Below are 55450 nucleotides of genomic sequence, written 5' to 3'. Positions count from 1 at the left end.
AAATCCCGGACGAAGAAGCTGAAAAAATCACTACTGTTCAAGCTGCTATCGACTACGTTACGAACCACCAGGCGTAATAGTTTGTAGTCGTCGCCTGCTGTTAGGGAAAAACCGCACTGCTGTAACGGCGTGCGGTTTTTTCTTTAGCGCTGATGAAAAGTAAGCTCTGAAGTAAAGTGTCGTCATTAGAAAAAGGAGAGTGCTGTGTCGCGTAGACGCGTCGTAGTCACCGGTATGGGTATGTTGTCGCCACTGGGTACGGATGTGCCGAGCAGTTGGCAGGGCATTCTGGCTGGCCGCAGTGGTATTGGTCTGATCGAACACACGGACCTTTCTGCCTATTCCACCCGTTTTGGCGGCTCGGTAAAGGGGTTCAATGTCGAGGAATATCTCTCGATCAAAGAGTCCCGCAAGCTCGACCTGTTCATTCAATACGGCCTGGCAGCCGGTTTCCAGGCAGTGCGTAACGCTGGCCTGGAAGTGACCGACGCCAACCGTGAGCGCATCGGCGTGGCCATGGGTTCGGGTATTGGCGGTTTGACCAATATCGAAGAAACCAGCCGTACGCTGCATGATTCCGGCCCTCGTCGAATTTCACCGTTCTTCGTGCCTGGCTCGATCATCAATATGATTTCCGGTTTCCTGTCCATCCACTTGGGGGCGCAGGGGCCTAACTACGCGATTGCCACCGCGTGCACCACGGGTACCCACTGCATCGGCATGGCGGCGCGTAACATCGCCTATGACGAAGCCGACGTGATGATTGCCGGTGGTGCTGAAATGGCTGCCTGTGGCCTGGGAATGGGCGGCTTTGGCGCCTCCCGTGCTCTGTCGACCCGCAATGACGAGCCGACCCGTGCCAGCCGTCCGTGGGACAAGGGCCGTGACGGCTTTGTACTGGCCGACGGCGCCGGTGCCCTGGTGCTCGAAGAGTTGGAGCACGCCAAGGCGCGTGGTGCAACCATCTATGCCGAGTTGATCGGGTTTGGCATGAGCGGCGACGCCTATCACATGACCTCGCCACCGTCCGACGGTGCCGGCGCTGCAAGGTGCATCACCAATGCCTTGCGCGATGCCAGGGTCAATGCCGACCAGGTGCAATACATCAATGCCCATGGCACCTCGACCCCGACGGGCGACCTGGCGGAAGCCGAAGCCATCAAGTCGGTGTTCGGCGAGCACGCCTACAAGCTGGCGGTCAGCTCCACCAAGTCCATGACCGGCCACCTCTTGGGTGCGGCGGGCGCGGTAGAAGCGATCTTCAGCGTGATGGCCATCAAGGATCAGGTCGCTCCGCCGACCATCAACCTCGATGAGCCGGACGAAGGCTGCGACCTGAACTTCGTGCCGCATGAGCCGCAACAGATGCCGATCGACGTTGCGATCTCCAACTCGTTCGGCTTCGGTGGCACCAACGGTTCCCTGGTGTTCCGCCGGTTCGCCGAGTGATGCACAGCTGGGTCGACGGTCAGCCAGCGGACAGCGTGCCCCTGAAAGATCGCGGCCTGGCTTACGGTGATGGCCTGTTCGAGACCATCGCCGTCAAGGCCGGGCAGCCCGTGCTGCTTGACCGTCACCTGCAGCGCCTGGATGAGGGCTGCAGGCGCCTCGCTTTCGTTGTGGATCAGACGTTGGTCCGCAGCGAAGTGCAGGCCTATGCCGCCGCTCTCGGCGACGGTGTCCTCAAGCTGATCCTCACCCGTGGCGACAGCCTGCGCGGTTATGGCATCAACCCCGAGGCCCCGGTGCGTCGTATCTTGCAGGGCAATCCGCCTGCGACCTATCCCCAGACCCATGGAACCGACGGTGTTCGTCTGTTTGCGTGCGCCACCCGCCTGGCCGAGCAGCCGCTGCTGGCCGGTCTCAAGCACCTCAATCGCCTCGAGCAGGTGATCGCCCGTGCGGAATGGCAGGATGCCGAACATGCCGAAGGGTTGATGCTGGATGTGTCCGGGCGTGTCATCGAAGGCGTATTCAGCAACCTGTTCCTGGTAAGTAATGGCTTGTTACTAACCGCCGATCTGAATCGTTGCGGCGTTGCAGGCGTCATGCGCGCCGAGATTCTGGCTCAGGCGAGCGCCCTGGGCATCCCGGTGGCCGTGGCTGACATTAGCCTCGAGCAATTGCGGGAGGCTGACGAAGTCTTTGTGTGCAACAGCGTTTATGGCATTTGGCCGGTGCGTGGGTGCGCTGCGATGAGCTGGTCGGTTGGGCCGCTCACCCGTAAACTGCAGGGCATTGTTCGCGCGCTATTGGATATTTGAGTTGATACGAAAACTGGTTGTACTGCTGCTGATCGGTCTGTTCTCGGCGGCTTTGCTGTTGGGGTTTTCCGCGTGGAAATATGACGCTGCCTTGAAGCAGCCGTTGAATCTGACCCAGGAGCAATTGCTCGATGTGCCGGCAGGGGCCACCCCCACCGGCACCTTCAATCGTCTGGAGGCGGATGGCGTGCTCGACGGCGCGTTCTGGCTACGCCTGTATTGGCGCTTCAACCTCGACGGCCAACCGCTGCACAGCGGTGAATACCGCATGACCCCGGGCATGACCGCCGAAGGCCTGATCGGCCTGTGGCAGCGCGGCGAGGTGGTGCAATACAGCCTGACGCTGGTGGAGGGCTGGAATTTCCGCCAGGTGCGTTCGGCCCTGGCCAAGCATGAAAAGATCGTGCAGACCCTGGCGGGCCTGAGTGACAGCGAAGTGATGGACAAGCTCGGCCATCCTGGCGTGTTCCCCGAAGGTCGGTTCTTCCCGGATACCTACCGCTTCGTGCGCGGCATGACCGACGTCGAGTTCCTGAAAAAAGCCTATAACCGCCTGGATGATGTCCTCGCCCAGGAGTGGAGCAAGCGTGCTGCCGACGCGCCCTATACCGACCCCTATCAAGCCTTGATCATGGCCTCCCTGGTGGAGAAAGAGACCGGTGTGCCGGAAGAGCGTGGGCAGATTGCCGGTGTGTTCGTACGCCGCCTGAAGATCGGCATGCTGCTGCAGACCGACCCCACCGTGATCTACGGCCTGGGTGAGCGCTACAACGGCAAGTTGACCCGTGCACACCTCAAGGAAGCCAACCCCTATAACACCTACATGGTGGCCGGCCTGCCGCCGACACCCATCGCCATGGTCGGCCGCGAGGCGATCCATGCCGCGTTGAACCCGGTGCCGGGCAGCAGCCTGTATTTCGTCGCCCGTGGCGACGGCAGCCATATTTTCTCCGATGACCTGGGTGCGCATAATGCCGCTGTGCGTGAGTTCCAGCTCAAGCGCCGTGCCGATTACCGCTCAAGCCCGGCACCGCTGGTAAAACCGCCGGAAGACCTGGCGCCGCCTGCTGATGCACCCGCCGAGCCCGCGCCGGATGACGCCGCGCCGCAAAGCCCGCAATGACTCTGACTAAGGACTGCCTGTGACTGGCTTGTTTATTACCCTGGAAGGCCCCGAAGGCGCCGGCAAAAGCACCAACCGCGATTACCTGGCCGGCCGCTTGCGGGCTGAAGGTGTCGAGGTGGTGTTAACCCGTGAGCCCGGCGGTACACCCCTGGCCGAGCGCATCCGTGACGTGTTGCTGGCCCCAGGCGAAGAACAGATGAACCCGGACACCGAGCTGCTGCTGGTGTTCGCTGCCCGTGCCCAGCACCTGGCCGAGGTGATTCGTCCGGCCCTGGCCCGCGGTGCCGTGGTGATCTGCGACCGTTTTACCGACTCCACGTATGCCTACCAGGGCGGCGGCCGGGGGTTGTCCCTGGCGCGTATCGCCACCTTGGAAACCTTTGTGCAGGGTGATCTACGTCCCGACCTGACCCTGTTGTTCGACCTGCCGGTGGCAGTGGGCATGGCCCGCGCCAGCGCCCGTGGGCGTCTCGACCGTTTCGAACTGGAAGGCCAGGTTTTTTTCGATGCTGTGCGCAGCGCGTTTCTCAAGCGCGCCCAGGCTGAACCGGCGCGCTACCACCTGCTGGACGCGGCCCAGCCGTTGACGCAGGTGCAGCAGGCCATCGACGCCCTGTTACCCAAGCTGTTGGAGCGCGCCCGTGGCTGAAGCCTACCCGTGGCAGGACGGTCTCTGGCAGCAGTTGGCCGGCCGTGCCCAGCACGCCCACGCCTATTTGCTGCACGGGCCGGCAGGGATTGGTAAGCGTGATCTGGCTGAGCGACTCATGGCCAGCCTGCTGTGCCAGCGCCCGGTCAACCTTGAAGCTTGCGGCGCGTGCAAATCCTGCCTGTTGCTCAAGGCCGGCAGCCACCCGGACAACTACCTGCTCGAACCCGAGGAAGCCGACAAGGCGATCAAGGTCGACCAGGTGCGTGACCTTGTCAGCTTCGTGGTGCAGACCGCGCAGATGGGCGGGCGCAAGGTGGTGCTGATCGAGCCGGTGGAGGCGATGAACATCAACGCCGCCAATGCCTTGCTCAAGAGCCTGGAAGAACCCTCCGGCGACACGGTGCTGTTGCTGGTGAGCCACCAGTCCAGCCGCTTGTTGCCGACCATTCGCAGCCGGTGCGTACAGCAGGCCTGCCCGTTGCCGAGCGAGGCCATGAGCCTGCAATGGCTGGCGAAGGCGCTGCCGGATTGCTCCGCAGAGGAGCGGATCGAGTTGCTGACCCTGGCGGCCGGTTCCCCGCTGGCGGCCGTCAAGCTGCAAGCCCAAGGTGTGCGTGAGCAACGCGCCCTGGTTGTGGATGGGGTGAAAAAACTGCTCAAGCAAGAGCTGTCCGCCACCCAGTTGGCTGAAAGCGCCTGGAAGGACATTCCCTTGCTGCTGCTGTTCGACTGGTTCTGTGATTGGTCGAGCCTGATCCTGCGCTACCAGTTGACCCAGGATGAAAACGGCCTGGGCCTGCCGGACATGCGCAAGGTGGTGCAATACCTCGCGCAGAAAAGTGCCCAGGACAAGGTGCTGACTATCCAGGACTGGATCCTCGCCCAGCGCCAGAAGGTGCTCGGCAAGGCCAACCTCAACCGTGTGCTGTTGCTTGAAGCGCTGCTGGTGCAGTGGGTTGGCTTGCTCGGCCGGCGTTAATTTCCGTGGCCGACGGGTGTATCGTTGGCCAGACACTTTCCGTGACCTAAGTCGTAATTTCCTATGCTTGTAGATTCCCATTGCCACCTTGATCGCCTTGACCTCGCCCAGCACGGCGGCTCCCTGGATGCTGCCCTCGACGCTGCACGCCAGCGTGGGGTAGGGCATTTCCTGTGCATTGGTGTCAGCGCCGACAATGCTGCCGACGTCAAAGCCCTGGCCGAGCGTTATGCCGATGTGGATTGCTCGGTGGGTATACACCCGCTGGACCTCAAGCCCGGCGAAGCCCCGGCCCTCGACTGGCTGCTGGGCGAACTCAATCACCCGCGCGTGGTGGCCATTGGCGAAACTGGCCTGGACTACCATTACGAGCCGGAAGCCGCCGAGTTGCAGCAGGCCTCGTTTCGCCTGCATTTACAGGCCGCCGGGCAAACCGGCAAGCCGGTGATCGTCCACACCCGTGGCGCCCGTGCCGACACCCTGGCCCTGCTGCGCGAAGCCGCGTTGCCCCAGGCCGGCGTGTTGCATTGCTTTACCGAGGATTGGGACATGGCCAGGGCCGCACTCGACCTGGGGTTCTATATTTCCCTGTCGGGTATTGTCACTTTCCGCAATGCCGATGCCCTGCGCGACGTGGCGCGCCAAGTGCCAGCCGACCGCCTGCTGGTGGAAACCGACTCGCCGTACCTGGCGCCGATTCCCCATCGTGGCAAACCGAACCTGCCTGAATATGTGCGGGATGTGGCGGACTACCTGGCGATGCTGCGCGGTGAGTCCTATGAGCGCTTTGCCGAGCAGACCACCGAGAACTTCAAGCGCCTGTTCCCGCTGGCCCACGTTGCTGCATGACAGGACTGAATCGCAGGCAAAAAAAACCCGGGTTCTGGGGGGGGAATCCGGGTTAAGACCATTAGGAGTAAAACAAGGGCACACAGTCCGTCGGTACCCAGGTCGGCGCTTCACTTGGGGGAGATGTCACGCCGACAGTTCAAGTATTGATCAGTATCTGATTCAGTCCAGTCGCGACTGATCGTTTTTTAAACAGATTTGGAATACATGCGCTTCGCTTGAGTTCTCATTGGGCAGTGCACGGGCGCAGTTGTTGCGTATTATTTCTGACTGGTAGACATGAAAACGTTGGCGCCTTGAAAGTAAAGTGCAGGGCGGGTTCACATAGACGTTGCCCAACGACCGTTCAGTCGGGATAATCCCTCGCACTGGGTAAATCGTATCGCCATGTATTCGTGGCCCTGCGCAGCCCTCCCTATTCCGACCTTTGCAGACCTCTTCCTCATGCACAAAGAACCCCGTAAGGTCCGTGAGTTTCGCCGCCGTGAGCAGGAAATTCTCGACACCGCACTCAAGTTGTTCCTCGAACAAGGCGAAGACAGCGTCACCGTCGAGATGATCGCGGATGCCGTGGGTATCGGCAAAGGCACCATCTACAAACACTTCAAGTCCAAGGCCGAGATCTACCTGCGCCTGATGCTCGACTATGAGCGCGACTTGAACGAGCTGCTGCATTCGGCCGATGTCGACAAGGACAAGGAAGCGCTGTCCCGCGCCTACTTCGAGTTCCGCATGCGCGACCCGCAGCGCTACCGCCTGTTCGACCGCCTGGAAGAGAAAGTGGTCAAGGGCCATCAAGTGCCGGAGATGGTCGAGGAGTTGCACAAGATTCGCGCCTCGAACTTCGAGCGCCTGACCCTGCTGATCAAGGGCCGCATCAGCGAAGGCAAGCTTGAAGACGTACCGCCGTACTTCCACTACTGCGCCGCCTGGGCCTTGGTGCACGGCGCCGTGGCGCTGTACCACTCGCCGTTCTGGAGCAATGTGCTGGAAGACCAGGAAGGTTTCTTCCAGTTCCTGATGGATATCGGTGTGCGCATGGGCAACAAGCGCAAGCACAGCTCCGAGCCGGCACTGGTTGAAGCGGCCCCCGTCGAAACCCCGGCCACGTAATGATTTACTGCCAGGCGCAGTAACCCAGGAATATACTCAGGCAAGGATCTTGCTAAAAGCTGATTTATCAGTCAGTTTTTAGCGCGCCCGAATCATCCTCTGCCGGAGTGATCCATGATCGTTGATCGTCAAGGCAGGCGTTTTCGCAATTTGCGGATCAGCCTGACCTCAGCCTGCAATTACGCGTGTACCTACTGCGTGCCGAACGGCAAGCGGCTGGTGGCTGCCCAGGACGAACTCTCGGCCGAGGCCATGGCCCGTGGCGTGGCCTACCTGATCGAGGCGGCGGGCATCGACCGCTTACGTATCACCGGCGGCGAACCGCTGGTCAGCCCCAAGCTGGAAGCCTTCATGGGCGCGGTGGGCGGCATGGGCCTCAGCGACATCAGCCTGACCACCAACGGCCAGTTGCTGGCGCGCAAACTGCCGCTGCTGGTGGATGCCGGGATTCGGCGTATCAATGTTTCCCTCGACACCCTGGATGCCGATGCCTTTCGCAGCATCGCCCGTGGCGGCGACCTGGCCACCGTGCTCGATGGCATGGACCAGGCGCGTGCTGCGGGGATCAAGATCAAGGTCAATATGGTGCCGTTGCGCGGCCAGAACCTCGACCAGGTGATGCCGCTGCTCGATTACTGCCTGGAGCGTGGCTACGAGCTGCGTTTTATCGAGTTGATGCGCATGGGCCACCTGGCCAAGGACTCCAATGCATTCCTGCAGCAGTTCGTCAGCCTGCAACAACTGCTCGGCCTGATCGGCGAACACCATGAATACCTGCAAGCCAACGCTCCCGTGGACGCTACGGCGGTACGCTACGAGGTGCCGGGCAAAGGCTTCTTTGGCGTGATCGCCAACGAAAGCGTGCCGTTCTGCCGCACCTGTTCACGGCTGCGCTTGTCGTCGACCGGCTGGCTGCATGGCTGCCTGTCGTCGAGCAACCGTCACTATGTCGGCGACCTGTTGGACAAGCCTCGCCACCAGGCGCTGCCGGCCCTGCAAGGCCTGCTGATGAAGGCCTTGGGAGACAAGCAGGAAGTGGCTTTCTCCGGCGGCGCGACGGTCATGAAGATCATCGGCGGATAATGCTTTCCCAAGATTAAACATCAGCCAATGTGGGAGGGCGCAAGCTCCCTCCCACATTTAGTTCTGCGTTGTTTCCAAATGGCGCGGATTCTGCATCTCGTGCCCATTCGCCGGTTTTCCGTCACCGGCTTCTGGAGGATTAGGATGCGTAGTCTGGTTTTGTTGCTGGCGTCGTTGACGCTGAGTGGTTGCATGACCGTCAGCGATATGGCCGAAGGCACCCGTTATCAGATGAGCGACGCCGGGTTGCTGGACCACAGCGACACTCGTCGGACTGCCTCGGTGCGCATACAGCCGGATTCCTTTGTCTTTATCGCCCAGGGTGCATTTGTACCGCCCGGCAGCGCCTACCCGCGGCCGAATGTGGTGGCCGAGGAAGCCTTCAACGGTTTCGTCGAATACTTTCCCATGGTGCGCCGCGCTCGTCAGCCGGAAGGCCTGGAGCAGGCGATGGCCGAGGCCCGTGCGGCGGGTGCCCACTACCTGCTGTACTGCCGCTTCGCCAAGGCCGATGACCGTATCGGCAACGCCGACGAATGGGCTGATCAAGAGGCGCTGGACCGGCTTGGCCTGGACAACGGGGTAATCCAGATCATGTTGATCGAGACCAGCACCCAGTATTTGATTGATACTGCACGTATACGCAGTCGTGGCGGTTTACTGACGTTCCACGACAACAAGCCAGAAGACCTGATTGCCCGCCCCTTGGCGCAGTACGCCCGAGGCCTGCTGGGCATGGGCGATCAGTAACACCAAGGAGAACACCATGACCGATTCCGCCAAGGCCAACGATCTGTTGGCTCAATTGCCCAAGGGCAAGGGACCGGCGCCGGTGCATCTGTGGAACCCGGATTTCTGCGGCAACATCGATATGCGCATCGCCCGTGACGGCACCTGGTTCTACCAGGGCACGCCGATCGGGCGTAAGCCGATGGTCAAGTTGTTCTCTACTATCATCCGCCGTGATGGCGATGATTACTTCCTGATCACCCCGGTGGAAAAAGTCGGTATCACCGTCGATGATGCGCCCTTTGTCGCGGTTACCCTCGACGTCGAAGGGCAGGGCGAAAGCCAGGTGCTGCGCTTCACCACCAACGTCGACGAACAGGTTGCAGCCGATATCGAGCATCCACTGCGGGTGGTGATCGACCCCGTCACCCAGGAACCGTCCCCTTATCTGCGGGTGCGTACCAACCTCGAAGCCCTGGTGCATCGCAATGTGTTCTATCAATTGGTGGAGTTGGCAGTGAGCCGCCCGATCAATGGTCAGAACTGGCTTGGCGTATGGAGCGGCGGCGAGTTTTTCCGTATTGGCCTGGAGCCGTGAAGCCGGTTTTTTCATCTCCCTGAAATAATTCCCTTGCTGCAAATGGCCGCTTTCGGTTATCAATTTGTACATGATTAGACATGTCCGATTTGATAAGAAAAAACGCGTCGTCGACGAGCTCATCCGCCGTATCGAGGGAGGGGTGATGGCCGACGGTTTCCTGTTGCCGGGCGAGCATCAACTGGCTGAAGAGTTTGCGGTCAGCCGGGGCACGCTGCGTGAAGCCCTCGCCGAACTCAAAAGGCGCAATTACATCGCGACCCAGAGCGGCGTGGGCTCCATCGTCACATTTGATGGCATGGCCCTGGATCAAACCAGCGGTTGGGCCCAGGCCCTGGCGGACACCGGGGCCCTGGTGACCACCGATATCCTGCGCCTGGAAGCGGTGACGCGCGCCGATCTGTTCAGTCGCTTCGGCACCGACCAATTTATCGCCCTCGACCGCCGTCGCCGCACGACTGATGGCACGGCCGTTTCCCTTGAGCGCTCGCTGATGCCCGCGTCCGGTGGCGTGGAAAGCCTGCCGCGCGTTGGGCTGATCGACAATTCCCTGACCATCACCCTGGCAGCCTACGGTTACGTAGGTGCCGAAGGTGACCAGTGGATCGGCGCCGAGCCCCTCAGCGATGAAGACGCCGAGCTGCTTGGCCGCCCGGTGGGCACGGTGTTCCTCAAGGCCTCGCGCACCACCTACGATCGCCGCGAGCGCTTCATGGAGTACGTCGAAAGCCTGCTCGACCCTCTGCACTTTCGCCTGCACCTGCAGTTTGGATCTTCGAAATGACCCCGAATACCCGCGCCCTCGGCGCTTTCTACGGCCTGGCCTTGGGCGATGCCCTGGGCATGCCCACCCAATCCCTGAGCCGTGAGCAAGTGCAACAGCGCTTCGGTGCCATTACCGGCCTGGAAGATGCCGACGCCGACCAACCCATCGCGCCCAATATGCCGGCGGGTTCCATCACCGATGACACCGAGCAAGCGATCCTGGTGGGTGAGTTGCTGGTCGAGGGCCAAGGCAAGATCGACCCCGCCGTGCTCGCCCGGCGCCTGATCGATTGGGAAGCGGTGATGCGCGCCAAGGGCTCCCAGGATCTGCTCGGCCCGTCGACCAAGCGTGCAATCGACATGATCCTCAACGGCCATACCCCGGAAGAATCCGGGCGCTACGGCACCACCAATGGCGCCGCCATGCGCATCACTCCCGTGGGGATCGCCGCCAATGTCAGCGACCCGGCGCGATTTATCCAGGCGGTGATCCAGGCCTGCCAGGTCACCCACAACACCACCCTGGGCATCTCCAGCGCCGCGGCAGTGGCGGCGGTGGTGTCCGCAGGCATCAACGGTGTGGACTTGGGTGAGGCCTTGAATATCGGCACCCAGGTGGCTCAACAGGCGGAAGGCCATGGCCATTGGATTGCCGGCGGGCGCATCTCCACCCGCATCAGTTGGGCGCGCACCCTGAGCGTCGGCAGCGGCGACACAGCCCTGTTCGCCGACCTGCTGTATGAATTGATCGGCACCTCCGTCGCCTCCCAGGAGTCGGTGGTGGTGTCGTTTGCCCTCGCCCAGCAAGTGGCGGTGGGGGCCATGAACGCGTTCGAAGCCCTGTGCCTGGCCGCCAGCCTGGGCGGCGATACCGACACGATTGCCGCGATGCTCGGCGCGATGCTCGGTGCCTGCCTCGGCCTGCAGTGCTGGCCCGAATCGATGATCGAACAGGTCAAGCAGGTCAACGGCCTCGATCTGCAGCCGTTGGTTCAAGGCTTGCTCGCATTGCGCTGAGTCAGGAAGACCGCGTATCCGCCACAACCACAACAATACAGGCACCAGGAGCACCACTCATGAGCAGCACTTCTTCCGGCCAAAGCGCCGGGCAATTGGAAACCCGCGGTATCGAACCGGTCCCTGAAGGCGAGTGCAACGGCCATCCACTGCAACTGTTCTGGGTGTGGTTCGCCGCCAATATCAGCATCCTCGGCCTGCCCCTCGGCGCCACCCTCGTGGCGTTTCGCGGCCTGGCCATCTGGCAGGCGATCATCGTCGCGATCCTCGGCGCCGCGGGCTCGTTCGCCGTGGTGGGCATCATCTCCATCGCCGGCCGTCGCGGCCGTGCCCCCAGCCTGACCTTGTCCCGCGCCATCTTCGGCGTGCGCGGCAATATTGGCCCGACGCTGGTGTCGTTGATGTCGCGCCTGGGTTGGGAAACCGTCAACACCACCACGGCGGCCTTCGTGTTGCTGTCGTTGTGTTCGATTCTGTTCGGCTCTGCGGTGGAAGCGAAAAGCGCACCGGTCCTCACCCTGATCTTCATCGGCATTTTCGTGTTGCTGACCTTGGCCGTATCGGGCCTGGGCCACGCCACCTTGCTGGTGATCCAGAAGTGGGCCACCTACGTGTTCGGCGCGTTGAATATCCTGGTGGGCGGTTTCCTCTGCGCCACCATCGACTGGAGCGCGGTGTTCAACGCCACCCCGGCTCCCCTGAGCGCCATGATCATCGGCATCGGCACCATGGCCGCCGGTACCGGTATCGGCTGGGCCAACGCCGGTGCCGATATGTCGCGCTACCAGCACCGCAGCGTCACGGCCGTGCGCCTGGTCGCGTCGGCGGCATTTGGTGCAGGCATTCCGCTGGTGTTGCTGATTACCCTTGGCGGCCTGCTGTCGGTCGGCAACAACGACCTGGCCGCGGCCACTGACCCGATCATCGCGATCCGCGACATGCTGCCCACCTGGATGGCGGTGCCGTACCTGATCACCGCGTTTGGCGGGCTGCTGCTGTCGAACAACCTGTCGGTGTATTCGGCCGGCCTCACCACCTTGACCCTTGGCCTGAAGGTCAAGCGCGTGCATGCGGTGATCGTCGACATCGTGGCGATCTTCGCCGGTTCCATCTACTTCATGCTGATCGCCGACAGTTTCTACGGCCCGTTCATCACCTTCATCTCGTTGCTGGCGGTGCCGATCACCGCGTGGGTAGGGATCTTCGTGGTCGACCTGATCCATCGTCACTACTACAGCCCCAAGGACCTGCTGGACGTGAGCCCGAGCAGCGCCTACTGGTATCGCGGCGGTGTGGAATGGCGTGCCTTCGGCGCCTGGGCCGTGGCCATCGTGCTGGGTTTCAGCTTCACCACCATCGGCACCACTGCCGAGAACATCTGGTTCGCCGGGCCGTTGTCCGACTCCTGGCTCGGCCACAACGGCCTGGGCTGGATCGTCACCTTCCTGGTTGCCGGTGGGATTTATGCGGTACTGGGCGGCGCGGCTGACCGTCGTCCGGCGTTGGTAGAGAGCCCTAATGTCTAGATTGCTGCACACCGGCCAGGTCATCGTCGACCTGGTCATGGCCCTCGACACCTTGCCCGCGACCGGCGGCGACGTGCTGGCCAAGTCCGCCAGCTTCGAAGCTGGCGGGGGCTTCAATGTGATGGCGGCGGCGCGGCGCAATGGCTTGTCGGTGGTCTATCTGGGCCGTCACGGCACTGGCCGCTTCGGCGATCTGGCCCGCGCGGCGATGCAGGCCGAGGGCATTGACATGGCCCTGGCAGCCAGCAGCGCAAAGGACACTGGTTTGTGCGTGTCCCTGACCGAAGCCACTACCGAGCGCACGTTCATTTCCCATATCGGCGTCGAGGGTGAACTCAGCCAGGAGGATTTGACCACCGTCGTACCGCGTGTCGACGACTACGTCTATGTCAGTGGCTACAGCCTGCTCCTGGAAGGCAAGGCCCAGGCGCTGATCGACTGGCTGCTGGCACTGCCCCGGGAAGTCGTGGTGGTGTTCGATCCGGGGCCGCTGGTCAAAGCGCCGGATTCGGCCTTGATGGGTGCGCTGTTGCCACGTATCGATATCTGGACCAGCAATGGTCCTGAAGCCTTGGCGTTTACCGGCGTGGCGGACATCGCTGCCGCGTTGCCGGCGCTCAGCCAGCACCTGCGCGCCGAGACGCTATTGGTGGTGCGTGACGGACCGAATGGCTGCTGGGTGGGGCGTGCGGGTCAGATCGAGCATGTGCCTGGCTTCAAGGTACAGGCGGTCGACAGCAATGGTGCGGGGGATGCGCATGCAGGAGTGTTTATTGCGGGGTTGGCGGCGGGTTTGAAACCAGCGGCGGCAGCACGGCGGGCGAATGCAGCGGCAGCCTTGGCGGTGACGCGTTGGGGGCCGGCAACTTCCCCAGGCAGCGCCGAAGTCGACGTATTACTCACCGAATAAGCGCGGAAAAAATGTGGGAGGGGGCCTCCCACATTGGGTTTTGCATGAGGGCTACTGGCGCGTCTCACCTTCAAGCTTGCGCGCTTCATCTACACCTGACGCCGTCAACTTGATCGGCAGATTCAGCGAGTATTCACCGGCGTCGTCGGTGGTCACATGCCCATCCTTGATCAACCCGCGGTCCTGCAGAAATGCCAACGCACTGGCGACCACTTTCTCTCCGCGGTAGTTATCCAGCACCTCCTTGCCCAGCCCCTGGGGATGAGCGTGCAGCAGGCGGGTGAGGACTTCTTTTTCAAGGTCTTTATCGACGTTCATGCGTACCTCTTCATTGGGGAATGATCGGGTGTTGCGATTGTGTGTGAAGCGTTAAGGCGCAGGCTGTTTCGGCGCGCCCGGCAGGTTCGAGTCATCGCCTTTATTGATCTTCGGCTCATTCACCGAAGGACCCATTTTGCCGTTGCCGACGGCAGCGGGAGCCTGGCGTTGGGTATCGTGGCCCTGGGTATGCGGGTCGGCACCATTGGTGTTATCGATGACCGCGCCGCCGTTGGTGTCCAGGCCGGTGCCCATGGATTTCTGCGATTCCGTGGTGGCGTCCGGGTTGGTAGGACCGGTGGACGACGTGGCAGCGAAACCACTCAGCGAAACCGAAGACAACAGGCCGGCAAATGCGAGGGCGGCAAACTTGGAATGCTTCATGAGGGTGTCTCCATATGATTGATGTCCTTACCCTCTATTGGTCAGTTGTGCCTTGATGATCGTGCCTGGGTGGCGACGAACGGTGCCGTGACACCTGTAAGATTTTGTGTGTCGGCTGCCGGGTTCCCCATAAATTGCACTGCAATCAGTCATCAAAGCGCCTTAGTATGTGTGCTTTGAAATTGCCCAAGGCTCGCCCATGACCATCGAGATTCGCCCCGCCGTGCCCAGCGATGCTGCGCAGATCCTGACTTTCATCACCGAACTCGCCGAGTACGAGAAAGCCCGGCATGAGGTGATCGCCAGCGTGGTGGACATCCAGCGCAGCCTGTTCAGCGAAGGCGCCACGGCCCATGGCCTGATCTGCTCGCGGGATGGCTTGCCGATTGGGTTTGCGGTGTTCTTTTTCAGCTATTCCACATGGCTGGGCAGCAACTGCCTGTACCTGGAAGACTTGTACATCAACCCGGAACAACGTGGCGGCGGGGCGGGCAAGAAGTTGTTGCGCCACCTGGCGAAGATTGCCTTTGATAACGGGTGCGCGCGCTTCGAGTGGAGCGTGCTGGATTGGAACGAGCCGGCGATTGCCTTCTACAAATCCATCGGCGCCCAGCCGCAGGAGGAGTGGGTGCGTTATCGCATGGAAGGTGATGCGCTGCGGGACTTCGCCCTCGGCTGAAGCCACCTTCTTGAACACACTGTAGATCAAATGTGGGAGGGGGCTTGCTCCCGATAGCGGTGAATCAGTCAGCCTTTCTGTAGCTGACGTGCCGCTATCGGGAGCAAGCCCCCTCCCACATTATTTTTTGATTTTGCTCACTATATGGGATGCAAATTTATATATTGAGATATTTCAAATGATGGGTTTATAGTCGTCTGCATCAGCACTCACTGCCAAAAATAAAACAGGTGAAGCGATGCAGCCCCAACCGTTGTCATTACCCGCCGTGCCCGAGCCAACCTACGGCGAGCGCCTGAAGAACAAGGTGGTGATCATCACCGGCGCCGCTCAGGGCATTGGTGAGGCGATCGTCGCGTGTTTCCAGGCCCAGCAGGCGCGCCTGGTGATCGCCGATATCCAGGGCGAAAAGGTCGAGAAAGTCGCTGCCCACTGGCGCGAACGCGGCGCCGAGATCTACGCCCAACCCGTCGATATCACCTCCAAAGCGCAATGGCTGGCGCTGGTCAATGTGGCCATTGAGCGCTTCGGCCGGGTGGATGTGCTGGTCAACTGCGCCGGGGTCAACGTGTTCCGCGACCCGTTGGAGATGAGCGACGAAGACTGGCGCCGTTGCTTCGCCATCGACCTCGACGGCGCCTGGTACGGCTGCCGCACGGTGTTGCCGCACATGCTCGAGCAGGGCATCGGCAACATCATCAATATCGCCTCCACCCATTCCAGCCACATCATTCCCGGCTGTTTCCCTTACCCGGTGGCCAAGCATGGCCTGCTCGGCCTTACCCGCGCCCTGGGTATCGAATACGCGTCCAAGGGCATCCGCGTGAATGCCATCGCTCCTGGCTATATCGAGACCCAGCTCAACGTCGACTACTGGAACGGTTTCCCAGACCCCCACGCCGAGCGCCAGCGCGCGTTCGACCTGCACCCGCCCAAGCGCATCGGCCAGCCCGTCGAGGTGGCGATGACGGCGCTGTTCCTGGCCACCGACGAGGCGCCCTTTATCAATGCCACCTGCCTGATGATCGATGGCGGGCGGTCGGTGATGTACCACGACTAGAACTTGCCACTCCCAATAACAACAAGAGGTGCCGTTCATGAAAAAAGCAATACGCGTACTGGCAGCTGCCGCCGTGCTCAGCGGCCTCAGTACTTTCGCATTTGCCGAGGAAGTGAAGATCGGCTTCCTGGTCAAACAGGCCGAGGAACCGTGGTTCCAGACCGAATGGGCCTTTGCCGAAAAAGCCGGCAAGGAACATGGCTTTACCGTGATCAAGATCGCCGTGCCCGATGGCGAGAAAACCCTCTCGGCCATCGACAGCCTGGCCGCCAACGGCGCCAAGGGCTTTGTGATCTGCCCGCCGGACGTGTCCCTGGGCCCGGCCATCGTCGCCAAGGCCAAGGCCAACGGCTTGAAAGTGATTGCCGTGGATGACCGCTTTGTCGATGCCAAGGGCAACTTCATGGAGGACGTGCCGTACCTGGGCATGGCCGCGTTTGAAGTCGGCCAGAAACAGGGCGCGGCCATGGCTGCCGAGGCGAAAAAACGCGGTTGGGACTGGAAGGACACCTACGCGGTGATCAACACCTTCAATGAACTCGACACCGGCAAGAAACGCACCGACGGCTCGATCAAATCCCTGGAAGAAGCCGGCATTCCCAAGGACCACATCCTCACCGCCGCACTGAAAACCCTCGACGTTCCCGGCAGTATGGATGCCACTAACTCGGCCCTGGTCAAGCTGCCCAGCGGTGCGAAAAACCTGATCATCGGCGGCATGAACGACAACACCGTGCTCGGCGGCGTACGCGCCACCGAAAGCGCCGGTTTCGCTGCGGCCAATGTGATCGGTATCGGTATCAATGGCACCGACGCCATCGGCGAATTGAAGAAAGCCAACAGCGGCTTCTTCGGCTCGATGCTGCCGAGCCCGCACATCGAGGGCTACAACACTGCGCTGATGATGTACGAGTGGGTCACCAAGGGCACCGAGCCGCCTAAATACACGGCCATGGATGAAGTGACCCTGATCACCCGCGCCAACTTCCAGGAAGAACTGACCAAGATCGGGCTGTGGAAATGACGGCGGCGGCCCTGCGTTTCGACGCTATCGGCAAGACCTTTCCCGGGGTCAAGGCGCTGGACGGCATCAGCTTCACCGCCCACCCGGGGCAGGTGCACGCCTTGATGGGCGAGAACGGTGCGGGCAAGTCGACGCTGCTGAAGATCCTCGGTGGCGCCTATATTCCCAGCAACGGCAGCGTGCAGATCGGCGCGCAGACCATGGCGTTCAAGTGCGCCGCCGACAGCATCGCCAGTGGCGTGGCGGTGATTCACCAGGAGCTGCACCTGGTGCCGGAAATGACCGTCGCCGAAAACCTGTTCCTCGGGCATTTGCCCTCGCGCTTCGGCGTGGTCAACCGGGGCCTGCTGCGCAAGCAGGCCCTGGCCTGTCTCAAGGGCCTGGCGGATGAAATCGACCCCGAGGAAAAACTCGGGCGCCTGTCCCTGGGCCAGCGCCAACTGGTGGAAATCGCCAAGGCGCTGTCCCGTGGCGCCCATGTGATCGCCTTCGACGAACCCACCAGCAGCCTGTCGGCGCGGGAGATCGACCGGCTGATGGCGATCATCACGCGCCTGCGGGACGAGGGCAAAGTGGTGCTCTACGTCTCGCACCGCATGGAAGAAGTGTTCCGCATCTGCAACGCGGTCACGGTGTTCAAGGACGGCCGCTACGTGCGTACCTTCGACGACATGAGTGAGTTGACCCACGACCAGTTGGTGACCTGCATGGTCGGTCGCGACATCCAGGACATCTACGACTACCGCCCGCGCGAGCACGGCGAGGTGGCGCTCAAGGTCGACGGTTTGTTGGGCCCGGGTTTGCGTGAGCCGATCAGTTTTGAGGTGCGTAAAGGCGAAATCCTTGGCCTGTTCGGGCTGGTGGGGGCAGGGCGCACGGAGCTGTTCCGTTTGCTCAGCGGCTTGGAGCGCGCCAGCGCCGGCAGCCTTGAGTTATGCGGGGAGGCCCTGCAACTGCGCTCACCCCGGGACGCCATCGCCGCCGGTGTGCTGCTGTGTCCCGAGGACCGCAAGAAGGAAGGCATCATTCCGCTGTCCAGCGTTGCCGAGAACATCAATATCAGCGCCCGTGGCGCCCACTCTTCGTTTGGCTGGTTGCTGCGCGACGGTTGGGAAAAGGGCAATGCCGACCAGCAGATCAAGGCGATGAAAGTCAAAACCCCGACTGCCGCGCAAAAGATCATGTACCTGTCCGGCGGCAACCAGCAGAAAGCCATTCTTGGCCGCTGGCTGTCGATGCCGATGAAGGTCCTGCTGCTGGACGAGCCGACCCGCGGCATCGACATCGGCGCCAAGTCGGAGATCTACCAGATCATTCATAACCTGGCCGCCAGCGGCATTGCGGTGATTGTGGTGTCCAGTGACCTGATGGAAGTGATGGGCATCTCCGACCGCATCCTGGTGATGAGCGAAGGCGCGCTGACCGGCGAACTGAGCCGCGATCAAGCGGATGAAGCACGCCTGCTGCAACTGGCACTCCCGCGTTCGCGGGCTTGAAGAATAAGAGGGTGTAGGCATGTCTCAGGTAAAAACTGCAAAGGGCTTCTGGCCGGGTTTCAACCAGCGCAAGTTTCTCGATGACTGGGTGATGCTGTTGGCGGCATTGGGCATCTTTGTGCTCAGCGCGCTGTTTATCGACAACTTCCTCTCGCCGCTGAACATGCGTGGCCTGGGCCTGGCGATTTCCACCGTGGGCATCGCCGCCTGCACCATGCTGTTCTGCCTGGCGTCGGGGCACTTCGACCTGTCGGTGGGCTCGGTGATCGCCTGCGCCGGTGTGGTGGCGGGGATCGTGATTCGTGACACCGACAGCGTGGCGCTCGGTGTGTCCGCTGCATTGGCCATGGGCCTGGTGGTGGGGCTGATCAACGGCATTGTCATCGCCAAGCTGCGTATCAATGCGTTGATCGCGACGTTGGCGACCATGCAGATCGTGCGCGGCCTGGCCTATATCTTCTCCAACGGCAAGGCGGTGGGGGTGATGAACGAGGATTTCTTTGTGTTCGGCAACGGCCAACTGCTGGGCGTGCCGGTGCCGATCATCATCACCGTGCTGTGCTTTGTATTTTTTGGCTGGCTGCTCAACTACACCACCTATGGGCGCAACACCATGGCCATCGGCGGCAACCAGGAAGCCGCGTTGCTCGCCGGGGTGAACGTTGATCGCACCAAGATCATCATCTTTGCCGTGCACGGCCTGATCGGCGCGCTGGCCGGGGTGATCCTCGCTTCGCGCATGACCTCGGGCCAGCCGATGATCGGCCAGGGGTTCGAGCTGACGGTGATTTCCGCCTGCGTGCTGGGTGGGGTGTCGTTGAGCGGCGGCATCGGCATGATCCGCCATGTGATTGCCGGGGTGCTGATCCTGGCGATCATCGAGAACGCGATGAACCTGAAGAACATCGACACCTTCTACCAGTACGTGATCCGCGGCTCGATCCTGTTGCTGGCGGTCATCATCGACCGCATGAAGCAGCGCTAGATCGAACACCTCCCACCTTTGGATCGCCACTGTATTGAGGGGCGGTATTTGCCATAATGCCCCCGCTTTCATACCTATAGGCCCGATATGCAGGAAAACGCCCACACCCCCGTCAAAGACGCTGCCCCCACCGGCACCCAGACCCTGCTGCGTGGCCTGGGCGTCGTGCAGGCGGTGGCGGCCGGTGCGCGGGATCTGAAAGAGATCGCCAGGCGCATCGGCACCACCCGCAGCACCACCCACCGCCTGGCCAGTTGCCTGGTGGAAGAGCGTTACCTGCGCGTGGTGCCGCAAGTCGGCTACCTGTTGGGGCCGAAGTTGATCGAGCTGGGGTTTCAGGCCCGCGAAGAGCTGCCGCTGGTGACCCTGGCGGTGCCGTACCTGGACGAGTTGTCGGCATTGACCGGCGACACTATCCACCTGGCCATTCGCGAATACGACGATGTGCTCTACCTGCACAAGAACCCTGGCCGCAACGGTCCGGAAATGCGCTCGCGGGTCGGCCATCGCATGCCGTTGGCGCGCACGGGCGTGGGCAAGGCGATGCTGCTGGATGACTCGGTGCAAGAGTGGCAGCGCCTGTACGAGACCAGCCTGCCGGCGGGTGGGAAAAACCTGCAATGGCCGCAGCATCCAGAACAGTCCTGGGCGCAGTTCGAGCAGCGCATGCGTGAGTATGTGGTGGGCGGGTATGCGTTCGACCTGGAAGACAACGAACCGTCGATCCGTTGCGTAGCGGCACCGGTGCGCGATGCCAGCCGGCGAATCGTCGCCGGCATCAGCATCGCCAGTACCGTGCCCTACATGCCGCTGGAGAAAATGGCCGAGCTGATCCCTGTGATCAAACAGGTCGCAGCGCGGCTGTCGGCGGAGTTGGGTGCGAAGGCCTGATCAGGCCTTCAAGGTCGCCATGTCGATGACAAAGCGGTACTTCACATCACCAGCGATCATGCGGGTGTAGGCCTCGTTGATCTGGCGGATGTCGAGCATTTCGATGTCGCAGGTGATGCCATGCTCGGCGCAGAAATCCAGGACTTCCTGGGTTTCGGCAATGCCACCGATCAGCGAACCGGCCAGCACTTTACGCCCCAATACCAGTTTGGCGGCGTTGACCGGTGGGTCTACGGGCTCGATCAGGCCAACCAGGATGTGCACGCCATCAAAGCGTAATACGTCGAGGTAGGGGTTCAGGTCGTGCTGCACCGGGATGGTGTCGAGCAGGAAGTCGAAGCTGCCGGCGGCGGCTTGCATCTGTTCGGCATCGGTGGACACGATCACATGGTCGGCCCCCTGGCGACGACCTTCTTCAGCCTTGCTCGCCGAGCGGGTGAACAGTGTCACTTCCGCGCCCATGGCCTTGGCGAACTTGATGCCCATGTGGCCCAGGCCACCCATGCCGAGAATCCCGACCTTGTCGCCAGCCTTGACGCCGTAGTGCTTGAGCGGCGAATAGGTGGTGATGCCTGCGCACAGGATCGGCGCGGCGCTGGCCAGGTCGAGCTTGGCCGGGATCTTCACCACGAAGTGCTCGCTGACCACAATGCTGTCGGAGTAACCGCCCATGGTGTTGCTGCCATCGACGCGGTCCGGTGTGGCGTAGGTCATGGTCGGGCCTTCGAGGCAATATTGCTCCAGGTCCGATTTGCACGCTTCGCAGTGGCGGCACGAATCGACCATGCAGCCGACACCGACGAGGTCGCCGACTTTATGCGCGGTCACGCGGGCGCCGACGGCGGTGACTTTGCCGACGATCTCGTGGCCCGGCATCAGCGGGTACACGGCGATGCCCCATTCGTTGCGCGCCTGGTGGATGTCGGAATGGCACACGCCGCAGTAGAGAATCTCGATGGCCACGTCATCGGCGCGCGGGCTGCGGCGTTCAAACGACATGGGGGCGAGGGGAGTGGTGGCCGACTGGGCGGCGTAACCGATGGCGGTATACATGGCGAAAACCTCGCAAAAGCAGGGACAGATGAGGCGGGCCATTTTCCGCGTCACCCCCTGATGCGGCCATGGCGATTGCTCCGAGTCTCATGCCTATTCGTCCGGGAGTGCCCCCTGTTTGGATTCATCGGCGGCCAGACCTGCGATGATGTTCTCATCCCTTATTCGCGAAGTTTTTTGCCATGCTGTTGACCCGCCATGTTGATGCCAACGCCACGCTGGTTGCCCTGATCGAGGGGCTGACGTCCCGCGACGGTTTCTCCCCGACCCACCTGCCGGGTGTGCAAGTGTTGCGCGCCAGTTGCGACGTAGCGCGCGGCCCGCAGATCTACGAGCCGAGCCTGATGTTCGTGGCCCAAGGCAGCAAGGTCGCCTACCTGGGCCCGCGTACGCTGGAGTATGGCGCCGGGCACTACCTGATCCAGGCGATGCCGGTGCCCTTCGAGTGCGAGACGTTCGCCATGGCGCCCGGTGCGCCGCTGCTGGGGGTGACCGTGGGCATCGACCGCGTGGTGCTGGGTGAGTTGGTGATGGCCATGGGCATGCAGGCCGGTCCGCCGCCGACCGCGCAAACCCTGGAGTCGATGAGTTCGGTGGTCCTGGATGACGCCATGCGTGACTGCGTCGAACGGCTGCTGCAGTGCCTGCACGATCCACTGGAAAGCCGGATCATGGGCCCGGCGCGGGTGCGGGAATTATTGTTCACCGCCTTGCGTGGCCCCCAGGCCGATGTGCTGCGCGCCTTGGTGGAACAGCAGGGGCAGTTTTCGCGGATCGCCACGTCGTTGAACCACCTGCATGCCCATTACGCCGAGCCGTTGAATATCGAGACGTTGGCGGGGTACGCGCATATGAGTGCGTCGACGTTTCACGAGCATTTCAAGCGTTGCACGCTGCTGTCGCCGGTGCAGTACTTGAAGCGTTTGCGCTTGCTCAAGGCCCAGCAGTTGCTGCTGGTGGAGGGCATGGGCGTGGCGCAGGCGGCGCACAGCGTGGGGTACCAGAGTACGTCGCAATTCAGTCGCGAGTACAAGCGCTACTTCGAGCGTAACCCTGGCGAAGAGCGGGCTGCATAGTCATTTCAGGCAAGCCCCCTCCCACAGTTGACCGAGTTTGACTGCATAAAAAAGGCTCCCATTCGGGAGCCTCGCTTGGCTTACATATTCGGGTAAGTCGGCCCACCCGCACCTTCCGGTGTGACCCACGTGATGTTCTGCGAAGGGTCCTTGATGTCACAGGTCTTGCAGTGCACGCAGTTCTGGGCGTTGATCTGGAAGCGCTTCTCGCCGTCTTCCTGGGTGATCACTTCATACACGCCGGCCGGGCAGTAACGCTGCGCCGGTTCATCGTAGAGCGGCAGGTTGGTGCCGATCGGGATGCTTGGGTCTTTCAACTTCAAGTGGCACGGCTGCTCTTCTTCGTGGTTGGTACCGGAGATGAACACCGAACTCAGTTTGTCGAAGCTCAGCTTGCCGTCGGGTTTCGGGTAGTCGATCTTCTTGCTGTCCTTGGCCAGCTTCAGGCAGGCGTAGTCCGGCTTGGTGTCGTGCAGGGTGAACGGCATCTTGCCGCCGAGGATGTTCTGGTCCAACCAGTTGAAGCCGGCGCCGATGATCGGGCCGAACTTGTGCATCGCTGGGCCGAAGTTGCGGCTGGCGAACAGTTCTTCGTAGAGCCAGCTGGATTTGAAGCTGTCAACGTAAGCGGTCAGCTCATCACCCCCTTCGGAATCGGCAAACAGGCGGTCGGCCACGGCGTCGGCGGCGAGCATGCCGGACTTCATGGCAGTGTGGCTGCCCTTGATCTTGGCGAAGTTTAGGGTGCCCAGGTCGCAGCCGATGAGCGCGCCGCCCTTGAAGACCATCTTCGGCAGCGAATTCAGGCCGCCTTTGCAGATGGCGCGTGCGCCGTAGCTGATGCGCTTGCCGCCTTCCAGGTACTGGGCCAGCACCGGGTGGTGCTTGAGACGCTGGAACTCATCGAACGGCGACAGGAAGGTGTTGCTGTAGGACAGGTCGACGATCAGGCCAACCACCACCTGGTTGTTTTCCAGGTGATAGAGGAATGAGCCACCGGTGTTCTCGTTGCTCATGATGTCCAGCGGCCAACCGGCGGTGTGCACCACCAGGCCTGGCTGGTGCTTGGCCGGGTCGATTTCCCAGATTTCCTTGAGACCGATGCCGTAGTGCTGGGCGTCGGCGTCGCTGTCCAGGTTGAAACGCTGGATCAACTGCTTGCCGATATGCCCACGGCAGCCTTCGGCGAACAGCGTGTACTTGCCACGCAGTTCCATGCCCGGGGTGTAGACGCCTTCTTTTGGCTGGCCTTCACGGTCGACGCCGAGGTCGCCGGTGATGATCCCGCGCACCACGCCGTTTTCATCGAACAGTGCTTCCTGGGCGGCGAAGCCTGGGTAGACTTCCACGCCCAGGTTCTCGGCCTGCTGGGCCAGCCAGCGGCACAGGTTGCCCAGGGAGATGATGTAGTTGCCTTCGTTGTGCATGGTCTTGGGCACGAAGAAGTCAGGCACCTTGGTGGAGGTGTCGGCGCTGCGCAGCACATAGATGTCATCGCGCACCACGGGGGTATTGAGCGGGGCGCCGAGTTCCTTCCAGTCCGGGAACAGTTCGTTCAGGGCGCGGGGTTCGAACACGGCACCGGAGAGGATGTGTGCGCCCACTTCGGAGCCTTTCTCGACCACGCAGACGCTGATTTCCTTACCGGCTTCGGCGGCCTTCTGCTTCAGTCGGCAGGCGGCAGACAGGCCCGCCGGGCCAGCGCCGACGATGACCACGTCGAATTCCATGTATTCGCGTTCCACAGGCTATCTCCTACTCAAGGCTCAACAGGCTTTTTTTCTAATGGGTGGAGGTTCGGTGTCGTGTCCGTCATCGCCGTGCGCAACGGCAGGGGATGACCCACCTGTCTCTCTAGGTGGCGCATTATATATAGACCACTGTCAGCGTCCAATACAAACGTTTGTTTGAATTGCCCGCAGGCTAGGTAAATCAAAGCAACGCGGCTTATGACTGGCCATTTTGCCGTATTGACCAGAATAGGCGTTCCGGTCAATATACGGTCGGTTTTGCACAGACCGTAGGCAGACTGTAGGTTTCAAGAGCACGTCCAAAAGCACGGCAAAGGCAAAACAGGTGACGCGCGTTTAATTGATGGCGCGCAGTTTACACGCCGCGATAAAGAATGACCTCCCAGTCACCACTGACGAACGGTCATCACTTCCCGTGAGCAAGGTCATTCGCCGCCGTTTTTGGAGGTGCCCTTGTGTGCCGATGAGCATCAACCGCCAGGTTCGCCTAGGCGACTTTCTTTTCACCGGAGAGTAACGAGGAATCCATGAAGGTTCTTGTAGCTGTCAAACGCGTTGTCGATTACAACGTGAAAGTTCGCGTCAAGGCGGACAATTCCGGCGTCGACCTTGCTAACGTCAAGATGTCGATGAACCCTTTCTGTGAAATCGCCGTGGAAGAAGCCGTACGCCTGAAAGAGAAAGGCGTGGCGACTGAAATCGTTGTGGTTTCCATCGGCCCGACCACTGCTCAAGAGCAGTTGCGTACCGCCCTGGCACTGGGTGCCGACCGCGCTATCCTGGTCGAGTCCGCTGAAGAGCTGACCTCCCTGGCCGTGGCCAAGTTGCTCAAAGCCGTTGTCGACAAGGAACAGCCTCAGCTGGTGATCCTCGGCAAACAGGCGATCGACAGCGACAACAACCAGACTGGCCAGATGCTGGCTGCACTGACCGGTTACGGCCAGGGCACCTTCGCTTCCAAAGTCGAAGTGAGCGGCGACAAGGTTGCCGTAACCCGCGAAATCGACGGCGGCGCGCAGACGGTTTCCCTGAAGCTGCCGGCCATCGTCACCACCGACCTGCGTTTGAACGAGCCGCGCTACGCGTCCCTGCCAAACATCATGAAAGCCAAGAAGAAGCCTCTCGAAGTGCTGACTCCGGATGCTTTGGGCGTTTCCACCGCCTCCACCAACAAGACCGTCAAAGTCGAAGCGCCGGCTGCACGCAGCGCGGGCATCAAGGTCAAGTCGGTGGCTGAACTGGTCGAGAAACTGAAAAACGAAGCGAAGGTAATCTAATCATGACTATCTTGGTAATCGCAGAACACGACAATAAGGTGCTGGCCCCGGCCACCCTGAACACTGTTGCTGCTGCCGCTAAAATCGGTGGCGACATCCACGTACTGGTCGCCGGTCAAGGCGCTGGCGCCGTGGCTGAGGCTGCAGCCAAAGTGGCTGGCGTGAGCAAAGTACTGCTGGCCGACAACGCCGCTTACGCTCACCAACTGCCGGAAAACGTCGCCCCTCTGGTAGCAGAGCTGGGCGCTGGCTACAGCCACATCCTGGCTGCCGCTACCTCCAACGGCAAAAACATCCTGCCGCGCGTTGCCGCACAGTTGGACGTTGACCAGATCTCCGAGATCGTTTCGGTTGAAAGCGCCGACACCTTCAAGCGCCCGATCTACGCCGGTAACGCCATTGCCACCGTGCAATCGACCGCTGCCGTCAAAGTCATCACCGTGCGTGCCACCGGTTTCGATCCGGTTGCCGCTGAAGGTGGCTCGGCTGCCGTTGAAGCCGTCTCCGCGGCCCACGACGCTGGCACCTCCAGCTTTGTCGGCGAAGAGCTGGCCAAGTCGGACCGTCCTGAGCTGACCGCTGCCAAGATCGTCGTTTCCGGCGGCCGTGGCATGCAGAACGGCGACAACTTCAAGCACCTGTACGCCCTGGCCGACAAGCTCGGCGCTGCGGTCGGCGCCTCCCGCGCGGCCGTCGACGCAGGCTTCGTACCCAACGACATGCAGGTCGGCCAGACCGGCAAGATCGTTGCGCCACAGCTGTACATCGCCGTCGGTATCTCCGGCGCGATCCAGCACTTGGCCGGTATGAAAGACTCCAAGGTGATCGTCGCGATCAACAAGGACGAAGAAGCACCGATCTTCCAGGTGGCCGATTACGGCCTGGTGGCGGACTTGTTCGAAGCCGTACCTGAGTTGGAGAAGCTGGTCTAATCCAGCCGCTTCACTTATAAAGAGCCCGGTCTAGTGACCGGGCTTTTTTTGGCCCGGGCTTTTTTGAACGCCGGAGAAACCGCCATGGAACTGCGCCCCTGGGCCGTACTGCTGGGACTTACGCTGCTGCCGAGCCTGACCCAGGCAGCCGGCAAATGTGATCGCCTGGTGATCACCGGCAGCCCGGACGCACCGCCGCTGCTGTGGCGCGATCCCCAAGACCCGACGCATTTGATCGGCGCCACCGCCGATGTTTTGCAACAGGTAGCCAAGGAGCTTGGGTTGAAAATTGACCTGCTCTACGGCGGCAAGCGTTCCCTGGCCCTGGACGAAGTGCGCAGCGGGCGCATGGACATCCTCGCCGATGCACCGCTGAACCTTGGCGAGCTGGAAACCCTCGACTACATCCACCCCGCGCTGGTACAGCTCGATTATCTGGTCTGGACCCGCAAGGATTCGGCGCTGGTCTACACCACGGCGGCCGACCTGCATGGCCACAAGGGCGCAGTGTCGGAGCGGGCACGCTTGAGCCGCGACTTTGAAACCTTCGCCGGCCAGCAATTGACCCTGCAACGCCTGCCCACGTTGACCCCGGCCTTCCAGAAACTGCTGCTGGGGGAAGTGGACTACGTGCTGGCCGGGCGTTACTCCGGCATGGCCATGGCCCAGACGTTAGGGATGAGCAATGACCTGGTCGCCCGGGACGTGCCCGTCGATCAGCCCGGCCTGTACCTGGCGATTTCCCACAACTCGGCCTGCAATGATCCGTGGCTGCGCGGACAGCTGGCCAAAAAGATGACAGAATTGCCCGGGTCTGGTGTGACGGAAGCCGCGCTGCAGCGCAATCTGGAGCGTTGGAAAGCGCAATTGCAACAACCCGTCGGCACCCCAACAAAGTAGGGATTTTCAGTGACTCTTCGACCTTTTTTCGCGGCCCTCGCCGTTGTTGCTCTGGCGGGATGTGCAGCCGATCCTGCGCCGAATGAACAAATTCGCCTCACCCAGCAAGCCCTGGAACAAGCCAACGCCGTGGGCGCCAGCACCGATGAATCACCCGAACTGAAACTGGCCGAAGACAAATTCGCCCAGGCCAAGGCCGACATGGCCGAGCAATCCTACAAGGACGCGCGCATGCAGGCCGAACAGGCCGAGCTGGATGCGCGCCTGGCCGAAGCCCAGGTGCTGACCCGCAAGAGCCAGGAACAACTGAACGTGCTCAACACCCGCATCACGCGCCTGCGCAAGCAATTGCAGCTGGGAGAAGCCCAATGAACCCAATGATCCGTGGTCTGGGCTGTGCCGTGCTGCTGGGCAGTGCGGCACTGGGCGGTTGTGCCAGCCACCCCAATGGCGAACAGGCCTTGCAACAGGCGGGCAGCGACTTCCAGAAGGTCAAGGAAGACGCCAACGTGCTGCGTATCGCACCCAAGGACGTGATCCGCGCCGGTGAATCCCTGGCGCGGGCCGACCGCTTGTCCAGTTACTGGGGCAGCGGTGCCGACGTGGTGCATTACGCCTACCTGAGCCAGCGCTACAGTGCCATCGCCCGCGAACACACCGAGCAGACACTTAATGAAGAGCGTGCCGCCAAGCTCGAACTGGAACGCCAGCGCCTGCAATTGGCCCTGCGCGAAAGCAAGCTGATCAGCGTGCAGCAGCAGGGTAAATGGCTCGAAGAACAGATCGCCAGCCTGACCACCACCCAGACCGATCGCGGCCTGGTGATGACCCTGGGCGACGTGCTGTTCGATACCGGTGAAGCGGAGTTGAAAAATTCGGCCAACCGCACGGTGTTGAAAATCGTGCAGTTCCTGCAACTGAACCCCAAGCGTGTGGTGCGTATCGAGGGGTACGCCGACAATACCGGTGGTCAGCAGGAAAACCTCAAACTGTCCCGTGATCGTGCGCAATCGGTGGCCGATGTGCTGGTGGACCTGGGGATCGATGAGCAGCGCATCCAGGTTGAAGGCTACGGCGACCAGTACCCGGTGGAAGCCAACGCCTCCGAGCGTGGCCGCGCGCAGAACCGTCGTGTGGAAATAGTGTTCTCCGACGAGAAGGGCCAGTTGGGCGCCGCTCGCTGAAGCCTTGCGCAAATCAAAAGTGTGGGAGGGGGCTTGCCCCCGATAGCGGTAGATCAGTCACTATTTTCGGCGACTGACACTCCGTCATCGGGTGCAAGCCCCCTCCCACATTGTTCTGTATACATCTGAGTATTCTCTCCACTCACCTTACAGTTTTTACTGTCACTCCCGCGCGCGCTCGACTATTGTGGCAACTGTCCCCGTACACTTCTAAACTGTGCCGGTATGTTTCACACAAAAATAAAATACCCGTGAAATCGAGTGCTGCGTCATGACCAATCTGTTGCTTTACCAACGTATCGCCCAGCAACTGGCTGAGGACATCCGTCGCGGTGTCTATCAGCCTGGCGAGCGCGTGCCCTCGGTGCGCAAGATGAGCTCCCAGCTCAATGTCAGCCACGCCACGGTATTGCAGGCCTACGCCAACCTGGAAGACCAGGGGCTGATCCGGGCACGGCCGCAGTCCGGTTACTACGTGCACCAGACGCCGGCACTCACGGCGCCCACGCCGGACATCGCGCGGGTCGAGCGCCCGGGGTTGGTCACCCGCAGCAGCATTATCCAGCAGGTATTGGGCGAGTCGCGCCGCGAAGGTGTATTCCCGCTGGGCGCCGCCGTGCCGAGCGTCGACTATCTGCCGGTACGGGCGCTGCACCAGCAATTGGCCAAGGTCACGCGCTTCCAGAGCCCACGCGCCTTCAGCTACATGTTCAGCCCCGGTTTCGAGCCGCTGCGCCGCCAGGTGGCGATTCGCATGCGTGACGCCGGCGTGGTGGTGGACCCCTCCGAAGTGGTAATCACCCACGGCTGTGTTGACGCCTTGCAGATGTCGCTACGGGTGCTGACACGCCCCGGCGACTTAATCGCGGCTGAATCGCCCACCTATTACGGCTTACTGCAACTGGCCGACCTGTTGGGCCTCAAGGTCATCGAGATCCCCAGCGACCCGTCCACCGGCATGAGCCTGGAAGCCCTGCAACTGGCCGCCAACCAATGGTCGATCAAGGCCCTGGTGTTGACCACGCGCCTGAGCAACCCTCTGGGCGGCACCATGCCCGAGGAACGGCAGAAACAGTTGCTGCGCCTGGCCTCGGATTTCGATATCCAGATTGTCGAAGACGATATCTACGGCGAACTGATGTTCGAACTCGGCCGCACCAAGGCCCTCAAGGCCTACGACCGCCTGGACCGGGTCATCTATTGCTCTAGTTTCTCCAAGACCTTGTCGCCGGGTGTGCGCATCGGCTGGATGATCGCCGGCAAGTACCAGCAGGAAATCCAGCGCCTGCAAATGTTCAGCACCCACTCGGCCTGCAGCGTCACCCAGATGGGTGTGGCAGCGTATCTGGAGAACGGCGGCTACGACCGGCACCTGCGTTACATCCGCCAGGAATACCGCAAGAATCTCAGCGCCTTCCAACTGGCGGTGCAGCAGTATTTCCCGGAAGGCACCCAGATGACCCGTCCGACGGGCGGCTTTATCTTGTGGGTCAGTTTGCCAGGGCGGGTCAATACCCAGGAACTGCACGTGCGCGCCCTGCAACAGGGCATCAGCATTGCGCCGGGGTTGATCTTCAGCAATACCGAGCAGTTCAACCACTGTATTCGTCTTAACTGCGGCACACCGTGGAACCGCGAGGCAGAGCGAGCGCTGATGACCTTGGGGATGCTGGCCAGCCAGTTATGCCAGGAAACCGCAGCCGGCTTTTGAGGCGTTGAAAAGGGACAACGCCGATAGCTGGATGATCACCGTGCTTGTCATGCCGCGCACAACAAGCGAGCATATGGCCCTCTGCCGTTAATGCTGTAGGCAATATGACCTCAATTGTTCGCGCTGCTTTGGTGATTGGCCTGTTAAGCCTGTGTAACGTCGGCACAGCGCTGGCGGCGGCACCCTTGGCTGAAAACAAGACCGCTGCCAACACCCGGCAGGATGCCCCGGTAAAAAAACCTTCCTCCGCCAAGCAAGCCCCCGTCACGAAGAAGCCAAGCGCCACGGCGAAAAAGCGTGCGTCAACGGCGAAAAAATCCAAGTCAGCCCAGGAAGTGGCACAGACCAAACTGCCACCGGCACAGTTGGATTTGTCCCTGCCTTCGGACATGGTCAGGCACCTGCAGCCCCTGGGTACCGTGCCCAAGCCCAAGAGCGTGCCGTTGTTGCCGCCGATGTTCGGTGAAAAGCCTACCGACAACAGTGCGTTCCAGATCAATGGCCGTTTGCTCAGCAATGAGATGAAGCTGCAATTGCGCAACGAAGAGCGCCGTGAAGTGGAAGGTGCGGCGTTGGAATTCGAGTTCAAGCAGTAAACTTTTTCCTGCACAGTGACGCGGGCCATCGACCATCTGTCGCAGACTGGTCGGTCACTTTTGTTTTGTGCGAAAAACCCCTGTTAAACCATTTTAAAACGGCTGTTTAAGGGCGTACTCTAGCCCGGCCGTCCCTATTGAGTCGTCGAGGACCTGCTGGTCATGAATTGCCGTGAAGGCTGTGGCGCCTGCTGCATCGCCCCCTCCATCAGTTCGCCCTTACCCGGGATGCCCAATGGCAAACCGGCGGGCGAACGCTGCCTGCACCTATCGGTCGAACAGCTGTGCCAACTGTTCGGCCGCCCGGAGCGCCCGGCCGTGTGCAGTGATTTCAAGGCGGATATCGATGTCTGCGGCACCGACCAGGCCGATGCGATTCGGTTGATCGGCTGGTGGGAGCAGATGACGGCGGCTTGATGGGCTTTACTATCGGAACTTCAACAATAAGGAATACAACAATGGGTTCGCTGAAACGAATGGCTGTGCTGTGCGGTTTTACGCTGGTATTTGCTGCCACTGCCCAGGCTGAGGATTGGCAGGTTGCCAAGGATGAAGACGGTATCAAGGTGTCCCTGAGCGAAGTCGCTGGCTCCAAATACAAGGCCTATCGCGGTGTTACCGTGATCAAGGCGCCTGTCGCCAGGATCCAGGCCCTGCAGGAAGATGTGGCCGGCGCCTGCTCGTGGATTCATGAGTGCAAATCCCAGAAGCTGGTGGACAAGAAAGGCGATGAGGCCTGGACCTACACCCAGTTCAAGGCGCCGTTCCCGGTGACCGATCGTGATTCGTACATCCATGTCACCACCACCAAGGACGTCGACGGCAGCGTAACCCGCAAGCTGCAGGGCGTGCCGACCTACAAGCCCGAAGAAAAAGGCTACGTGCGTGTCGCTCAGGTCGAGGGCTTCTGGAAACTGGTCCCTAAAGGCGCCAATGAGACCGAAGTCACCTACCAGGTACACACCGAGCCAGGCGGCAGCGTGCCATCGTGGCTGGCCAACAAGTTCGTGGTGGACGCGCCGTTCAACACCTTGAAAGCCCTGAAGGAACACGCTGAAAAATAACTGCGCTTGATCCGGTGCCTCCTGAGGTGAGTGGAACGTTTGCCGAGCCCTCAAGGTCCAGATAGATGTAAGCCCACACATGGGTTTTATCGAGGAGGCACCGATGCAAAAGTGGCAGATTACCTTCGTTGATGATCACGGCGTACAGTCCGTGGAGCAGTTCACCTGCGAGCACAAGCCCAGCCTCGAAGATGCGGCACACATGATTCGCAACAAGCTGGTGCCCGTGGCCGCCGAACTGGACCTCAACGACCTTGAGGGCCGCAAGCCCGAGCCCACGGTCAAGATCCTCAAAGACCAGAACAGTATTCAGATCCTCGACATCTCTCCCGCCGCCTGAACATTCCCTGTATGCCATTCAAGCACCTCTGGTGGAGGTGATAGCTTCGCGCTACTCTGCAAGTGAGATCAGCGAATGAATCGCTAAGGTCTGGTCTTGTCAGCTACATGCTTGTTTTCCTGCGGTGCTGTACCTGCCGTAGTACCCGCGCCAGTAGGGCGCGGGCTTTGGGAAGCACGGAAAGTCTATCCATCGGTTTGAGGAGGACGTTTCATGAGCACAGCCTATCAAGAAGACATCAGCACCAACGTTCTGCGCCGCATGAAAGAAGGCGGCTTCGACTTTTCACGGTTCCACCCCATTGAGTTCTACGCCATTTTCCCGGATGAGGAACGGGCGCGCAGGGCTGCGGGTGAATTTCGTGGTGAGTCCCTGAATGCCCAGGTCAGTGCGCGCGACGACGGCGCCTGGTACCTGGAACTGAGCAAGATCATGTTTGCAACCTACGATGGCATAGGAGACTTCGAGCAGGACTTTGGAGCGGTGGTCGAGCCGCTGGGCGGAATCATCGAAGGTTGGGGCGTCAAGCAGGAGGTGCGTGGGTTACCCATGTAGCGCCATTGTATGAGCAACACAGCGTATCGGCTGGCCTTAGGGTCGGCCGATTTTGTTTGCGGTATATGAAGGTTTGTGGAACTTGCGCCGCTCTTTCTTGCACAAAAAAAAGCCACCCGTAGAAAAGGGTGGCTGAAAGGGAAGACCGAAGGAGCCGGTCGGTACACGAGTGATCACGGTACCGATTACGCAATGGTTAAAGCTGTAGGACATGTCCTGTTCAGCGGATGGGGGCGATTATCCGCACGCTTCGACGGGCAGTGAAATCAACTCTGACTATGCTGTTGATAGCCAAAGCTTGCATTGCCATGAAGCGTGCAGCAGGGCAGCGGGCATTCTGCGCACCAGGACGGTGCGATCAGTTCCTTGCTTATATTTAACCCACTGATTTTTAAGTGTTTATGCCGCTGGCACGGGCCTTGCGATGGTTCTTGCGTCCGGGTGACAAGGAGTACGGCATGATCCGCACTTATTACGACGAAATGTACGATGGGGCAGGGCAGGTTCGCCCTCACTACCGCGAGTTCGCCCGCTGGTTGGCCGACACCCCCGCTGAACTGCTGGCCCAGCGCCGGCGCGAAGCCGACTTGCTGTTTCACCGTGCCGGGATCACCTTCACGCTTTACGGCGACGAGCAGGGCACCGAGCGCCTGATTCCGTTCGACACCATCCCCCGCAGCATTCCCGCCAGCGAATGGCGGATGGTCGAGCGTGGCTGCATCCAGCGGGTCAAGGCACTGAACATGTTTCTCGCCGACCTCTATCACGAACAACGCATCATCAAGGCCGGGATCATTCCCGCCGAACAGGTACTGGCTAATGAGCAATACCAGTTGGCGATGCAGGGGCTGAACCTGCACCGCGACCTGTATTCCCACATCTCCGGAGTCGACCTCGTACGCGACGGCGACGGCACCTACTACGTGCTGGAAGACAACCTGCGTACACCCAGCGGCGTGAGCTACATGCTCGAAGACCGCAAGATGATGATGCGCCTGTTCCCCGAGCTGTTCGCCGCCCAGCGCATCGCGCCGATCGATCATTACCCCAACCTGCTGCTCGATACCCTGAAAAGCGCCAGCCCCCTGGATAATCCCAGCGTGGTGGTGCTGACCCCTGGGCGCTTCAACAGCGCGTTTTTCGAGCATGCATTTTTAGCTCGGGAAATGGGTGTGGAATTGGTGGAAGGCGCCGACCTGTTCGTGCGCGATGACCGTGTGTTCATGCGCACCACCGACGGCCCCAAAGCCGTGGACGTGATCTACCGTCGCCTCGACGACGCATTCCTCGACCCGTTGGCCTTCAACCCCGACTCCATGCTCGGCGTGCCCGGCCTGCTGGCGGCGTATCGCTCGGGCAATGTGGTGCTGGCCAATGCCATCGGCACCGGGGTGGCGGATGACAAGTCGGTGTACCCCTTCGTCACCGAGATGATCCGTTTTTACCTGGACGAAGAACCGATCCTGCAGAACGTTCCCACCTTCCAGTGCCGTAAGCCCGACGAGTTGTCCCACGTGCTGGCCAACCTGCCGGACCTGGTGGTGAAGGAAACCCAGGGCTCCGGCGGCTACGGCATGCTGGTGGGCCCAGCGTCCACTGCCGCGGAAATCGAAGCCTTCCGCGCGCGTATCAAGGCCAAGCCCCACGCCTATATCGCGCAGCCAACCCTGTGCTTGTCCACCTGCCCGACTTTTGTCGAAAACGGCATTGCGCCGCGCCATATCGACCTGCGCCCGTTCGTGTTGTCCGGCAAGGAAACCCGTGTGGTACCCGGCGGTTTAACCCGTGTCGCGCTGCGTGAAGGGTCGCTGGTGGTCAATTCGTCCCAGGGCGGCGGCACCAAAGACACCTGGGTGGTCGAGGACTGATGCCATGTTGAGTAGAACTGCCTCGGATTTGTACTGGATGTCGCGCTACCTGGAACGCGCGGAAAACCTCGCGCGCATGCTCGATGTCAGTTATTCGCTGTCGCTGATGCCCCAGGATGGGCGCGGTGATGGCCTGCATGAACTGGCCATGCCGCTGTTGATCACCGGCACGCTGGATGATTACCGTGAGCGCCACGGTGAATTGCACGCCGAACGCCTGCTGCATTTCTTCGCACTGGATGCGGCCAACCCGGCCAGCATCTACAGTTGTCTCGGTGCCGCGCGGGCCAGCGCCCATGCTGTGCGTGGGCGAATCACTGCCGACATGTGGGAAAACATCAACGCAACCTGGCTGGAGATTCGCGAAATCTCACAGCAGGGCCTCAGCCGCTACGGCATGAGCCGCTTCTGCGAGTGGGTCAAGGAGCGTTCCCATCTGTTTCGGGGGGCGACCTACGGCACCATCATGCGCAATGACGCCTTCCGTTTTATTCGGCTGGGTACGTTTATCGAGCGCGCCGACAACACCCTGCGCCTGCTGGATGCGCGCTATGAAATGGCCGGCGACCAGGCCGAAGCGGTCACCGATGGCACCGCCCACGCCTACTATCAATGGAGTGCCTTGCTGCGCGCGTTATCGTCGTTCGAGGCATACACCGAGATCTACCGCGACGCCCCAGGTGCCCGGCAAGTCGCGGAGCTGTTGCTGTTGCGCGCCGATGTACCCCGCTCGCTGCGGGCCTGCAGCGAAGAGATCGACCAGATCCTCGCCAGCCTGCCCGGCATCAACGGCCGTCCGGCCCAGCGCCTGGCGGCCGAGATGGACGCGCGCCTGCGGTTTACCGCGATCGATGAAATCCTCGAGGAAGGCCTGCACGCCTGGCTGACCGACTTTATCCCCTTGGTCCGCCAGTTGGGCGACGCCATCTACAGTTCCTACCTGGAGGCCGCATGAGACTCTCCATCAGCCACGAAACCACCTACCACTACGAAGACCAGGTACGCGCCAGCATCCAGTACCTGCGCCTCACGCCCCACGACAGCGAGCGCCAGCACGTGCTCAGTTGGCAACTGGACCTGCCTCGCCCGGTGCGCGCGCAGATCGACCCGTTCGGCAACATCCTGCACGTGCTGACCCTGGACGAACCCCACGACGCCATCATCATTGGCGCCCGCGGCCAGGTGGATATCGACGAGCTGCGTGAGGCTGAACACGAGAGCCAGTCAGCCTTTCCGTTCCTGCGCTGCACCCGCCTGACCGAGCCCGACGAAGCCCTGCGCGCCTTCGCGCAACAGCATTGCCACCAGCGTCGTGATCGCACGGCCCTGATCGACCTGATGCACGCCCTCAACCAGTCGATGGTCTACACGCCCGGCGCCACCGAAGTCGACACCTGCGCCGCCCAGGCCTTCGCAGGGCGGGCGGGGGTGTGCCAGGACCATACCCATGCGTTCCTGGCCTGCGCGCGCAGCCTGGGCATTCCTGCGCGGTATGTGTCGGGGTATTTGTACACGGAAGACAGCACTCACCTGGCCAGCCACGCCTGGGCAGAAGCCTGGCTGGATGACGCCTGGTACAGCTTTGACGTGACCAACCAACTGGCCCGGCCGGAGCGGCATTTGAAACTGGCTGTGGGCCTGGACTACCTCGACGCTTGCCCGGTACGCGGCATGCGCCGTGGCGGTGGGCATGAGCAGATGCATGCCAAGGTGTTCGTGGCACCGACGCCGGTGGTCCTGGTCCAGCAGCAATAACCCGCTCGCCACCGAGATCAGGCTGGGTTCAGGGGTGTTGTTTACGCCCCGCCATATGCTTCAAGTACCCCACCAGCAATTCCAGCTCGCTGTCAGGCAACACGCTGGCGGCGAACGCTGGCATCTTCGCCTGCGGCCAGTGCCTCAGGCTCTGCGGGTCGCGGATATAGCGCTTGAGGAAGTCGCCGCTGAAATACTCCGTAGGGTTGTAGGGAACATTCAGGTCCGGCCCCACCTGTGCATCGCCGGCGCCATTGAGGCGGTGACAGGCCAGGCAGTTCTTCTGGAACAGCGCAAAGCCTTGGTTGACCGGATCATCCGCCGCCAACGTCGGGTCGGGCAACAGCGCCGGAAAACGTTCGGCCACCGTCTTCAACTGCTTGATCGCGGAGATCTGGAACGGCCACTGCTCCGGGCTGATATGCCCGGCCTGCGGATCGGTCCACACCAGGTAGAACGGCCCGGCACTCGGCTTGCCGTCTGCCAACGGGGGCCATGGGTGGGCCGGGTCTTCCACGGCCAGCCAGGCGCGGGCGCCGTTTTTTTGCAGCAACGGTGCCGCCGTCAGTTCGGCGGCGAAGCCATCCAGGGCAACGGCTTGCAGATGATTATCGGGCTGTAGGCCCGGCAGGAGCACTGCCAGCGGTACTGCGCGATAGGTCATGTTGCGCTTGTAGGAAACGTCATCGACGACCTGCACTGTCTGCGCATCCGGATGCTTGAGCAGGTCGGCGGTCTGCCAGGTCTTGCGGCTGTGATCCAACTCGACGGTCAATTGCGCCGCCGAAGCGGGCAGGACGAGCAACAAGGCAAGGAATGCAAAGAACGGTTTCAAGACGGCGGCCCCGTGTTAAGTGGCGATAGGACCCACGATAGCGGAAAAGCGCAGGTAAAAAGGCAGCCCCTGCAACAGGATCGCTATGCACGAAGTCCCGGCAGGTGCTGCCAAAAGCGGTAATCCTGAGGTACAGAACAGGCTCAAGAAGAGGTCACCCAATGACCTTGGTCAAGTTGGGCAAGATCAGAATCAATGTGGTGGCGAACAGAATAAGTCCCGCCTGACGTACTTTCGAATGTTTGAACATGGCTGACTGCCTTTTGTTGTTATTCCTGAGCGTCAAATGCGTGCCGTTGAATATGAGTATCGCAATGTGACGTGTCGCTTTTCTTACAGCTGCTCCAGCAAAACCCGGCAGCAACTTCTTACTGATTGAACCTTAGAGCCCTCGTTCTGCGCGGCTTAGACCCATTTCATATCACCTGATCAGCATTTCAGCTTAAAAAGGCATGAGGCATAACGCCATCTTGGCGCCAATGCCTTGGCTAGACAGCTAAAACGATTAATCCAGCAATTACCTTAGGTGCCTACCGTTCGTCCGAGCGTGGCGGTCAAAAGCAATGAGCGCATCCGTCATTGAAACCGTGTCAATCGGGCCTAAGGTAAGGGCATTACTGCGCAATGGTTCGAGGACGTCATGACCCAAGCTTTGATCTTTGATGCGATACGCACGCCCCGCGGCAAAGGCAAGGCCGACGGCGCCCTGCACAGCGTCAAGCCGGTAAACCTGGTGGCCGGCCTGCTCACCGCGCTGGGGCAACGCAACGACCTCGACACCCAGCAGGTGGATGACATCGTGCTCGGCTGCGTCACCCCGGTGGGCGACCAGGGCGCCGACATCGCCAAGACCGCCTCCCTGGTGGCGGACTGGGCCGTCAGCGTCGCCGGTGTACAGATCAATCGCTTCTGCGCCTCGGGCCTGGAGGCGGTTAACCTCGGCGCGATGAAAGTGCGTTCCGGCTTTGAGGACCTGGTGGTGGTCGGCGGCGTGGAGTCCATGTCCCGCGTGCCCATGGGCAGCGATGGCGGGGCCTGGGTGCTCGACCCGCAGACCAATATGCACAGCCACTTCACGCCTCAGGGGATCGGCGCCGATCTGATCGCCACCCTGGAAGGTTTCACCCGCGAGGATGTCGATACCTTTGCCCTACAGTCCCAGCAGAAAGCCGCCAGGGCGCGTGCAGACGGTTCCTTCAACAAGTCGTTGATCGCGGTGCAGGACCAGAACGGCATTGTGCTGCTGGACCATGATGAATTCATTCGCGCCGATTCCACCCTCGAAGGCCTGGGCAAGCTCAAGCCCAGCTTCGAAATGATGGGACAGATGGGCTTCGACGCCACCGCGTTGCGGGTCTACAGCCATGTGGAACGCATCCACCACGTCCACACACCAGGCAACAGCTCCGGCATTGTCGACGGCGCCGCATTGATGTTGATCGGCTCCGAAGCGAAGGGCCGCGAGCTGGGCCTGCAACCGCGGGCGCGCATCGTCGCCACGGCCGTCACTAGCACCGACCCGACCATCATGCTCACAGGCCCGGCGCCGGCCACCCGTAAAGCGCTGGCCAAGGCCGGTTTGCGCGTAGAAGACATCGACCTGTTCGAGGTCAACGAAGCCTTTGCCTCGGTGGTGCTCAAGTTCATCAAGGACATGGGCATCGACGCCGAACTCGTCAACGTCAACGGAGGCTCCATCGCCATGGGCCACCCGTTGGGCGCCACGGGTTGCGCGATCCTCGGCACCCTGCTCGACGAACTGGAGGTGCGCCAGCAGCGCTACGGCCTGGCCACCCTGTGTGTCGGCGGCGGCATGGGCATCGCCACCATTATCGAACGCCTCTGAGCCCAAGGAATTTGTCATGACCGTTGCCATTCGTTACGAAAAAGGCCAGGACCAGATCGTGGTGCTGACCCTCGACATGCCCGGCCAGAGCGCCAACACCATGAACGCCGCGTACCGTGAGGCGATGGCGGCCACCGTCGCACGCCTGCAAGCGGAAAAGGACGACATTGCCGGCGTGGTTATCACCTCGGCGAAGAAGACCTTTTTCGCCGGCGGCGACCTCAATGAACTGATCAAGGTCGACAAGGCCCATGCCAAGGATTTCTACGCCAGCGTCCTGGTGTTGAAGGCGCAACTGCGCAGCCTGGAAACCCTCGGCAGGCCGGTGGTGGCCGCCATCAATGGCGCAGCCCTCGGCGGCGGTTGGGAGATCTGCCTGGCGTGTCACTACCGCGTCGTGCTGGATGACAAGTCGGTGCAACTCGGTTTGCCGGAGGTCACCCTTGGCCTGCTGCCAGGCGGCGGTGGTGTGGTGAGGATGGTGCGCATGCTGGGCTTGGAAAAGGCGTTGCCGTATTTGCTCGAAGGCAAAAAAGTCCGGCCACAGCAAGCGCTGCAAGCCGGGTGGGTCGATGAGCTGGCGGCGGATCGCACTGAGCTGCTGGCCAAATCCCGCGCATGGATTCTCGCCAATCCGCAGGCCAGTCAGCCGTGGGACAACAAGGCCTATCAGATTCCCGGTGGTACGCCGTCTCACCCGAAAGTGGCGCAAATGCTCGCCATCGCACCATCGATTTTGCGCAGCAAAACCAATGGCTGCTTCCCGGCCCCGGAGAAAATCCTCTGCGCCGCCGTGGAAGGCGCGCAGGTGGATTTCGATACCGCACATGTGATTGAAACCCGCTACTTCACCGAATTGGTCACCGGGCAGGTGGCTAAAAACATGATGGGCACCTTCTGGTTCCAACTCAATGAAATCAACGCCGGCAGCTCGCGGCCTCAGGGCTTTGCGCCTTACGTGACGCGTAAGGTCGGGGTACTCGGTGCCGGGATGATGGGCGCAGGCATCGCCTATGTCAGCGCCTGCGCCGGTATCGATGTGGTGCTCAAGGACATCAACCAGGCGGCCGCCGAGAAGGGCAAGGCGCATTCGACGGCGCTGTTGGACAAGAAGGTCAGCCGTGGGCAATTGACCGCCGAGCAGCGCGAAACCACCCTAGCGCGGATTCATCCTACGGCTTCGGATGCTGATCTGGCTGGCTGTGACCTGATCATCGAGGCCGTGTTCGAAGACCGTGAACTCAAGGCCAAGGTTTCGGCTGCCGCCCACCGTGTTGTCGGCGATGACGCGGTGATCGCCTCCAACACGTCCACCTTGCCCATCAGCGGCCTGGCCACGGCGGTGCCGGATCAAGGCAAGTTCATCGGCCTGCATTTCTTCAGCCCGGTGGACAAGATGTCCCTGGTGGAAATCATCAAGGGCGCCCGCACTTCGGACGAAACCCTGGCCCGAGGTTTCGATTTCGTCCTGCAGATCAAGAAAACTCCGATCGTGGTCAACGACAGCCGTGGGTTCTTCACCTCGCGGGTGTTCGGCACCTTCACTAATGAAGGCATCGCCATGTTGGGCGAAGGCGTGGCTGCGCCGATGATCGAGACCGAGGCGCGCAAGGCGGGTATGCCGGTGGGGCCGCTGGCGGTGTCCGATGAAGTGTCCCTCAGCCTGATGAGCCATATCCGACAGCAGGCTGCCAAGGATCTGCAGGTTGAAGGTAAAACAGTCCCAAGCCATCCGGCGACGGTGGTGATTGATCTGTTGGTGAATGAGTACAAACGCGCGGGCAAGGCGGCGGGGGGAGGTTTCTACGAGTATCCGGCGGGCGGGCAGAAGCATTTGTGGCCTGAATTGAAAGCGCGCTTTGAGCGAGCCGACCAGCGCATTTCAGCGCAGGATGTGCGCGACCGTTTGCTGTTTATCCAGGCCATCGAGACCGTGCGCTGCGTAGAGGAGGGCGTGTTGATGTCCACCGCCGACGCCAACGTGGGGTCGATCTTCGGGATCGGTTTTGCCGCCTGGAGTGGTGGCGCGTTGCAGTTTATCAACCAGTACGGCCTCAATGACTTTATCGCCCGTGCCCGCTACCTGGCGGAACAGTATGGGGAGCGGTTCTCGCCGCCGGCGTTGTTGCTCGACAAAGCTGCGCAGAACACGACCTTCTGACGGTTTTGGGCATGTACAGGGCTTGCCTTGTCAGGGTATTTCAAGGCAGGCTCTGGGGTGTGCATTATTCCCATCACCGTGTCAGGTATTTTTTATGTCGCTACGCGTCTGTATCCTGGAAACCGATATCCTGCGTCCAGGCTTGATCGATCAATACCAAGGCTACGGGCAGATGTTCAAGCGCCTGTTCTCCAAGCAGCCGATTGCCGCCGAATTTGTTGTGTACAACGTGGTGCAGGGCGAATACCCGTCGGACGACGAAGTGTTCGACGCCTACCTGGTGACCGGCAGCAAGGCCGATTCCTTCGGTGCCGACCCCTGGATCCAGACCCTCAAGACCTACCTGCTCGAACGCTATGAGCGCGGCGACAAGTTGCTGGGCATCTGCTTCGGCCATCAATTGCTCGCGCTGCTGCTGGGCGGCAAGGCCGAGCGCGCGGGCCAGGGCTGGGGCATGGGTATTCACGATTACAAACTGGATACCCAGGCGCCGTGGATGAGCCCCGAAGTGCCAGAGCTGACGCTATTGATCAGCCACCAGGACCAGGTCACCACCTTGCCGGACAATGCCACGGTCATCGCCTCCAGCGAGTTTTGCCCGTTCGCCGCCTATCACATCGGCGACCAGGTGCTGTGCTTCCAGGGGCATCCGGAATTTATCCATGACTATTCCCGCGAGTTGCTGGAGATTCTTCAGACGACCTTGGGTGAAAAAGTCTACACAAATGGCGTGGCCAGCCTGGCGCGCGACCACCACGGCGTGACCGTGGCGGAATGGATGATGCGCTTCGTGGCGCACAAGCCTGAGGCCCGGGTTTAAAGCCAGCCCGAGCGCTTGAAACTGGCCCACAAGCCCGTGCAACCGAACGCAATAAACCCGAGCACTGCAAAATAGCCGTAGTGCCATTGCAGCTCGGGCATGTTCTGGAAGTTCATCCCATAAATCCCCGCCACCGCGGTGGGGAACGCCAGGATTGCCGCCCACGCGGCAAACTTGCGCTGCACCACGCTCTGGCGCGACGCTTCGAGCAATACACCGATCTCGATGGTCTGGCTGGCGATATCGCGCAGGGTGGTGAGGTCTTCCATCTGCCGCGTCACGTGGATCTGCACGTCACGGAAATACGGGCGCATGTTCTTGTCGATAAACGGGAAGCTCAGCTTCTGCAGTTCCTGGCTGATCTCCACCATCGGCGCCACATAGCGCTTGAGTCGCAGCACGTCGCGGCGCAGGCCATGGATCTTCTGGATATCGCGCTCGCTCAGCGAGCTGCACAGCACGTTGTGCTCCAGTTCATCGATCTCGGCGTGGATCGCCTCGCTGACCGGCTGGTAGTTCTCGGTGACAAAATCCAGCAGGGCATAGAGTACGAAATCTTCCCCATGCTCCAGCAATAGCGGCCGGGCCTCACAGCGTTGCCGAACAAAGCCGTAGGACGCCGAATGGCCGTTGCGCGCAGTGATGATGTAGCCGTTGCCGGCGAAGATATGGGTCTCGATAAACTCCAGCTTGCCGTTCTCGCGCACCGGTGAATAGGTGACGATAAACAGCGCATCACCGAAGGTTTCCAACTTGGGGCGGCTGTGTTTTTCCAGGGCATCTTCGATGGCCAGTTCATGCAGGTTGAACTGGCGTTGCAGGTTGGCCAGCTCCTGGGCGTTGGGCTCTTCCAGGCCGATCCACACAAAGTGCCCGGGTTTGGCGGCCCAGGCCGCGCCTTCGTCGAGGGTGATATCAGTGACTTTCTTTCCGGCGCTGTACACGGCGGCCGCAACAACTCTACCCATGGTGCTGATCACTTCTTATTAGGAGGACAGGTGTTGGGCAGCTTAGCTTGAATGACGTTCCGTTGCGGCGTTTGCAGGTGCTCGCTTTTTGTGACGAGCAAGCTTGTTTGCGTGGGTAGGCCAGGCCCCCCGGAAGGTGTTCAGGCAGATTGCACTTCGCGATCCATCGCTGTAATGCACTCATCCATCTGCGCCTGACAGGTCTGCATCAACTGCGGGATGTCATCCGAAGTCAGGCCCACAGTCGGAATCGGCGGCAGTGAGCGTATGAGCACATCACCACTGTTCCAGCGATTGAGCTTCATATGGGTAACGTAATTGCTGACACACACCGGCACGATGGGCACGCCAGCGGCGATGGCCATATGAAACGCGCCTTTCTTGAACGGCAACAGGCCTTTGCCCAGGTTGCGCGTGCCTTCCGGAAACACCCAGATCGACGTGTCCTGATGCTGCAACGTATGAGTGGTGGTGAGCATCGCGCGACGTGCCTTGTGCGCATTGCCGCGGTCGATCAGCACATTGCCCGCCAGCCAGAACAACTGGCCGAACAGCGGTACCCATTTCAGGCTCTTTTTGGCGATACACACGGTGCGATGGGGCACCACGGTGCCCAGCACAAACAAGTCATAGTTGGACTGGTGGTTGGCGATGATCACACACGTACCAGGCTTGTTGCGCAGGGAGTCGACATCGGTCTTCACCTTCAGGCGCAGGATCCACATGGCCGGCAGCGCATAGAGGCGCGCGCACAAGCGGCTGTTGTCCGGGTTGAACGGCCGGCAGGCCCCGAGCAGCACGCCCAGTACACCGGCCACCATAAAGTGCAGGCCCATCAATAACATGCGTAACAGAAAAAGCATCGACACGGCCCATCGGGATAAAAGGTGGCGCAGTGTACGGATGTGCACTGAATTCGGCAATTACCCGTAAAGAGGTAGGAGATAGGCGATGTTTAAGCACATGTTTCAACATGTGCCGATATAGGCAGGCTAGAGCGGCTAAAGATGTTTCGGATTCATTTGTACGAAAAAGCCCGACGCAAGGTCGGGCTCTGATGTTTCAGTTGTAGGGCTTAACTCAGGATATGGCCCTGATCCTGAATGATCGCCTCGTCCAAGGCTTCCAGCAGCGCCTTACGCACCTTCAGCTTGGTGTGCTTATGGGCATTCATATTCAGCTTCTTCAACTGACGTGCCGCTTCCAGCGCTGCCGCCTGCAGCTCTTCAGGTGCCACCACCTTGTCGAGGAAGCCGGCCTGCAACGCGCCTTGCGGGTCAAACATCTCGGCATTGATCACCGAGCGATGAAACGCCGACTTACGCAGACGGTCCCGCGCCAGCTCGATACCGGCGTGGTGCATGGTCATGCCGATCGCCACCTCATTCAGGCCAATGCTGAACGGGCCTTCCACCCCAATCCGATAATCTGCCGACAACAACAGGAACGCACCCTTGGCCACCGCATGCCCAGGGCACGCCACAATCACCGGAAACGGGTGGGACAACAGGCGACGCGCCAACGTCGAACCCGACGTCACCAGGCCGATGGCTTCTTTAGGGCCGGCTGTCATCACCTTCAAGTCATACCCACCCGACAGGATCCCCGGCGTGCCGGTGATGATCACCACCGCCCGATCTTTCTCGGCCTGGTCCAGCGCTGTATTGAACGCACTGACCACATCCGGAGAAATGGCATTCACCTTGCCGTTGCTCAGGGTCAGGGTCGCGATACCGTCTTCGAGGTGGTAAGCAATCAACTCACTCATGACGCGGTTCCTTGTAGGATTTGTTATAGAGAGGCTGTTTATAAAGGCGCATGCGCAGACGTTACCCACCACGCCCGCCCCGGTAAAGCGCCGTGACTGACTGCCCAGTCAGACTTTCCCCGCAGGGAGAACGCCGGAAGGCCTGGGGCAGGGCGCAACACCGACCCCAGACACAGGCCGCCCATGCCCAAGAATGGCAGAATCACCACCCCTTGCCGGGCGCATCCCGGCATAGCCGTCTAACCGCATGAAAATTCTGAAAAAAACCTTTGCCATCAGAAAGGCTTTCGACTACATTAGCGCGCCTCGACAGACTGAACTGGTTTGACGAGATACGGTGAAGTGTCCGAGTGGCTTAAGGAGCACGCCTGGAAAGTGTGTATACAAGAAATTGTATCGAGAGTTCGAATCTCTCCTTCACCGCCACATTCTGAAAACGCAAACCCCTGATTTTCCTAGAGAAAGTCGGGGGTTTGTGGTTTTTGGCGTTCAAAAAATACCCTCATGGAACCAATATGGGACTGGCGCCCCGTTCTGGTGCGTTGAGTTGGGGGGTAGACAGATGAACTCAAGCGTCTGCTCCCGCACTAAAACGCTACTTTGGGCCGATTGAACTAGGCTTCCACACCGCTCAGCAAGAATTGCCACCGTGCTAAACAGAGTCGCAAGACTGGATGGCAGCCTATTCAAATCGCTAAATAATTAGGAGAAACTGTAAAATGGAAGAGGTTACCGAGTTTTTTGCGGCCCAGAAGTTTCAGGATGCAATTGCTAATTTGGCTGCACGCCTAAGCGTCGATGATTTACCGATTGAGGCAGATAAGCAGTTCGTACAGTTTATACGTTCTGCGCTGGATCTGTTTAGAACCCATGCTCGTGATTTTGATGCTAATTGTCAGTTTAATATTAACTTGATTGGCAATCGATTTTATAATGATGTTCAAGAAGCGAGAACGAACGCGGGCAGTATCGAGGGTATTTTTACTAGTTGCTATAGATTCTTATCCGAGCTTGCCTTCTACAGAGAAAGTAATTTTCCGGGGGATGTGGGTTATGAAGTGCGCCGAGCATTAGAAAAGATTCAATATGAAGCTAGTGGAATTCCATCCAGAGTAAAAGATCAACTGGTTTATGCTGACAATTTCATGCCTGTTGCTTTAGCTAAAAGTTATTTAAATAAGGCGGATTTTGGGGTTATAAGGAGTTTTGACGAAAAATACGCAGGCCTAGGTGCCGTGGTCAAAGAATTAGATACGAAATTGGAAGGGAGCAAAAAAGATGTCGGTGCCCTCCATGATGCTTTAAAGAGCTATGAAGATGCTTTTAATTTTGTAGGGCTTCACAAGGGTTTTAATGATATTGCCCGCTCCAAAAGGCGCTCGTCTTATCTCAGTGTTTTTATTATGGTATTGTTGGCTTGTATGATGGTTGCACCTTTTCTATGGAAGATTTGGCATGTTCTTAATGATGTGCCTTCTAATGTATTCAACACAGAACTTTTTGTGGCTTTCCTAGGCTACGATCTTCTCCTTTTGTATTTTTTTAGAGTTGTTTTTCAAGGTTACAAGTCAGTGAAAGGCCAGCTCGTTCAACTGGATTTGAGAAAGGCTGTATGTCAGTTTATCCAGAGTTATGCAGATTATGCTGTGAAGATAAAAGGCAGCAACCCTGCACTCTTGGAGAAATTTGAGTCATTGGTCTTCAGCGGCATTGTTGCAAACGAAGAAAATATTCCGTCTACGTTTGATGGTGTAGAGCAGTTGGTCAAATTGTTTGAAAAGGTGAGAGCCCCTTAATAAGATTCGAGCTACGCTAAAGGCTTACGCCCAGCTGAAATGGTCAAATCGCAATGCTAGTTGCCAAAATGCGGCTTTCAGCGAATGTTGAGCTGATGCCGCGTTACTAATAACGACACTTATGTAAAAAAGGCCCCCACACCGAAGCCAAGTGCGGGGGCCTTTTTTTGGGAAACCAATCCCCCCTAGAGTGGCCTACCGGCTCCCGGCACTCTGGTTTTACAAGGAAAAGCGGAAAAATTTATTTGATTTTTAAACAAAACCCCTGATTTCGAAAGAAACCAGGGGGTTGTGATTTTCGGATTCTGAAAAAGACTGTGAGTATTAAATCACGCGCCCGGCGCATCCATGTGGCGCCCTATGACATCCAGCAAATCGCATCCGTCTCGCAGAGGGATTGAGCAGAGCAATGCAAAATCGCTCAGAACAACGGCATCACTGCTGATTTCACTGCGTAGTGCGAGGTTCTCCAGGACTTGGGTGACGGCGCGAAGTCGATATGTCGCGGCATCGAGCAGTATCTGCAGAGGCACGGTAGTGTCGACAAAAAGGGCAGGGGTGGCGCTGTCGTTGCTGGTAAGTGCTATGTATTGGTTCATGAATTAAGTCCGTTCACTTAGTAGAAGGTCCGCCACACATTTGTCGCCAAACAAATGGTGGCAGCTGTACGCGGGTTGGCGAACCGGGACAAGAACGGACAAAGACCGGCAGACCCAAGGGTCTCCCACGCACAGCTACCATTGAGCAGCTTATTGCGTGCAGGGCCGACCCGCAAATTAGCCGGGAGGCTTTCTGCCATCTTGTAGTCGAGTCGCCAAACCCGATCGCCATTTCAGCGACCGAGGGACTATAGGCTGGGTGGTTTTGAAGTGGGAGAGTGGCGCTTCTGAGTGACTTGTAGGAAGTTGCTCAAATCTATTGTTGCTGCGCAATAGATCACCCCCCTCAATGCCTATGCCGATGATGCACATCCGGAAAATGCGCATGGCTGTGCCTCAGCGGACTGTGCACATGCACATGGCTATGGGGTTGCGCCGGATTCCACGAAAACCCGTGCTCATGCTGATGATGTTCATCATGCACATGCCGATGCCCGTGTTCCGTCGCGTCATGCTGATGATCATGGGCATGCCGTTCCGTCAGGTGCAGCCAAACCCCCACGGCCATCAACGCTGAAGCAATCCAGAACGCCAGCGTCACTGACTCACCCAACAACAGCACCGCAATCGCAGCACCCAGGAACGGCGCAGTCGAAAAATACGCCCCCGTGCGTGCACTGCCCAGTCCGCGCAACGCCAGCACGAACATCACCAGGCTGATGCCATAGCCCAGAAAACCCACCAGCAAGATAGGCGCCAGCTGCGCCATGCCCGGGATCCGCGCCCCGAGATAAAGCGCCAACCCGCCATTCACCAGCCCCGCAATCAACCCCTTGGCCCCGGCGATAAACAGCGCGTCCGATGCAGACACCTTGCGCGTCAGGTTGTTATCGATCCCCCAGCACAGGCACGCCACGGCAACCGCCAGCGGCCCCGTCCAGTCATGGCTGGTGCCACCGCCGTCGGCCCCTGACAACACCACGCCGCCCAGCACGATGGCGATCATCCCCAGGACGATGCGACGGTCGGCATTTTCCCTGAACACGACCCAGGCGATAACGGCGGTCAGCACCGATTCCAGGTTGAGCATCAGTGACGCGGTGGCGCCAGCGGTGCGGCTCAAGCCGAACATCAACGCGACTGGCCCGAGGATGCCGCCGAATGCGATGGCGCCGAGCAGCCAGGGCCATTCCGAAGGGGTCAGTCCGCTGGGTTTCCAGCCACGATCACGGATCAGGCGTACGCCGGCGAGACCTACGCCGCTGCCGAGGTAGAGCAGGCCGGCGAGCAGCACGGGCGAGAGGCCCAGGCCGAGGTGCTTGGCGAGCGGGGTGCTGGCGCCGAACAGGGCGGCGGCGGCGAGTGCGTAGAAGATACTGAGGTTCATGGGCCATCCTCGAAAGGTTGGCCCATGATACGTCGTGGGCTCAGGTTAAAGCTTGGGCGATTTGGGCAACGTCATCTTCAGGCTTGCACATACACCCACGCCGTCAGCCCGGACGCCAACGTCACAGCCATGCGCTTGTAGTCCGCCACTTCATACGCATCCGCCGCCGCCAGTTCCTGCTCGGAAATCTGAAACACCATCCCCTCAATACGCGCCCCCGCCTCGGTGGTAGGTTGCACAATCGGGTGATGGGTCTTGCCGCTGCTGGCCAGTACCTGCGGGTCGGTGATTTCTACCCAGCTTTGCGCGTAGCCCAGCATTGCATCGTGTCGGCCCGCCAGTTCCCGCCCGAAGTTGGCCAGTTGCACGGTTTTGTCCTGCAATGTGCCGTAGGAAAACAACAGCACAGAGTGTTCAGTGGAGCGTTCCATTTCTGTTCCTTTAACGGTCAGGCGAGTAAGTCTTCATAGAAGGCGCCGTAGGGCTTGGTGGGGTGGGCGATCTGGATTTCCAGGATCCACAGCCCTGCATTCGGGTAGTGCTCGAAGTCACCCAGGTCGCCGCCACGATGGATGGCGTGGGGGAAGTCGCTGACGCGATGGCCCTTGATGTCCAGGTTCAGTTGCCAGCCCATGGCCTGGGCTTGTTCTTCGGCGTAGCGGTAAAGCTCCAGGCCGACGACCTGGTCGTTTTTCCAGCGCGCTTGCACGCGGTCGAACAGCGTTTTGGCGGCGTGGGAGCAGGCAATCATGTCCGCGTCGTTGCCGGTGGCGAAGGTCGCGCCGGCATCGCCTTCGTGGCCTTGCCACACGGCGCCCATGTCGATGAAGAAGATGTCGTTGTCGCCCAGCACCGGGTCGCCATCGGAGCGCTGCTTGAAGGTCTTGAGGGTGTTGGCGCCGAAGCGCACCAGCAGCGGGTGCCAGATGCGTTGCATGTCGAGCTCGGCAAGCACGTGCTTGCCCAATTCGCGCGCTTCGGATTCCAGCATGCCGGGGCAGATGCGCTGGGCGAGGTAGTCGATGGCTTGCCAGGTCATGGCCTGGGCATAGCGCATGGATTCAATGCTGTAGGCGGCGCCCACGGCTTCTTTGGGTTGTGCGGACACCGGTCTCTCCTTGGGTAGCGTTATGCCATTTACTATATAGCGATGAATGCAACGCGCCCAAGTAAAATTGCTAGATATGCAGCCAGGCCAGGCTACCTAGCACCACCGCCACACCCGCCGCCGCATAGGACATGCGCTTCAACCATTCCCTTCTCGTCAACAACGTAATCGCCGCCAGCGAAATCGCGATCTGAATCGCGGTCATCGCCTGGGCCCAACGATGATGCTGGTGCAGGGCCTGCTCGGATTTTTCATCCCATTCCTTTGAGGTCGCTTCCAGTTTTTCCGCTTGCTTGCGTACCTCTTCCTTCTGGCTTTTGTAGCGCTCGATCTCATCCTTGTAATGGGCGGCATCCACACCGGGAATATGGGTCGCGAGTTCCGCCAGGTTCTGTCGGCTGGACTTGGCCTGGTAGTAGTTCCATTGGTTGGCGGCGTCGGTCTTGATGATGGCCGCGTTGTTCTTGTCCATCGCCGCCTCACTCTCGGTGGAGCCGGCCTGGTAGCTGAGCATGGCGCCGAGGGTGGCCATCAGCGCGGTCATGACGGCGATGCGGCTGGCGAAACTGTCACCACGGGCGTGGGCATGTTCGGTGGTGTGTTCGAGATGTTTTTCGTGGGGGCTGGAGACTTCGAAGGCTTCGGACATGGGGGCGCGCCGGTGAAGGGACTGAGGGAGTCTGATTCTTCACCAGAGAAGCTGTCTCAATCCTGTACGTAACGCTGCAAACCCTGCACCAGGGCATCGAACATCACTCGGCAGCGCGGGCTGTTGCGCAGGTCTTCGTGCATGGTGACCCAGGTGTCCATCTTGAACGCAAAGGCATTCGGCAGAACGCGTTGCAGGCGTGGGTCGCGCTTGGCCAGTTGCACCTGGCAGCCGCCAATGCCGGCACCGGCGCGAATCAGCGCCAGTTGTGCCAGGTCGCTGTCGCTGCTGAGGGCAAACGCGCTGCGCTCGAAGCCAGGAATAGCCAGGCTGCGGATAAACGCGGTTTCCTGGTCGAAGCCGATCACCGAGTGCGCCGCCAGTTCTTGCAGTTGCTGCGGGATACCGTGCTGTTGCAGGTAGTCGTCGCGGGCGTGCAAGCCCACTTCGATCAGGCCGATACGCCGTGCCAACAGTTGTTCCTGGCTCGGGCGGACCATGCGCACGGCGATGTCGGCTTCCAGTTGCAGCAGGTCGCTCAGGCGGTTGGTCAGGATCAGTTCGACCTTGAGATGGGGTTGTTGCTGGCGCAATTGGCTGAGGATCGGCGGCAGTACCTCAACGCCGACCACTTCACTGGCAGACACCCGCACTACGCCGCGTACTTCATCACCTTGTGACGAGGCGGCGCGCTCGAGGGCGGCGGCGGTACGCGCCATGGTTTCGGCGTGGGCGCGCAGCGTGTGGGCGACCGCCGTCGGCAACAAACCGGTCGGTGAGCGGGTAAACAGCACAACGCCCAGCGCGGTTTCCAGGGCGGCAATATGCCGACCGACCGTGGGCTGTGTGATGCCGAGCTGCCGTGCGGCCCCCGACAACGAGCCCTCCTTGAGTACACCGAGGAAGGTTCGGTAAAGCTCCCAACCGATAGTCAATGCCATGCATAAATGTATAGCGGCTGGATGCTCTTGGGCAATTTATCTATAGCGTGCCGGCGCTCAGGATGACCCCATCAACTCAGTGCGGGAGGCAGGGCATGGACAAGGTATTGGTACTCGGCGCGACCGGTGGGATCGGCGGTGAAGTGGCACGCCAGTTATTTGCCAAAGGGTGGCAGGTCATAGCGCTGACGCGGGAGGTGGACAAGGCCCGTCGCCACAGCAGCAATTTCACCTGGGTACAGGGTGATGCGATGAACCGTTCGGATGTGCTCGCGGCGGCCAAAGGGTGTTCTGTGATCGTGCATGGAGTGAATCCGCCCGGTTATCGCCGCTGGGCCGAGCTGGTGTTGCCGATGCTGGATAACAGCATTGCCGCGGCGATCGCAGAAGGGGCGACCATTGTGTTGCCGGGCACCGTCTATAACTATGGGCCGGATGTTTTCCCACGGGTTGGCGAAGATTCGCCCCAGCACCCGCACACGCGCAAAGGTGCGATTCGCGTCGAGATGGAGCGGCACCTGCTGGATGCATCGCGTAACGGTGCGCGGGTGCTGATTGTGCGGGCCGGGGATTTTTTCGGCCCCAGGGCGGCCAACAGCTGGTTTTCCCAAGGCCTGGTCAAACCGGGCAAACCGGTGGCCACGGTAAGTTACCCGGGCGTGCCGGGGATGGCGCACCAGTGGGCCTACCTGCCGGATGTGGCACGCACGATGGTCCAGTTGCTGGAGCGTCGCGATCGCCTGGAACCGTTTGCGCGTTTTCATATGGCCGGGTATGTGGACACCGATGGCACTCAGATGGTTGAGGCCATCCGCCGAGTCGTCCAACGCAGGACGGGCACCACACCCCGCGTGGTCGCGTTCCCCTGGTGGCTGCTGAAGCTGGTTGCGCCTTTTGTCGTCACCTTCCGCGAACTGCAGGAGATGCGTTACCTGTGGCAAACCCCGCTGCTCCTGGACAATTGTCGGCTCCTGCAAGCCCTGGGCAATGAACCCCATACGCCGCTGGATGAGGCGGTGGAGGCCACGCTGGTCGGCATGGGCAACCTGGCTACTGCGGCAAACCCCGCGGCTGCCTGATCAAGCGCACATACACCGCGATATTGATCACCAGCACCAACGCGCCCAGGCCCAGCTGGATCTGTGGCGTCAGCCCGGCCGGGTAGATCAGCGTGAGGATGTAATGCTCGATAAACCCACCGCCATAACCGTCCTGCCCGGCGAGATGGCGAAACAGGTTTTCCCAGCGGGTCAGCGGACAGGGCAGGTGGAACACTTCGACCGCCACGCCCCACGCAGCGGCGGGCAGGTGCAGCCAGATAACCGGGCGCCATTTCAGGGCCAGCAGCCCACCAAACAGTACGAACAGGATGAAACACAGGTGGAACAGCACGAGGCTGTCTGCGGCTAGACGATAGAGCATTGCGCGCGCATCGAAAGGAGGGGGCGCACAGTCTAAAGGGTTGCTAGCGGGCAAGCGTGGCCGTTATTGTGCTGAATCCTTTTAGTCCTTCCTCCAGGGTTTTGTTGTGATGAATGCACCGCGTACCGCAGTCGGTCCGATCAAGGCCGTGATTTTTGATATGGACGGGTTATTGCTGGATACGGAAGGCATCTACACCGAAGTCACGCAGATCATCGCTGAACGCTACGGCCGAACCTACGACTGGGGCATCAAGCAGCACATCATCGGGCGCGGCGCCCAGGATTTGGCCGACTATGTGGTCAAGGCGCTGGACCTGCCGATTACCCCGGCTGAATTCCTCGAAATTCGCGAGCCGTTGATGAGCGAGCGCTTTCCCAAGGCCTTGGGCATGCCCGGCGCCGAGGCGCTAGTGCGGCACTTGAAGGCGCACAACATACCGATTGCGGTGGGCACCAGTTCGTCGCGCAATTCGTTTGGCCACAAGACTACGTTGCACCGCGAGTGGTTTGGTTTGTTCGACACCATCGTCACCGCTGACGACCCGGAAGTCGGCGCCGCCAAGCCGGCGCCGGACATCTTCCTCACCGCCGCGCGCCGCCTGGGCGTTGCGCCCGAGGATTGCCTGGTGTTCGAAGACTCGCCGTTTGGTGTGACGGCGGCGAAGGCCGCCCATATGACCGCCATCGCCGTACCCGATGAAGCCATGGCCGACAGCAAGTACCAGCATGCCGACCAGATCATCCGCAAGCTTGCGGATTTCGACCTGGCGGCCTATGGCCTGCCGCCCATCGCCTGAACCAACAAGGTCAACCTGTGGGAGGGGGCAAGCCGCTCCCACATTGCTTAAGCGCTGAACCCACCGTCGATAGTCAGGCTGGCACCGGTGATATACCCCGCTTCCGGCCCGGCCAGATACGCCACAAAACTGGCAATCTCTTCCACATGCCCGTAACGCCCCACCGCCATTAGCCCGATCAGGCTCTCGGCAAAATCGCTGTTTGCCGGGTTCATGTCCGTGTCCACCGGCCCAGGCTGCACGTTATTGATCGTGATGCCACGCGGTCCAAGATCCCGCGCCAAACCCTTGGTCAAACCGACCAGCGCCGCCTTGCTCATTGCGTATGGGCCACCACCGCCAAACGGCATGCGTTCGGCATTGGTGCTGCCGATGTTGATCACCCGGCCACCTTCACCCATATGCCTGGCGGCTTCCTGGGTGGCGATAAACACGCTGCGTACGTTGATCGCCAGGGTCTGGTCGAAGTCTTCCAGCTTGAAGTCTTCCAGCGGTGCGATGGCCAGCACGCCGGCGTTATTCACCAGGATGTCCAGGCGGCCGAAGGCTTCCACGGTGGCGTTGACCGCGTTGCGGATCGCAGTGGCATCGGCGCTGTCGGCGTGAATCGCCAGGGCTTTGCCGCCTTCGCTGATCACGCTGTGCTGCAGGGCTTCAGCCTTGGCGGCCGAGCTGACGTAGGTAAAGGCAACGGCTGCACCCTGTGCTGCCAGGCGCTTGACGATGGCGGCGCCGATGCCGCGGGAACCGCCTTGAATCAAGGCGACTTTGCCGCTGAGGTTGTGTGTGGTCATGTCGATCTCCTGGTTATTCAAGGCGCAATGCCCTGTTGTTGGAGCCGAGTATCGACCTCGCTCGCCGCTGCCGGTAGACCGTGATTGCTATAGTCTGTGTAAACCAAAAGTTTAGAGTAGGGCGACATGGAAAGCTTTGGCAGTATCGAATGCTTTGTGCGCAGCGCTGAAGGTGGCAGCTTTGCCGAGGCCGCCCGGCACCTGAGCCTGACCCCGGCAGCGGTCGGCAAAAGCGTCGCCAAGCTCGAAGCACGCCTCGGCGTGCGGCTGTTCCAGCGCAGCACCCGGCGCCTGGCCCTGACCGAAGCCGGCAAGCTGTTCCTGGCCGAAGTCAGCGGCAGCCTCACCACCATCCAGAATGCCGTGGCTAACCTGGCCAGCGCCGAAGGGCGGCCGGTGGGCACGCTCAAGGTCAGCATGGGCACGGTGTTTGGCAATCGCTACGTGGTGCCGTTGCTGGGGGCGTTCATGGCGCGCTTTCCGGATATCAGCCCGGATTGGCATTTCGACAACCGCCAGGTGGACCTGATCGGCCAGGGCTTCGATGCCGCCATCGGTGGCGGTTTTGAGCTGCCCCAAGGGGTGGTGGCGCGCAAGCTGGCGCCGGCGCATCGGGTGCTGGTGGCCTCGCCGGATTACCTGGCGCAGCGCCCGCCGGTGCGCGAGCCCGAAGACTTGTCGCGCTGCAAGGGCATTCTGATCCGCTCGCCGCAAACCGGGCGTATCCGTTCCTGGCAGTTGACCAGTGTCGAACGTGAACACCGCCCGCTGGTGCTCAAGCCCGGCATGACCATGAGCGACTCCGAAGCCGCCTGCTGTGCCAGCGCCCAGGGCCTGGGGATTGCGCTGGTGAGCATGCCCATGGCCGTGCCGTTCCTCGACAGTGGCGCGGTGGTGCGCGTGTTGCCCGGCTGGTGTGTCGACGACGGCAATATTTCCATCTACTACGCCGAGCACAAACTGCTGCCCGGCAAGACCCGGGCGTTTGTGGATTTCATCATCGAGCAGTTTGCCGAGAGGAAGCTGGGCCAGAGGTTCAGCGCAATC

The 55450-nt window shown here is 60.5% G+C and carries 59 protein-coding genes and 1 tRNA gene (2 of these 60 running past the window's edge); 44 read left to right on the top strand and 16 right to left on the bottom strand.

Going from position 1 to position 55450, the window contains the following annotated elements; translation table 11 throughout:
• The 15 genes from acpP to AC07OT_RS07405 all read left to right on the top strand — a co-directional run.
• On the top strand, positions 1-77 hold the final stretch of the coding sequence (gene acpP / locus AC07OT_RS07475; RefSeq protein ID WP_003442511.1) for an acyl carrier protein. It extends 160 nt beyond the left edge of the window; the window shows 77 of its 237 coding nt (coding positions 161-237); its start codon lies beyond the left edge, outside the window; it ends in the stop codon at positions 75-77.
• Positions 78-204: 127 nt separating this feature from the next.
• A complete protein-coding gene (fabF, locus tag AC07OT_RS07470) occupies positions 205-1449 on the top strand; it encodes a beta-ketoacyl-ACP synthase II (protein ID WP_141155811.1) in 1245 nt (414 codons plus the stop codon).
• Positions 1449-2264: an aminodeoxychorismate lyase gene (pabC, locus tag AC07OT_RS07465; protein ID WP_141155810.1), complete on the top strand. Its 816-nt coding sequence runs from the start codon at positions 1449-1451 to the stop codon at positions 2262-2264. Before fabF ends, pabC begins: the two co-directional genes overlap by 1 nt.
• 1 nt (position 2265) lies before the next feature.
• Entirely contained in the window at positions 2266-3387 is a 1122-nt protein-coding gene (gene mltG, locus AC07OT_RS07460; RefSeq protein ID WP_141155809.1) for an endolytic transglycosylase MltG, read from the top strand.
• Positions 3388-3406: 19 nt separating this feature from the next.
• Positions 3407-4039 (top strand): dTMP kinase, encoded by a 633-nt coding sequence (gene tmk, locus AC07OT_RS07455; RefSeq protein ID WP_495107806.1) that lies wholly within the window; start codon positions 3407-3409, stop codon positions 4037-4039.
• Entirely contained in the window at positions 4032-5021 is a 990-nt protein-coding gene (locus AC07OT_RS07450; RefSeq protein WP_495100593.1) for a DNA polymerase III subunit delta', read from the top strand. Before tmk ends, AC07OT_RS07450 begins: the two co-directional genes overlap by 8 nt.
• A 63-nt stretch (positions 5022-5084) precedes the next feature.
• Positions 5085-5870, top strand: a complete 786-nt coding sequence (locus AC07OT_RS07445) for a TatD family hydrolase (protein ID WP_065939055.1) — start codon at positions 5085-5087, stop codon at positions 5868-5870.
• Positions 5871-6314: 444 nt separating this feature from the next.
• On the top strand, positions 6315-6983 hold the full coding sequence (locus AC07OT_RS07440) for a TetR/AcrR family transcriptional regulator (RefSeq protein WP_027607814.1): 669 nt from the start codon (positions 6315-6317) through the stop codon (positions 6981-6983).
• Between the two features lie 114 nt (positions 6984-7097).
• Positions 7098-8066, top strand: a complete 969-nt coding sequence (locus tag AC07OT_RS07435) for a GTP 3',8-cyclase MoaA (RefSeq protein WP_027607815.1) — start codon at positions 7098-7100, stop codon at positions 8064-8066.
• A 144-nt stretch (positions 8067-8210) separates the two neighbouring features.
• Positions 8211-8816 (top strand): DUF4823 domain-containing protein, encoded by a 606-nt coding sequence (locus AC07OT_RS07430; RefSeq protein WP_027607816.1) that lies wholly within the window; start codon positions 8211-8213, stop codon positions 8814-8816.
• Between the two features lie 16 nt (positions 8817-8832).
• On the top strand, positions 8833-9393 hold the full coding sequence (locus AC07OT_RS07425; RefSeq protein ID WP_065939054.1) for a DUF1285 domain-containing protein: 561 nt from the start codon (positions 8833-8835) through the stop codon (positions 9391-9393).
• Between the two features lie 70 nt (positions 9394-9463).
• On the top strand, positions 9464-10177 hold the full coding sequence (locus AC07OT_RS07420; RefSeq protein WP_330216323.1) for a GntR family transcriptional regulator: 714 nt from the start codon (positions 9464-9466) through the stop codon (positions 10175-10177).
• Entirely contained in the window at positions 10174-11175 is a 1002-nt protein-coding gene (locus AC07OT_RS07415; protein WP_115489004.1) for an ADP-ribosylglycohydrolase family protein, read from the top strand. Before AC07OT_RS07420 ends, AC07OT_RS07415 begins: the two co-directional genes overlap by 4 nt.
• Positions 11176-11234: 59 nt before the next feature.
• On the top strand, positions 11235-12701 hold the full coding sequence (locus AC07OT_RS07410) for a purine-cytosine permease family protein (protein WP_137212984.1): 1467 nt from the start codon (positions 11235-11237) through the stop codon (positions 12699-12701).
• Positions 12694-13611: a PfkB family carbohydrate kinase gene (locus AC07OT_RS07405; RefSeq protein ID WP_495107805.1), complete on the top strand. Its 918-nt coding sequence runs from the start codon at positions 12694-12696 to the stop codon at positions 13609-13611. Before AC07OT_RS07410 ends, AC07OT_RS07405 begins: the two co-directional genes overlap by 8 nt.
• A gap of 51 nt (positions 13612-13662) precedes the next feature.
• Here AC07OT_RS07405 and AC07OT_RS07400 read toward each other — a convergent pair whose 3' ends face one another.
• Positions 13663-13929 carry a hypothetical protein gene (locus AC07OT_RS07400; RefSeq protein WP_027607822.1) on the bottom strand — a complete coding sequence of 89 codons (267 nt, stop codon included), beginning with the start codon at positions 13927-13929 and terminating at the stop codon, positions 13663-13665.
• Between the two features lie 51 nt (positions 13930-13980).
• Positions 13981-14313 carry a hypothetical protein gene (locus AC07OT_RS07395; RefSeq protein WP_027607823.1) on the bottom strand — a complete coding sequence of 111 codons (333 nt, stop codon included), beginning with the start codon at positions 14311-14313 and terminating at the stop codon, positions 13981-13983.
• Between the two features lie 199 nt (positions 14314-14512).
• Here AC07OT_RS07395 and AC07OT_RS07390 point away from each other — a divergent pair, with 199 nt between their 5' ends.
• The 6 genes from AC07OT_RS07390 (at position 14513) to AC07OT_RS07365 (ending at position 20448) form a co-directional block, all read left to right on the top strand.
• On the top strand, positions 14513-14992 hold the full coding sequence (locus tag AC07OT_RS07390) for a GNAT family N-acetyltransferase (protein ID WP_027607824.1): 480 nt from the start codon (positions 14513-14515) through the stop codon (positions 14990-14992).
• 238 nt (positions 14993-15230) lie between these two features.
• On the top strand, positions 15231-16052 hold the full coding sequence (locus AC07OT_RS07385; protein WP_495107804.1) for an SDR family oxidoreductase: 822 nt from the start codon (positions 15231-15233) through the stop codon (positions 16050-16052).
• Positions 16053-16089: 37 nt separating this feature from the next.
• Positions 16090-17076, top strand: coding sequence for a substrate-binding domain-containing protein (locus AC07OT_RS07380; RefSeq protein ID WP_065926341.1), 987 nt, complete (start codon positions 16090-16092; stop codon positions 17074-17076).
• Complete coding sequence (gene araG, locus AC07OT_RS07375; RefSeq protein WP_495107930.1) at positions 17073-18572, top strand: L-arabinose ABC transporter ATP-binding protein AraG; 1500 nt, start codon at positions 17073-17075, stop codon at positions 18570-18572. Before AC07OT_RS07380 ends, araG begins: the two co-directional genes overlap by 4 nt.
• Before the next feature lie 19 nt (positions 18573-18591).
• Positions 18592-19557: an L-arabinose ABC transporter permease AraH gene (gene araH / locus AC07OT_RS07370; RefSeq protein WP_065924819.1), complete on the top strand. Its 966-nt coding sequence runs from the start codon at positions 18592-18594 to the stop codon at positions 19555-19557.
• Between the two features lie 87 nt (positions 19558-19644).
• The gene (locus AC07OT_RS07365) at positions 19645-20448 is read left to right on the top strand and encodes an IclR family transcriptional regulator (protein WP_027603627.1); all 804 of its coding nucleotides are present in this window, start codon (positions 19645-19647) and stop codon (positions 20446-20448) included.
• Here the strand turns inward: AC07OT_RS07365 and AC07OT_RS07360 are convergent, their stop codons facing one another.
• Positions 20449-21501: an NAD(P)-dependent alcohol dehydrogenase gene (locus AC07OT_RS07360; RefSeq protein ID WP_065924818.1), complete on the bottom strand. Its 1053-nt coding sequence runs from the start codon at positions 21499-21501 to the stop codon at positions 20449-20451.
• 182 nt (positions 21502-21683) lie between these two features.
• On the opposite strand from AC07OT_RS07360, the gene AC07OT_RS07355 reads away from it, so the two are divergent.
• A complete protein-coding gene (locus tag AC07OT_RS07355; RefSeq protein ID WP_495107803.1) occupies positions 21684-22577 on the top strand; it encodes an AraC family transcriptional regulator in 894 nt (297 codons plus the stop codon).
• A gap of 80 nt (positions 22578-22657) precedes the next feature.
• On the opposite strand, the gene AC07OT_RS07350 is transcribed toward AC07OT_RS07355, so the two are convergent.
• Positions 22658-24322, bottom strand: coding sequence for an electron transfer flavoprotein-ubiquinone oxidoreductase (locus AC07OT_RS07350; RefSeq protein WP_495107802.1), 1665 nt, complete (start codon positions 24320-24322; stop codon positions 22658-22660).
• Between the two features lie 533 nt (positions 24323-24855).
• Between AC07OT_RS07350 and AC07OT_RS07345 the strand changes: the two genes are divergently transcribed.
• From AC07OT_RS07345 to AC07OT_RS07280, 14 genes are all read left to right on the top strand, one after another.
• Positions 24856-25605 carry an electron transfer flavoprotein subunit beta/FixA family protein gene (locus tag AC07OT_RS07345; RefSeq protein ID WP_065940716.1) on the top strand — a complete coding sequence of 250 codons (750 nt, stop codon included), beginning with the start codon at positions 24856-24858 and terminating at the stop codon, positions 25603-25605.
• A 2-nt stretch (positions 25606-25607) separates the two neighbouring features.
• The gene (locus AC07OT_RS07340) at positions 25608-26537 is read left to right on the top strand and encodes an electron transfer flavoprotein subunit alpha/FixB family protein (RefSeq protein WP_053139411.1); all 930 of its coding nucleotides are present in this window, start codon (positions 25608-25610) and stop codon (positions 26535-26537) included.
• Positions 26538-26621: 84 nt separating this feature from the next.
• Positions 26622-27437, top strand: a complete 816-nt coding sequence (locus tag AC07OT_RS07335; protein ID WP_115489086.1) for a substrate-binding periplasmic protein — start codon at positions 26622-26624, stop codon at positions 27435-27437.
• A 9-nt stretch (positions 27438-27446) separates the two neighbouring features.
• A complete protein-coding gene (locus AC07OT_RS07330) occupies positions 27447-27809 on the top strand; it encodes a DUF4398 domain-containing protein (protein WP_115489087.1) in 363 nt (120 codons plus the stop codon).
• Entirely contained in the window at positions 27806-28621 is an 816-nt protein-coding gene (locus AC07OT_RS07325) for an OmpA family protein (RefSeq protein WP_495100601.1), read from the top strand. Before AC07OT_RS07330 ends, AC07OT_RS07325 begins: the two co-directional genes overlap by 4 nt.
• Positions 28622-28892: 271 nt before the next feature.
• Positions 28893-30332, top strand: a complete 1440-nt coding sequence (locus AC07OT_RS07320; RefSeq protein ID WP_017527404.1) for an aminotransferase-like domain-containing protein — start codon at positions 28893-28895, stop codon at positions 30330-30332.
• Between the two features lie 104 nt (positions 30333-30436).
• Complete coding sequence (locus AC07OT_RS07315; protein WP_495107801.1) at positions 30437-30928, top strand: translation initiation factor 2; 492 nt, start codon at positions 30437-30439, stop codon at positions 30926-30928.
• 162 nt (positions 30929-31090) lie between these two features.
• Complete coding sequence (locus AC07OT_RS07310) at positions 31091-31345, top strand: YkgJ family cysteine cluster protein (protein WP_065940713.1); 255 nt, start codon at positions 31091-31093, stop codon at positions 31343-31345.
• 41 nt (positions 31346-31386) lie between these two features.
• Positions 31387-31992, top strand: coding sequence for an START domain-containing protein (locus AC07OT_RS07305; RefSeq protein WP_495107800.1), 606 nt, complete (start codon positions 31387-31389; stop codon positions 31990-31992).
• A gap of 103 nt (positions 31993-32095) precedes the next feature.
• On the top strand, positions 32096-32332 hold the full coding sequence (locus tag AC07OT_RS07300; protein ID WP_027603638.1) for a hypothetical protein: 237 nt from the start codon (positions 32096-32098) through the stop codon (positions 32330-32332).
• 213 nt (positions 32333-32545) lie between these two features.
• Entirely contained in the window at positions 32546-32887 is a 342-nt protein-coding gene (locus tag AC07OT_RS07295) for a ribonuclease E inhibitor RraB (RefSeq protein ID WP_025854181.1), read from the top strand.
• A gap of 458 nt (positions 32888-33345) precedes the next feature.
• Entirely contained in the window at positions 33346-34755 is a 1410-nt protein-coding gene (locus tag AC07OT_RS07290) for a circularly permuted type 2 ATP-grasp protein (RefSeq protein ID WP_027603639.1), read from the top strand.
• 4 nt (positions 34756-34759) lie between these two features.
• A complete protein-coding gene (locus AC07OT_RS07285) occupies positions 34760-35710 on the top strand; it encodes an alpha-E domain-containing protein (RefSeq protein WP_027603640.1) in 951 nt (316 codons plus the stop codon).
• Entirely contained in the window at positions 35707-36510 is an 804-nt protein-coding gene (locus AC07OT_RS07280) for a transglutaminase family protein (RefSeq protein WP_065940711.1), read from the top strand. The genes AC07OT_RS07285 and AC07OT_RS07280 overlap by 4 nt, the downstream gene beginning before the upstream one ends.
• Positions 36511-36538: 28 nt before the next feature.
• Here the strand turns inward: AC07OT_RS07280 and AC07OT_RS07275 are convergent, their stop codons facing one another.
• On the bottom strand, positions 36539-37345 hold the full coding sequence (locus AC07OT_RS07275; RefSeq protein WP_495107799.1) for a c-type cytochrome: 807 nt from the start codon (positions 37343-37345) through the stop codon (positions 36539-36541).
• Between the two features lie 640 nt (positions 37346-37985).
• Here AC07OT_RS07275 and AC07OT_RS07270 point away from each other — a divergent pair.
• The 3 genes from AC07OT_RS07270 (at position 37986) to AC07OT_RS07260 (ending at position 42172) form a co-directional block, all read left to right on the top strand.
• The gene (locus AC07OT_RS07270; protein ID WP_495107798.1) at positions 37986-39191 is read left to right on the top strand and encodes an acetyl-CoA C-acetyltransferase; all 1206 of its coding nucleotides are present in this window, start codon (positions 37986-37988) and stop codon (positions 39189-39191) included.
• Between the two features lie 16 nt (positions 39192-39207).
• Positions 39208-41352 (top strand): 3-hydroxyacyl-CoA dehydrogenase NAD-binding domain-containing protein, encoded by a 2145-nt coding sequence (locus tag AC07OT_RS07265; protein ID WP_495107797.1) that lies wholly within the window; start codon positions 39208-39210, stop codon positions 41350-41352.
• A 94-nt stretch (positions 41353-41446) separates the two neighbouring features.
• Positions 41447-42172 carry an amidotransferase gene (locus AC07OT_RS07260; RefSeq protein WP_495107796.1) on the top strand — a complete coding sequence of 242 codons (726 nt, stop codon included), beginning with the start codon at positions 41447-41449 and terminating at the stop codon, positions 42170-42172.
• Here the strand turns inward: AC07OT_RS07260 and AC07OT_RS07255 are convergent.
• From AC07OT_RS07255 to AC07OT_RS07245, 3 genes are all read right to left on the bottom strand, one after another.
• Positions 42169-43140 carry a magnesium and cobalt transport protein CorA gene (locus AC07OT_RS07255; protein WP_027603646.1) on the bottom strand — a complete coding sequence of 324 codons (972 nt, stop codon included), beginning with the start codon at positions 43138-43140 and terminating at the stop codon, positions 42169-42171. The two genes, AC07OT_RS07260 and AC07OT_RS07255, sit on opposite strands and share 4 nt — an antisense overlap.
• Before the next feature lie 140 nt (positions 43141-43280).
• Positions 43281-44003 carry a lysophospholipid acyltransferase family protein gene (locus tag AC07OT_RS07250; RefSeq protein WP_495107795.1) on the bottom strand — a complete coding sequence of 241 codons (723 nt, stop codon included), beginning with the start codon at positions 44001-44003 and terminating at the stop codon, positions 43281-43283.
• Between the two features lie 212 nt (positions 44004-44215).
• On the bottom strand, positions 44216-44908 hold the full coding sequence (locus AC07OT_RS07245; RefSeq protein WP_065924808.1) for a crotonase/enoyl-CoA hydratase family protein: 693 nt from the start codon (positions 44906-44908) through the stop codon (positions 44216-44218).
• 336 nt (positions 44909-45244) lie between these two features.
• Here AC07OT_RS07245 and AC07OT_RS07240 point away from each other — a divergent pair.
• Positions 45245-45334: transfer RNA gene (locus AC07OT_RS07240), tRNA-Ser, on the top strand.
• A gap of 293 nt (positions 45335-45627) precedes the next feature.
• Entirely contained in the window at positions 45628-46704 is a 1077-nt protein-coding gene (locus tag AC07OT_RS07235) for a hypothetical protein (RefSeq protein WP_495107794.1), read from the top strand.
• A 329-nt stretch (positions 46705-47033) separates the two neighbouring features.
• Here the strand turns inward: AC07OT_RS07235 and AC07OT_RS07230 are convergent, their stop codons facing one another.
• The 6 genes from AC07OT_RS07230 to AC07OT_RS07205 all read right to left on the bottom strand — a co-directional run bounded on the left by AC07OT_RS07230 (position 47034) and on the right by AC07OT_RS07205 (position 51388).
• Positions 47034-47303 (bottom strand): short-chain dehydrogenase, encoded by a 270-nt coding sequence (locus AC07OT_RS07230; RefSeq protein ID WP_131699714.1) that lies wholly within the window; start codon positions 47301-47303, stop codon positions 47034-47036.
• Between the two features lie 346 nt (positions 47304-47649).
• Positions 47650-48690, bottom strand: coding sequence for a DMT family transporter (locus AC07OT_RS07225; RefSeq protein ID WP_495107793.1), 1041 nt, complete (start codon positions 48688-48690; stop codon positions 47650-47652).
• Positions 48691-48767: 77 nt separating this feature from the next.
• Positions 48768-49121: a gamma-glutamylcyclotransferase family protein gene (locus AC07OT_RS07220; RefSeq protein WP_027603651.1), complete on the bottom strand. Its 354-nt coding sequence runs from the start codon at positions 49119-49121 to the stop codon at positions 48768-48770.
• Positions 49122-49138: 17 nt separating this feature from the next.
• A complete protein-coding gene (locus AC07OT_RS07215) occupies positions 49139-49798 on the bottom strand; it encodes a M24 family metallopeptidase (RefSeq protein WP_495107792.1) in 660 nt (219 codons plus the stop codon).
• Positions 49799-49868: 70 nt separating this feature from the next.
• Entirely contained in the window at positions 49869-50447 is a 579-nt protein-coding gene (locus tag AC07OT_RS07210; protein ID WP_495107791.1) for a DUF4337 domain-containing protein, read from the bottom strand.
• Positions 50448-50503: 56 nt separating this feature from the next.
• On the bottom strand, positions 50504-51388 hold the full coding sequence (locus AC07OT_RS07205) for a LysR family transcriptional regulator (RefSeq protein WP_495100610.1): 885 nt from the start codon (positions 51386-51388) through the stop codon (positions 50504-50506).
• A gap of 95 nt (positions 51389-51483) precedes the next feature.
• Here AC07OT_RS07205 and AC07OT_RS07200 point away from each other — a divergent pair, with 95 nt between their 5' ends.
• Entirely contained in the window at positions 51484-52467 is a 984-nt protein-coding gene (locus AC07OT_RS07200) for an SDR family oxidoreductase (protein ID WP_495107790.1), read from the top strand.
• On the opposite strand, the gene AC07OT_RS07195 is transcribed toward AC07OT_RS07200, so the two are convergent.
• Positions 52439-52810, bottom strand: coding sequence for a DUF2784 domain-containing protein (locus tag AC07OT_RS07195; RefSeq protein WP_495107789.1), 372 nt, complete (start codon positions 52808-52810; stop codon positions 52439-52441). The two genes, AC07OT_RS07200 and AC07OT_RS07195, sit on opposite strands and share 29 nt — an antisense overlap.
• Positions 52811-52919: 109 nt before the next feature.
• On the opposite strand from AC07OT_RS07195, the gene AC07OT_RS07190 reads away from it, so the two are divergent.
• Positions 52920-53609, top strand: coding sequence for an HAD-IA family hydrolase (locus tag AC07OT_RS07190; protein ID WP_495107788.1), 690 nt, complete (start codon positions 52920-52922; stop codon positions 53607-53609).
• A gap of 47 nt (positions 53610-53656) precedes the next feature.
• Here AC07OT_RS07190 and AC07OT_RS07185 read toward each other — a convergent pair whose 3' ends face one another.
• A complete protein-coding gene (locus AC07OT_RS07185; RefSeq protein WP_027603657.1) occupies positions 53657-54403 on the bottom strand; it encodes a 3-oxoacyl-ACP reductase family protein in 747 nt (248 codons plus the stop codon).
• 126 nt (positions 54404-54529) lie between these two features.
• Between AC07OT_RS07185 and AC07OT_RS07180 the strand changes: the two genes are divergently transcribed.
• A protein-coding gene (locus tag AC07OT_RS07180; protein ID WP_495107787.1) for a LysR family transcriptional regulator crosses the window boundary here: on the top strand, positions 54530-55450 show its 5' portion. 3 nt of this gene lie beyond the right edge of the window; 921 of the gene's 924 nt are visible here — the first part of the coding sequence; its start codon is at positions 54530-54532; its stop codon lies off the right edge, out of view.

Source organism: Pseudomonas sp. GW821-FHT09C10, from assembly GCF_059418085.1.
This window is presented reverse-complemented; position numbering and strand designations above follow the sequence as displayed.

Coding starts and splice junctions, on each gene's coding strand:
- AC07OT_RS07405 (WP_495107805.1), top strand. CDS start 12,694: ATGTCTAGATTGCTGCACACCGGCCAGGTCATCGTCGACCTGGTCATG.
- AC07OT_RS07300 (WP_027603638.1), top strand. CDS start 32,096: ATGCAAAAGTGGCAGATTACCTTCGTTGATGATCACGGCGTACAGTCC.
- AC07OT_RS07235 (WP_495107794.1), top strand. CDS start 45,628: ATGGAAGAGGTTACCGAGTTTTTTGCGGCCCAGAAGTTTCAGGATGCA.
- AC07OT_RS07270 (WP_495107798.1), top strand. CDS start 37,986: ATGACCCAAGCTTTGATCTTTGATGCGATACGCACGCCCCGCGGCAAA.
- pabC (WP_141155810.1), top strand. CDS start 1,449: ATGCACAGCTGGGTCGACGGTCAGCCAGCGGACAGCGTGCCCCTGAAA.
- AC07OT_RS07225 (WP_495107793.1), bottom strand. CDS start 48,690: ATGAACCTCAGTATCTTCTACGCACTCGCCGCCGCCGCCCTGTTCGGC.
- AC07OT_RS07415 (WP_115489004.1), top strand. CDS start 10,174: ATGACCCCGAATACCCGCGCCCTCGGCGCTTTCTACGGCCTGGCCTTG.
- AC07OT_RS07310 (WP_065940713.1), top strand. CDS start 31,091: ATGAATTGCCGTGAAGGCTGTGGCGCCTGCTGCATCGCCCCCTCCATC.
- AC07OT_RS07210 (WP_495107791.1), bottom strand. CDS start 50,447: ATGTCCGAAGCCTTCGAAGTCTCCAGCCCCCACGAAAAACATCTCGAA.
- AC07OT_RS07245 (WP_065924808.1), bottom strand. CDS start 44,908: ATGAGTGAGTTGATTGCTTACCACCTCGAAGACGGTATCGCGACCCTG.
- AC07OT_RS07195 (WP_495107789.1), bottom strand. CDS start 52,810: ATGCTCTATCGTCTAGCCGCAGACAGCCTCGTGCTGTTCCACCTGTGT.
- AC07OT_RS07410 (WP_137212984.1), top strand. CDS start 11,235: ATGAGCAGCACTTCTTCCGGCCAAAGCGCCGGGCAATTGGAAACCCGC.
- AC07OT_RS07230 (WP_131699714.1), bottom strand. CDS start 47,303: ATGAACCAATACATAGCACTTACCAGCAACGACAGCGCCACCCCTGCC.
- AC07OT_RS07400 (WP_027607822.1), bottom strand. CDS start 13,929: ATGAACGTCGATAAAGACCTTGAAAAAGAAGTCCTCACCCGCCTGCTG.
- AC07OT_RS07365 (WP_027603627.1), top strand. CDS start 19,645: ATGCAGGAAAACGCCCACACCCCCGTCAAAGACGCTGCCCCCACCGGC.
- AC07OT_RS07435 (WP_027607815.1), top strand. CDS start 7,098: ATGATCGTTGATCGTCAAGGCAGGCGTTTTCGCAATTTGCGGATCAGC.
- AC07OT_RS07395 (WP_027607823.1), bottom strand. CDS start 14,313: ATGAAGCATTCCAAGTTTGCCGCCCTCGCATTTGCCGGCCTGTTGTCT.
- araH (WP_065924819.1), top strand. CDS start 18,592: ATGTCTCAGGTAAAAACTGCAAAGGGCTTCTGGCCGGGTTTCAACCAG.
- AC07OT_RS07440 (WP_027607814.1), top strand. CDS start 6,315: ATGCACAAAGAACCCCGTAAGGTCCGTGAGTTTCGCCGCCGTGAGCAG.
- araG (WP_495107930.1), top strand. CDS start 17,073: ATGACGGCGGCGGCCCTGCGTTTCGACGCTATCGGCAAGACCTTTCCC.
- AC07OT_RS07380 (WP_065926341.1), top strand. CDS start 16,090: ATGAAAAAAGCAATACGCGTACTGGCAGCTGCCGCCGTGCTCAGCGGC.
- AC07OT_RS07260 (WP_495107796.1), top strand. CDS start 41,447: ATGTCGCTACGCGTCTGTATCCTGGAAACCGATATCCTGCGTCCAGGC.
- AC07OT_RS07280 (WP_065940711.1), top strand. CDS start 35,707: ATGAGACTCTCCATCAGCCACGAAACCACCTACCACTACGAAGACCAG.
- AC07OT_RS07265 (WP_495107797.1), top strand. CDS start 39,208: ATGACCGTTGCCATTCGTTACGAAAAAGGCCAGGACCAGATCGTGGTG.
- AC07OT_RS07445 (WP_065939055.1), top strand. CDS start 5,085: ATGCTTGTAGATTCCCATTGCCACCTTGATCGCCTTGACCTCGCCCAG.
- AC07OT_RS07360 (WP_065924818.1), bottom strand. CDS start 21,501: ATGTATACCGCCATCGGTTACGCCGCCCAGTCGGCCACCACTCCCCTC.
- AC07OT_RS07325 (WP_495100601.1), top strand. CDS start 27,806: ATGAACCCAATGATCCGTGGTCTGGGCTGTGCCGTGCTGCTGGGCAGT.
- AC07OT_RS07340 (WP_053139411.1), top strand. CDS start 25,608: ATGACTATCTTGGTAATCGCAGAACACGACAATAAGGTGCTGGCCCCG.
- AC07OT_RS07285 (WP_027603640.1), top strand. CDS start 34,760: ATGTTGAGTAGAACTGCCTCGGATTTGTACTGGATGTCGCGCTACCTG.
- AC07OT_RS07425 (WP_065939054.1), top strand. CDS start 8,833: ATGACCGATTCCGCCAAGGCCAACGATCTGTTGGCTCAATTGCCCAAG.
- AC07OT_RS07220 (WP_027603651.1), bottom strand. CDS start 49,121: ATGGAACGCTCCACTGAACACTCTGTGCTGTTGTTTTCCTACGGCACA.
- AC07OT_RS07335 (WP_115489086.1), top strand. CDS start 26,622: ATGGAACTGCGCCCCTGGGCCGTACTGCTGGGACTTACGCTGCTGCCG.
- AC07OT_RS07305 (WP_495107800.1), top strand. CDS start 31,387: ATGGGTTCGCTGAAACGAATGGCTGTGCTGTGCGGTTTTACGCTGGTA.
- AC07OT_RS07190 (WP_495107788.1), top strand. CDS start 52,920: ATGAATGCACCGCGTACCGCAGTCGGTCCGATCAAGGCCGTGATTTTT.
- AC07OT_RS07320 (WP_017527404.1), top strand. CDS start 28,893: ATGACCAATCTGTTGCTTTACCAACGTATCGCCCAGCAACTGGCTGAG.
- AC07OT_RS07390 (WP_027607824.1), top strand. CDS start 14,513: ATGACCATCGAGATTCGCCCCGCCGTGCCCAGCGATGCTGCGCAGATC.
- AC07OT_RS07255 (WP_027603646.1), bottom strand. CDS start 43,140: ATGGGTAGAGTTGTTGCGGCCGCCGTGTACAGCGCCGGAAAGAAAGTC.
- AC07OT_RS07290 (WP_027603639.1), top strand. CDS start 33,346: ATGATCCGCACTTATTACGACGAAATGTACGATGGGGCAGGGCAGGTT.
- AC07OT_RS07385 (WP_495107804.1), top strand. CDS start 15,231: ATGCAGCCCCAACCGTTGTCATTACCCGCCGTGCCCGAGCCAACCTAC.
- AC07OT_RS07295 (WP_025854181.1), top strand. CDS start 32,546: ATGAGCACAGCCTATCAAGAAGACATCAGCACCAACGTTCTGCGCCGC.
- AC07OT_RS07205 (WP_495100610.1), bottom strand. CDS start 51,388: ATGGCATTGACTATCGGTTGGGAGCTTTACCGAACCTTCCTCGGTGTA.
- AC07OT_RS07345 (WP_065940716.1), top strand. CDS start 24,856: ATGAAGGTTCTTGTAGCTGTCAAACGCGTTGTCGATTACAACGTGAAA.
- AC07OT_RS07185 (WP_027603657.1), bottom strand. CDS start 54,403: ATGACCACACACAACCTCAGCGGCAAAGTCGCCTTGATTCAAGGCGGT.
- AC07OT_RS07430 (WP_027607816.1), top strand. CDS start 8,211: ATGCGTAGTCTGGTTTTGTTGCTGGCGTCGTTGACGCTGAGTGGTTGC.
- AC07OT_RS07200 (WP_495107790.1), top strand. CDS start 51,484: ATGGACAAGGTATTGGTACTCGGCGCGACCGGTGGGATCGGCGGTGAA.
- AC07OT_RS07250 (WP_495107795.1), bottom strand. CDS start 44,003: ATGCTTTTTCTGTTACGCATGTTATTGATGGGCCTGCACTTTATGGTG.
- AC07OT_RS07420 (WP_330216323.1), top strand. CDS start 9,464: ATGATTAGACATGTCCGATTTGATAAGAAAAAACGCGTCGTCGACGAG.
- AC07OT_RS07315 (WP_495107801.1), top strand. CDS start 30,437: ATGACCTCAATTGTTCGCGCTGCTTTGGTGATTGGCCTGTTAAGCCTG.
- AC07OT_RS07355 (WP_495107803.1), top strand. CDS start 21,684: ATGCTGTTGACCCGCCATGTTGATGCCAACGCCACGCTGGTTGCCCTG.